We start from the raw sequence: 45,576 nt of genomic DNA on the forward strand, positions 1-45,576 counted from the left end.
TGCCCACCAAGCCATTCAGGCCGCTCGCAGGTATGTCGCCGGCGGGCGACGCTGGGTGGTGGATGTGGATCTGGAGAAATTCTTTGACCGGGTAAATCACGACATCCTGATGTCGCGAATTGCCCGCGCAAGCTACTAAAGGACACCCACTTAGTTGTTGACTTCCGGCCGCCTGCTGGAGTAGGAATGATCCATGACCATGCCTCGCTCAAATCTTGTCTCCTTATCCGACACCCCCTGGTATCACGTCGTCTCGCGCTGTGTACGGCGGGCGTACCTGTGTGGCGAAGACACCGTCACCGGCATGAACTTCGATCACCGGCGTGGCTGGATTGAAACCCGCATTCGTGAGCTGGCTTCGATTTTTGCTATTGATATTGCGGCGTATGCGGTGATGAGCAACCATTACCATCTGGTGGTGCGCATTGATGAGGAGCGTACGGAGGCTTGGTCGGACGAGGAGGTGCTGCGGCGCTGGGTCAGGCTGTTTACCGGTCCGGTGCTGGTGCAACGCTATCTTTCCGCAGCCCGCGACAGGATGAGCGATTCGGAACGGCTCCATGTGCGGGAATGGGTTGAAACCTATCGTGCCCGGTTGCATGATCTTTCCTGGTTCATGCGAGTGCTCAATGAAACGCTCGCCCGCATGGCCAATGCTGAAGACGGCTGCACGGGGCGTTTCTGGGAGGGGCGGTTTAAAAGCCAGGCACTTCTGGATGAGCAGGCCGTCCTTATGGCCATGGCCTATGTCGATCTCAACCCCATCCGGGCCGGGATGGCCGAAACTCCGGAGCAGAGTACGCATACCTCGGTGAAGCAGCGGGTGGAGGATCTGACCTGTGAGAAGGATGGGCCACATGGCGCTGCCGCCGAATCGGCCAAAATGGCAATTGTAAAGAAATCCGATACGCATTTTCTGGAGGGTAAATTGCGCAGCGAGGCAGATTTGCTGCAGCTGCCGATGGCGCCTTTGCTGCCTTTCGAACCGAGCGAGACTCTGGCGGCGGCCATTCCGTTTGCTTTTGACGATTATCTGGATTTGGTCGATACCCTGGGCCGGGCTATCCATCTGGGCAAGCGCGGGAGCATCCCCGAAAAAACGCCCGCCATTCTGACCCGATTGGGTATCGACGCGGAAACGTTTATCAATCATGCCGACTGTTTTCTCAAGGAATTCGGCGTTGCCGTCGGCACCCCGGCCAATCTGGTCGCGCTGGCGGCCACGCGCCAGAGCCGCTATCTGCGGGGGATCTCGACGGCGCGGGCGGTTTTCGAGGGGAAGGGCATTCGGCTAGCGGCCTGATTTCGGCAAAAAAACGCCATTCGGGTAACGAATTGGTTTTTCTCTCAGGGCGAGGCTTCAATTTTCGCCGGAACCCGCGTGATCATCACCGGTTTCCGGATTTTTTATCGACGGACAGGGTCTGTGGGGCCGGTCGCCGAAAAATCACAACGCCGACCTGATCGATATGCTTTTTCAGGTCGGCGTTATTGATGGTGTCGTAATGGACGATGTCGAAGCGGTAGGGCAGGGGGAGTTTTTCGTTGAGAAGGGTGGACAGGTCGGCGGCGGTTCGGACAGAGAGTTTTTTCCCGCGAACGGCGATATCGATATCCGAGCCCGGTCGAAAATTTCCTAGGGCACGGGAACCGAAAAGGATCGCCTCGTCGACGTCATGGCATTCCTGCAAAGCTTTGAGCAACGTGCTAAAGCTCTGGTCACTGATTCCAAAGTTCATAGCAGCCCCTTGAGGTGGTTATGGAGCTGCTTTAACGCGGGGTAATAATCCGACACGATAGCCGAAATCGCCAGCTTGAAATTTTCCTCATTGTAGGTGTGGGCGATCAGGTTACGCTTTTCCAACATGTCCATCCAGATGTCGCCATCCTCGATAATGTCATAGTAAAAGGCCTGCTTCACCACATCACGCGGGAACTTCGCTTCGACCCCGTTGCCGGCGAGATAATCTTTCAGCGTTTTCCATGACAGCTCGAAGGTGTATTCGAAGCGTTGTACCAGCCCTTCTTTTTCGAGGTCGGAAAGCTCGGAGATACGATTGACGGCGCTGGTCAGTTGACCGAAGGCCCGGTCCAGATTCTGAAAGCGCTGTCGCCAGCGACGGACTTTTGTCTCTTCCATAATTGGCTTCCTCACTGCTCCATTTCAGTCGAACGCATTGGCTATTCTCGGGTGTCTGAAGGGTAGTTCAAATTTCAAGAGAACACAAGGTGACGCCTTCACTCTGCAAGCGCATGCCCCCTCATCTCGTCCCTGGAAATATTTCTGAAATCATCCGTAAACGGTGCTATTCTCTTACGCAAATGAGCAATTTGGGGGGCTGTTATGATCGATTTCCGGTTTGAGCGGGTGGAACTAAATGATCCGCGGATGAAAGAACTTTATGCTCTGCGCTATCAGGTCTATTGCACCGAATGTGGCTTCGAGTCGCCGGACGATCACCCCGAAGGGCTGGAGACCGACGAATATGATGTTCATTCCCGCCATTTTTGCGCCATGGTGGCCGATACCGGGCGGATTGTCGGAACGGTTCGCATCGTTCTTGCGGCTTCAAGGGGCTTGCCCCGAGGAAAGTTGCCAATCGAGTGGCACTGTAAGCTTGACCCCCAAAAAGAGTTTGCCGGCAAGCGTCATGAACTGGCAGAAATTTCCCGTCTTGCCATCAGCAAAGATTTTCGGCGAAGGGAGATCGACAAGGCGCTCTATGCTCAGACGGAAGTCGCCTTGATCGAGGAACACCAACTGAATGAACAACGTCGTCAATTTGAGGGAGTGATCGTCGCTGGACTTTATCAATGTATTTATCATGAGAGTGTGAGCCTGGGGCTGACTCACTGGTATGCGGTTATGGTCAGGGGTTTGTGTTGTCTTTTGCGCCGTTGGGGGGTTATCTGGGAAAAGGTTGGCGAGCAGGTTGAATACCATGGGCAGCGTATCCCCTATCTGGCAAATATCGAAGAAAACGCTCGCCATGCCGGGTTGCTCAATCCGCGTTTACTGGAAAAACCCGTGGGTTGGAAAAACATCGATTCGTAAAACGGCTTGGATTTTGCCTGGGTAGAGAGACGGATGCCGACTTTTTTTGAATTCACCGTCAATGACGAACTGAAGCTGCAAAGCTGGAACCCTGCCCTCGCGGAACTGGGTCGGCGTGATGGTCAAGAGCTTTTGGGCCTTGACTATTACGCCCTGTTGCCGAGGATCTGCCAGGACCGGCATGACGCCTTGGCCTTGGTTCTGGAACGGGGAGTTCCCCTTGATTTCCCGGATTATCGTTTCCCCTGTTTTGCCGGCGGGGTTCGGGGGGATGTGCATATCGAACCCGTGCCTTTTCCCGGGGGCGGTGCCGGCGCTCGAGTTTCCATCGCCCTCCAGGGATGTTGCGAGGCCGTCGGCAGTCTGCGCCAGTCCCGACACCTGGCCGACCTCGGTAAGACCGCGTCGATGCTTTCCCACGGGGTGCGCAATCCCCTCAATGCCATCAAGGGAGCGGTGGTCTACCTGAAAAACCGCTACGGAAACGACGCCACTCTGCTTGAATTCACCGGCATCATGGAAGAGGAAATCGATCGCCTCGATCGTTTCATCGGCAGTTTTCTCAGCGCTTCGGCGGTTTCCTTCGGGCGGGAGCGTCATCAGGTCAACGCCCTGCTGCGCAAACTGGAGCAGTTCGTGGCCCTTCAGGCCCAGGCGGCGGATGTCACCCTCCGGCTCGATCTGACTGAGTCGTTGCCGGAGGTGGATATCAACGTTTTTCAGGTGGAGCATGCCATTCTCAATATCCTCAATAACGCCATTCATGCCCTTCCCCGGGGGGGGGGTATTTGCGTGACCAGTCGCTGCGAAGCCTGCTCCGCCAGGCGCTGTGTGGTCGTTTCGGTGCAGGATGACGGCCCCGGCATCAGCGGTTCAGAAGGGGACTTCCGCCAGCCGCGCCTTGCCTCGGCGGTGGCCGAAGGACGGGGCTTCGGTTTGTTTCTGGTGCGGGAGATCATGCAGCAGCATGGCGGGTTTCTGGAAATCCGCGGCGGCCGCGACCGGGGAACGACGGCGCGGCTGCTTTTTCCGGTTCACGGGAGCGACGCCTAAATGACGGGAATGGAGAAGGGGCTGATCCTCGTGGTCGATGACGAGGCGAGTGCCCGCCGGGTTCTGGCGGCGATTCTCGAACAGGAAGATTATCGGGTGGCGACCGCCGGGGATGTGGACGAAGCCATGAAAGCTCTGGCCCGCCACGATTTCGACACGGTTATTACCGATATGAAGATGCCGGGGGCCGACGGCCTCGCGCTGCATGAGCAGATAAAACAGAAGTATCCGGAAATACCGGTGATTTTCCTTACCGCTTATGGTACCGTCGAGTCCGCCGTCAACGCCATGAATCTGGGCGCTTTCTACTATTTCGTCAAACCCCCCGATTATCTCAACCTGAAAAGCATTCTCGCCCGGGCGGTGGAGCAGCGCCGGCTGAAGCGGGAACTGGCGCAGCTTCGGCAGCGGCTGACCGGTCTTCCCGGATCCGCCCGGTTTGTCGGTCAGTCCCGACAGATTCGCCGGGTTTGCGAACTGGTCGAAGCCATCAAGGATTCGCCCAGCAGCGTGCTGATCTACGGCGAGACCGGGGTCGGCAAGGAACTGGTCGCCCGCGCCCTGCATTACGGCAGCATCCGGCGGGACGGCCCCTTTGTGACGGTCAACTGTGCGGCGATCCCCGGCGAACTGCTCGAATCGGAACTGTTCGGCTACGAAAAAGGGGCCTTCACCGGCGCGGTCAACCGGCGCATCGGGCGTATCGAACAGGCGGCAAGCGGTACGCTCTTTCTCGATGAAATCGGCGAGCTGGATATCAGTCTGCAGGCCAAACTGCTGCGTGTCCTACAAGAAAAGGAAGTCGAGCGGCTTGGCGACAATCGTCGGATTCCCGTCGATTTCCGGCTGGTTTCCTCGACCAACCGGGAGTTGCGCCAAGAAGTGGCCAGGGGAGCCTTCCGTGAGGATCTCTTTTACCGGATCAATGTGGTGCGCATCGATCTCCCCAGTCTGCGCGAACGCCGGGACGACATCCCTCTGCTGGTGAGCGAGTTCGTCAAGGAGTTCTGTGTCCAGGAAGGGAAAATGCTGGCGGTTTCCGAAAAGGCCATGCAGACTCTCTGTGCCTACCATTGGCCCGGCAATGTCAGGCAACTGCGCAATGTCGTGGAGCGGGCCGTGGTTCTGGCCCGCGGAGAAGAGATCTTGCCTTCCGATCTGCCCGACGAGGTGCGTGAGCAGCCCGGTGATTTTGCAACCGCCGCGCCTTCGGCGGTTGTCCCTCTGCGGGAAATGGAGGCTGAGGCGATTCGCCGCGCCCTTGTAGAATGTGCCGGCAACAAATCCCTCGTGGCTAAAAAGCTCGGTTTTTCCCGCAAAGCCCTGTATCGTCGCTTGAAAGACTACGGCCTCTCCTGATGGCCGATGAAAATAACCTCATCGTTTCTTCTTTCCCCCCCCGCTGTGTCCATCCCCCGCGTTTATCTCTGGATTCTATTTCCGCGATGATTTTCAGTAAGTGTCCCGAAAAGAAACATCCCGTACTGAAGAGTTGCTGGACGGATTGATCCTTTGGGGCACAGTTTTTACCGAAAGTGTTTCTTCTGGAAACATGTCTAGGTCCATCCTTTCTGTTTCATAAGAGAACTCCCTTGTAATCATTGGCGATTGTTCCTTGGCATGGACCCTGCTTAACCAGAAATACGTTTTTCTGGCTCATGCCGAAAAGCTTTTTTATCTGCCGGCGGATATGGCCGATGTTTCAGGAGCTGCCCGGACTGCTTTGGAGGGATGCGGAGGAACATGTTGAAAAAGGTAATAATTGTCGACGAACAGGGGTTTTCCCGAATCTGTTCGGCGTTGCTTGAGCTCCAGGGCTGCCGGGCCGAATGCCGGTCGCTTCCGGTGGGCGCGATGGACTTGCATCGGCCGGATGTTGGTTTAGTCTTAACGAGCTATCCGTATGGGGAGCGGCTGCTGGCAGAGATGGGCGATGGAGAGTTGCCGGTGCTGGTTTTGGCCGACAGCCTCAGCGAGCCCCTGCTTGCTGCCCTCAGGCGGGTGCGCCATGCCTGTTGCATGGTCAAGCCTGTCGATTATGAACGGCTGACATCCTATATCCGTCAGGTACTTCTCGGTGAGACGAGTGAATGGGGAGGTTATGATTTTGTTTAAGCAAATGATTACGTGGATGATGGTTCTGGCATTCGCGGCCGCCTGTCAGGGACAGAGCAAGGAAGCGATGCTGGAGGAAGGCAAAGCCCTGGTGCAAGAGGGTAATCCTTTGGGCGCGGTGGTGCTCTTCAACAGCGCCCTGGAAAAGGATCCCAACTATGTCGAGGCCCGTTATCAGCTGGGTCTGGCGTACCTCAAGGGGGGCAAGCTCGACAAGGCGGAAAAAGAGCTGCAGAAGGTTCGTCTTCAGGATCCGGGCAACGGCGAGGTCATCCTCGATATGGCCTCTCTTTACCTCGCCAACCAGAAGATCGATGAGGCCGAGGGAGAGCTGCGGCAGTATCTGGAAAAACATCCGAAGAGCTCCCGTTCCCAGGAGTTTTTGGGGCGGGTGAAGGCGGTGCGCGGCGATCTGCCGGCGGCCGAAGAACTCTTCAAGGAGGCTGCGGCCCTTGATGCGGACAATGCCGAGGTGCGCCTGGCGCTGGCCCAGCTCTATCTCCAGCTCGACTGGACCGATCAGGCGCGGTCGGAACTTTCTGGCGTGATCAAGGCCTTTCCCGACCGGAAGGCGGCCTACTTCATGCTTGCCGCTCTTGAGGGGCGCCAGGGGCGCAAGGCGGAAGCGCTGGAGGCCTACCGACAGGTAACGCGCATTGACGGTAAGGATATCGCCGCCCTTTATCTGACCGGGATGCTTTCTTTAGACATGGGTGATGCCGCCGAGGCCCAACGCATCGCCGAACACCTCCGCAAACACTATCCCAAGCATCCCTCGGGCTCCCGGTTGCTGGGGATGATCCATTACGCCGCCGGCGATTTCGAGACGGCCGCTATTGAATTGCGCGCTTCGCTGCAGGGTATGCCCGATCTTGCCGGTTACTATTTCCTCGGCCTGGCCGAATACCGACACGGCAATTACGAATTGGCTCTCAGCCAGTTCCAGCGGGCCCTCGACATCCAACCCGAGCATCTTCAGGCGCGGCTCATGGTCGCCATGACCCTGTTGCGTCAGGAGCGGGTTGACGACTGCATTGCGCAGGTCAAGCAGGTGCTGGCGAAAAATGACCAGATTGCCATGGCTCACAACATCCTCGGCAGTGCCTATCTGGCCAAGAAGGAATTCGACCAGGCCATGCCCCATCTCGACCGGGCCATCGCTCTTGATCCGTCGCTGGCCGACGCGCACATGAAAAAGGGTCTCTTCAACCTTGCCCAAGGCGATCGGCAAGGGGCGGAAATCGAACTGGAAAAGGCCGTCGAAGCGGCTCCCGAAGCGCTGAATAACCGCTTTCTGCTCGCCTCTCTCTATCTGCGTCAGCAGAATTACCGGGAGGCGATTGAAACCCTGCAGGCCGGGCTCGACGGCACGGAAGAGGATGCCCTGCTCTACAACTATATGGCCGCCGCCTACCTGGCGCAGAAGCAGAACGAGCAGGGGCTGGAAGCCCTGAACAAGGCCAAGCAGGCCAAGCCCGACTACCTGACCCCCTATTTCAACCTGGCCAATTACTATCTGTCCAACCAGCAGCGAGAAAAGGCGTTGGCGGAATACCAGTCGATCCTCAAGATCGCTCCGGAAAACGTCAAGGCGCTGATTTCCCTCGGCACTCTGCAGGAGATCGAAGGGGACGCGGCGGCTGCCAAGGCCAGCTACCAGAAAGCCCGTGATACCAACGCCCCGGAAGGTTTCCTGGCCCTTGCCGGCTACCTCGGGCGTTCCAGGCAGGGGGATGAGGCGGCCAAGGTGGTCGAGGCGGCCTATCAGGCCCATTCGGAGCATCCGGCCATCCTTGAAACCCGGGGCAAACTCCTGCTGGGACAAAAAAATACCGCCGAGGCGGTGAAGATGTTCCAGACGCTGGACAAAGTCAAGCCAGGCGCCGGGTTGCCGCTGCTCGCCGCCGCCTGGCTTGCGGGGGGGGAGGGGGACAAGGCCCTCACTCTGGCCCAGGCGCGGATCGACGAACAGCCGACCTCCGCTTCCGGCTATCTTTTGCTGGCCGCCGTCCATCAACGGTTGGGCGAGGCGGATAAAGCCGAGGCGACGTTGAGCCAGGGCATTGGCCGGGCCAAGAATTCCCCGTTGCTCTCCCTGCAACTGGGTAGCCTCTACGCCGCGACCGGGCAGGTAGCGAAGGCTCAGGAAACCTTCGCCGCCCTGCGCAAGGCCCATCCCGACTTCGTCCCGGCGATCTTTGCCTTGGGCGCGTTGCAGGACCAGCAGGGGGACAAGGGCAAGGCCGTTGAACTCTACAAAGAGGTGCTGGCCAAGGCCGAGGATCACACCGCCGCCCTCAACAACCTGGCCTATCTCTATGCCGACAACTATGGTTCGCCGGAAGAAGCGCTGGTGCTGGCGGTCAAGGCCTTCCGCAACGAGCCGGGCAATCCGGGGATTCTCGACACGCTGGGGCTGGCCCTGCTTAAGAATCAGCGCTATGACGAAGCGGTCAATGTTCTGAACAAGGCCGCCGAATTACTGCCCAAGGTTGCGGCGATACGGTTGCACCAAGGGCAGGCGCTGCACGGCGCCGGTAAAACGGCGGAAGCGCGCGCGGCTTTCCAGGCCGTCATCGAACTGGGGGCCGGTCCTGAGACGGATCGGGCACGCAAGCTTCTCGACGAGATCGCGGACTAACGCAACCCACCGCCGGGCCATGGTGGGATCACCGTGGCCCGGCGGTCTTCACGGGCATTTCTATGCGGAAACTGACTTACATCATCCTGCTCGTCGATTTGCTTCTCGCGGCGTTGGCCCTGATGGTCGGCCACCTGCTGCGCTTCGAGGGGGTCTGCAATCTCGGCGTGATCGCCGGCCCCGGTGGGTCGCGTCTGCTGATCTTTTCGCTGCTGGCGGTTTTTTCCGCCTATTTCTGCGAAATGTATCGGTGGGAGAAATCCCTGGGCCGTCTCGATCTCGCCGCTCGCACTGCCGTCTCGATCCTGATGGCCTTTTTTGTTCTCTCCGCTGTTTATTACATCGCGCCCCAGGCGATGGTCGGACGCGGGGTACTTTCCTTCTCGCTCCTCGTCTTCGGGGTTATGCAGTTTTTCGCCCATCTCGTTTTTCTCGCCCTCATGGAACTGCCCGCTCTGGCGAGGCGGGTGCTGATTATCGGCGTCGGCCCCCTGGCCGCCACAGTGGAGCGGGTTATGGGCGAACATCCCGGGCGGCAGGTTTGCATCGGTTTTGTCAAGCCGACAACCGAGCAATGCACGGTTGACGAGAAGCGGATTGTCGGCGAGGTCGAGGAGATCGTCGAACTCGTGGAACGGGAACGGGCTGACCTGCTGGTGGTGGCGCTCACCGAGCGGCGCGGCGGACTTCCGGTGCGGGAGTTGCTGCGCTGCAAGCTCAACGGGGTGGAAATCGTCGATGCCTTGAGTTTTTACGAGGCCACGACCGGCAAGCTGCTGATTGAGAACATCCAGCCAAGCTGGTTTCTCTATTCGGAAGGTTTTCGGATAACGACCTTTCTGCGCTTCTACAAGCGGGGATTCGACATTTTCCTTTCCCTGCTCGGTATTTTGCTGGTGCTGCCGCTCTGGCCCCTAGTGGCGCTGCTGGTGAAAATCGACTCGCCGGGGCCGGTCTTTTTCCGCCAGGTGCGGGTGGGGGAGAAGGAAAAAGACTTCACCGTCTATAAATTCCGCACCATGCGCCAGGATGCGGAAAAGGAGACGGGCGCGGTCTGGGCCACGCAGAACGATCCGCGTGTCACCCGGCTCGGCAAGTTTCTGCGCAAGAGCCGGATCGACGAACTGCCCCAGCTCTACAATGTGCTAAAAGGGGATATGAGTTTCGTTGGCCCCCGCCCCGAGCGGCCGGAATTTGTCGAGCGGCTCAACCAAAAGATTCCCTACTACGGCAAGCGCCACTGCATGAAACCCGGGGTCACCGGCTGGGCCCAGGTCTGCTACCCTTACGGCGCCTCCGATGAGGATGCCCTGGAGAAGCTGCGTTATGATCTCTATTACATAAAGAATTATTCGATTTGGCTTGATTTTCTTATCATTCTGGAAACGGTCAAGGTTGTCGCCTTCGGCCGGGGAGGAAGGTAGATGAAAAGACTGTCGCTGTTGCTTGTGGCCGTGTTTCTGCTGTCGGTGCCTGTCGCCTGGGCGGATGACTACGTGATTGGCGAAGGGGATGGCCTGGATGTCGCGGTCTGGGGCGTTCCCGAACTGAGCGTCGCGGTGGTAGTGCGCCCCGACGGCAAGATCACCCTGCCCGCCGCCGGCGACGTCAGGGCCGCCGGGCTGACCCCGGTAGCGCTGAGCAAGGAGTTGACCACCGTGCTCACCGACTACGTCAAGATCCCAATCGTCACCGTAACCGTAGCCGGGATCACCAACAACCGCATCTATATCTCCGGCGGCGGGGTGGCTCCCCAGGTGATGAATCTGCCCGGGCGGACCTCCCTTTTCAAGCTGCTCTGCGGCATTGAGGGGATCGGCAACGCCGACCTGCAACGGGGCTACGTCATGCGCGACGGCGAAAAGCTTTCCGTAGACCTGCACGATCTCTTCAATAACGGCAACCTCAAGGCCGACATCGATCTTCAGGCCGAGGATATCCTCTTTCTGCCGACCAACGAACTGAACAAGGTTTACGTGGTCGGAGCCGTCAATACGCCCCAGGGCATTATGTACCGGGACGGTTTGCGGATTCTTGACGCCATCCTCGAATCGGGGGGCTTCACCAAGTTTGCCAAGGCCGACGCCGTGCTGATCCTGCGTAAGGAAGGGGACGATCGCCGGCGGATCAAACTCGACCTCGACGGCTTGATGAAGGACGGCCAGTTGAGCGAGAACCTCGAACTGCAAAGAGGCGATTATGTCATTGTCAGAGAGGGAATGTTCTAAACACCTGAACGCGACCCCCTGATTTTTTCAGCCTTCAGCCTTCAGCCTTCAGCCTTCAGCCTTCAGCCTAAGGTCGTCCCCTATGGATTCTCCGATTCTTCAGCTCAAGAAGTACCTGCATGCGCTTTACAACCGGCGTTATCTCTTTTTGCTCATATCGGTGACGACAGCGCTGCTTATCGTCATCTCCAGCTTTTTCTATCCCAAGATGTACGAGGCAAAAAGCACGGTTTTTATCGAAGAGAACGTGGTGAACAGCCTGATGAAGGGGATTACGGTTACGCCTTCCATGGCGGACCGGATTCGGGTGCTGCGTTATCACATGCTCAGTCGCGACATCATCTCCCGGGTTCTGAAAAAGCTCGATATGGACGTCAAGACCGAGACGTCCGAGGCATTCGAGGGGTTGATTCGACATTGTCAGGAAACAACCGAGATCAATCTCAAAGGGAGCGATCTGTTCTTTGTCTCCTTCATCGACTCCGATCCTCAATTTGCCCAGATTTATATCAATACCCTAGTCAATACCTATGTCGAGGAAAACCTGGCCGCCAAGCGGGAGGAGTCCTTCGGCGCGAACCGCTTTCTTTCGGAGCAGGTGGCCTTCTATAAAAAGAAACTCGACGACATCGAGGACGAAATCAATAATTACCGTAAAAAGACCGGCATTATGTCGACGGCCAGCGAAGCCTCTCTTCTTGAGGAGATAAAAACCCGCGACGAAGATCTCAAGGGCTTGCGGCTCAAGAAGCTTGAACTGACGGCCAGTGTCAATACCATGCGCGAACAGCTGAATATGATGAAATCCTCGGCTTCGTCCCAAGGGAGCTCCCTTTTGGATCTCATCGGTGGTTCGGGAGACGATATGCGCATCGATGCGCTTCGATCACAACTTGAAGAGTTGCTTCTGGTTTACAACGACCAGTATCCGGCGGTGGTCAAGTTGCGGGAGCAGATCGCGGAACTGGAAAAACGCCAGGCTGAACAACCGGTGCAAGGCACCGGCCCGGCGGTGGATAACTTCAATCCCTTCGAAGATCCGGTCTTTGTCGATCTCAAGATGCGTATGAATACCGCCCAGGCCGAGCTCAACGCCTTGCTGGCCCGGGAACGTGAATTCCTCGCACAAATCGAGCAAAACAAGAAAATTCTGGCGAACTTTCCCCAGGACAAAAAGATTCTGGCCGATATGGAACGGGAACGGAGCATGACCCAGAATGTTTACGAAACGCTCTTGGAGCGGGTCGGTGTGGCCGAGGTTTCCAAGCAGATGGAAGTGGCCGACAAAGCTACCACCTTCCGGATTGTCGACCCGGCTATCCTGCCGACCTTCCCAGTGGGGGTCAAGCGCCTGTACAAGATGCTTCTCGGCATTGCCCTGGGTATCGGTGCCGGCTTGGCCGGCGTATTCGCTCGGGAAAAACTCGATGACACGGTCAAGGATGCCGATATGATTCGCTCCCTGGGGGTGACCGTGCTGGCTGAAATTCCTTATATGTATAACGAAGAGGATACGTTACGAGTGCGGAAATGGGATCGGCTGGTCTATTCCTACGCCGGAGTCTGCCTGTTCTGCATTGCCGTCTTGATCGGCCATGATCTGCTCGGATTGTCCGTTTTCGATCGTTTCATCGCCTATGCCAAGCTCGATACGCTGGTTTCCAGCGCCGCCGAGTTGGTTCGCTGAGGGGGGAGGAAGTCATGAGCCGTATTGAAAGGGCCATCGAAATGGCCGCGAAAAAACGTCAGGCCGTCACTCCCGTTGCGTCCGAACCTCTCGCTGAACCGGCACAAGCCGCGTCCAAGGTCGTGGAAGCTGCCGCTCCGGAACTTGCCGCGCGGGAAACGGACCATTATGAAGCCCGTCACGAGGTCTTTGCCAGTGTGCCGTCGCCGGTGATCCGCAACCCCTTCCTGGTGACCGCCAGCGGTGAAACCGGCCCGGCTTCCGAGCAGTACCGCAAGCTCAAGTCGGCTATCGTCAAGCTCGCCCAACTCGGTCGTTTCGACAAATCGCTGATGGTTACCAGCGCCATCGGCGGCGAGGGGAAGACTCTCACCTCCATTAACTTGGCCATCACCCTGGCCCAAGAGTTCGATCACACGGTTCTTCTGGTGGAAGCGGACATCCGCCGCCCGACCATCATGAAATACATGGAAATGGAGTCGCCGGTTGGTTTGACCGATTGCGTTCTCGACGGCATCGACGTCGGCGAGGCCCTGGTCAAGACCGGCATCGGCAAGCTTTCGATCCTCCCGGCTGGGCGCATTGTTCCCAACCCGGTGGAACTCTTCTCCTCGAACCGCATGCAGAATCTGCTGGTTGAAATCAAGAACCGTTATCCCGACCGCTATGTGATCATCGACACCACGCCGCTCTTGCCCTTCGCCGAGCCCCAGTTCATCGCCAACGTGGTCGGTGGCGTTCTCTTGGTGGTACGCGAGGGTTACACCTCGACGGACAAGGCGATCAAGGCCCTTGGCCTACTTAAGAACCATAATCTGCTCGGGGTGGTCTGCAACGGCGTCAGCCAGGTTCACAGCGGCGGCAAGTACGGCTATTACGGCTATTACGGTTACAAATAAGCCCTTGTCGGGCCCCCATCCGATAGATGTCGAAAAGGTGCGATGATGATGAAATTCCAAAAATCGGCCGTGGCCCTGCTGCTTGCCCTTATCTTTGCTCCCGGTGCGAGTTGGGCCGAGTTCCGGGCGACCCCGGCCTTCTCCCTGCGTCAGGAGTATAATGACAACATTTATCTGGAGAAGGACAAGGAAGGGGATTTCGTCACCTTCGTCCGGCCCTCGGTATCGGCCCTCTGGAATACCCGGGTCGCGGATCTGACCCTCGACCTCGGTGTCGGTTACGAGAAATACTGGGAAAACAGCGATGATGACGAGTTGCGGCCAACCGCCCGGTTGGACTCGACATTCAGTCTCTACCGGGAGAACCTGTTTCTGCGCGTGACCGACATCTACGATCGGGTGACCATCGACGAAGGGGGGAAAGGGGCCGTCGACAACAATCTGATCAACATGACCGACAGCAATCGACTGGAGGTCAATCCCTATCTGGTGCTTCAGCCCCTGCGCACCCTGCAGGCGCGCTTTGATTATCTCTACGAAAATGTCTGGTATCGGGAAGACGAAGGGGATGACGCCGAAACTCACCGTTATGCGGTCACCCTGACCCAGCAGTTCACTCCCCGAATCAGCGTCGATCTCTCCGGGGCCTTTAGCCAGTTCCGGCCCAAGGATGCTGGCCGCTCGCTGCTCGATGACACCGGCGAGGAGGAGTACGATCGCACCAATGCCGGATTGGGACTGTTCTGGCAGGTGAACGACCAGTTCTCCCTGCGCGGCGATGTCGGCCGCGCCTGGCTCGACTATGAATACAGCGACGATTACGACTCCACCCTTTTCGGCGGTCAGGCCGACTACCAGATCTCCAGCGTCTTGTCCGTCGGCGCCGCCTACGAGGAAGACATTTCCGCCAGCGTTGAGGACGGAGCCCGCGAGCGACAAGAGGTTTCCGCCTATCTGGCTTATGCAAACCGCTCCAAGGTGCGCCTCACCGTCTTTCAGTCCCGGGAGGACTATCTGGAAATCGATCGGCAGGATGACGGGATGGGTGCGACCCTGGACGGCGACGTGCCGATCACCAACAAGAAGGGAATCGCCTGGTTGCTCAGCTACACCGACTACGAAGAGGGAGATCTGGAAGAATATCAGCGCTACGGCGGTCGTCTTGAATTCTACCACCAGCTGCGTTTAGGCCGGCTGTCTCTCGGCTACACCTACAACCGCAACGACTCGGACATGCCCTCGGAAGATTACGACAACAACATCGTCTTCGCGCAGGTGGCTTTAAGGTGGTAAGGCTGAAGACCGAAGGCTGAAGTAGTCAGCTTTTTCATCCTTCAGCCTTCAACCTTCAGCCTTCAGCCTTCAGCCTTCAGCCTTCAGCCTGGATCCTTCATGTACGAATCCTACTTCGGCCTGACTGCCAAGCCCTTTGAGCTGGTGCCCAACCCGCGCTTTTTGTTTAACAGCCGCTCGCACAAGAAGGCCATCAGCTATCTCAGGTACGGCCTGCAGGAGCGGGCCGGATTCATCCTCCTCACCGGCGAGGTGGGTTCCGGCAAGACGACCATTGTTCGCGACCTGATCAATAATCTTGACGCAGACATGGTTCTTTCCATGGTCTACAACACCCGCGCCACCGCCCGGCAGATGCTGGCCATGATCAACGAGGATTTTGGTCTGGAGGTCGGCGGCAAGGACAAGGACAAGGTCGCCCTGCTGCGCGATCTCAACGACCATCTCGTGGCCCTGCACGCCCAGCGGAAACGGCCGGTGATCATTATCGACGAGGCGCAAAACCTCTCCCCGGCGGTGCTCGAAGAGATTCGTCTGCTTTCCAACCTCGAAGCAGAGAATTGCAAGCTGGTGCAGATCATCTTGGTCGGGCAGCCCGAGTTGCAGAAGGTCATCACCCGTCCGGAACTGCGCCAGCTGCGCCAGCGCATCAGCGTCCACTGTCATCTCGAACCCCTGAGCCGCGAGGAGACCGAGGCTTACGTCTACCATCGCCTGGCCATGGCCGGCAACCGCAACGCCCTGCGCTGGCAGGAGGGCACCTTCGATACCCTCTACGGCTACAGCGCCGGCATCCCCCGGCTGATCAACGTCTTCTGCGACTTCGTCCTCCTCGCCGCCTTTGTCGAGGAAACCCGCGACATCTCTTTGGAGATGCTCGAAGAGGTGATCGGCGATGTCTCCTGGGATCGCCAAGTGGAAGCGACACGCCTGCATCAGACGTTGGCGGGAGGAGCCGGGGATGCGGGGGAAGGCATGGCTGATCGCCTCTACCGGTTCGAGCAGCGCTTGGCCTGTCTTGACGCGATGCATGAGGAAGAAGGCTGGATTGCCCGCCGGCTCGCCGTTCACGAAGAACTGTTGGAGCGCCTTGCCGATGGTCGGCATGAAGATGCCGAACGGCACGATGCCGGACTGGAGAGGATTCTGCGGCAACTCGACGAACTCCAGGCTACCGTTGGACGGCTGGCGTTGTCCGCCCAGACGGTGGCCGTGCCGCCACCGGCGCCCCCGGAAGTCCCCCCTGCGGAGCCGCTTCCGGCCGAAGTTGCGCCAGCCCCCAAGCCGCCCCAGGTTCCCGGCCCTCTCCCGAAACGGCGTTGGTTCGGGAGAAGGTAGGGGAGAGGGCTCGCCTCGCCCAGGGCGCGAAAAAGATGCCGAAATCAGATCAAGGCGATCCAACGGATCGCCCCTACGAAGGTTCGCCATGCCCGTTAACTTCCTCAGCATTGACGTCGAGGACTACTTCCAAGTCTCCGCCTTCGAAAAGGTGTCGCCGCCGGAATCCTGGGACGGATGCGATCTGCGCGTCGTCGCCAATACCGAGCGGATTCTCGCTCTGCTTGACGGGGCTGGGGTCAAGGCCACCTTCTTCGTCCTCGGCTGGGTGGCTGAACGCTGCCCGGAACTGGTCCGGCGCATCGCCGGTGCCGGGCACGAGATCGCCTGCCACGGTCATGGCCATCGCCGGGTCGGTACCCTCAGCCGCGCCGAGTTCCGTGACGATATCCGTCGCGCCAAAGGGTGTCTCGAAGATCTGAGCGGGCAGCCGGTCCTCGGCTATCGGGCGCCGAGTTACTCCATCTCCCGGCAAACCCCTTGGGCTTTTGACGAACTGCTGGAAGCGGGCTACCGCTACGACTCCAGCATCTTCCCCATGCGCCACGACTTCTACGGCTTGGCCGATTGGCCGCGTTTTGCCGGCTACGCCGTTAAAGACGGTGATGGTCAGTGGCGCCCCGGCGAAGCGGCGGCGGGGGAAGCCGCCATTCTGGAGTTGCCGATCAGCACTCTGCACCTGGCCGGAAAGAATCTCCCCATCGCCGGCGGTGGTTATTTCCGTCTGCTCCCTTATGCCGTCACCCGGTGGGGGCTCAAGCGCATCAATGAAAGCGAAGGGAAATCCTTTGTCTTCTATCTGCACCCTTGGGAATTCGATCCCGCCCAGCCGCGTATTCAAGGAGCGGGCTGGAAGAGCAACTTCCGCCATTATCTCAACCTGAACAAGACCGAGGGGCGATTCAGACGATTGCTCGGGGATTTCCGGTTCGGGACGATTCGCGCGGGTCTGAATCTTTAAAGTCAAAATCGTCTGGTCCACGGAAGACATAAAAAGGTCTTTGCCCTGGTTTGATGAGCCATATCGACAAGCTAAAAGCTTATTCTCTGCCCCTGGCGTTGATGGCGATGATTTTCGTGCTCTCCTCCATCCCAGGGGAAATACGCAACCCCCGACTTCGCTTTCTGACCGAACTCGATCCCCAGTGGCAGAATCTGCTGCATGTTCCCCTTTTCGGGCTGCTGCAATTCCTCTGGCTGCGGGCGCTGGTCCGCTCCGGTGTGCCCCGGGGCAAGGCTATCCTGTTAGGAGGTGTGATCAGCCTGGGGTACGGCGTTTTCGACGAGTGGCACCAGATGTTCGTTCCCGGCCGATATGCCTCGCTCACCGATATGAGTCTGAACCTTTTCGGGGTGGTTCTCGCTACGGTGATTTTCGGGTTGTGGCCGGGGCGGAAGCAAAGCACTTAAACCCATCATGTCCACGGAAGACATGGAGAATGAACAAAACCTGAAACTTTGCACTTTTGACTTTTCCGTGTCTTCCGTGCTTTCCGTGGACCTATAGATTTCAAGGATTTACGAAGTCAGTGCCAATGCACATCCGACTCGCCACCGCCGCCGACAAGCAAGCTTGGGACGGCTACGTTCTCGCCCATCCCGAGGGGACGGCCTATCAGCTCTGGGCCTGGCGGGAGGCGGTGGCCAGCGCCTACGGGTTTGCCGCAGTCTATCTGCTGGCCGAAGAAGGTGGGCAGGTGCGGGGGGTGTTGCCGCTCGTCGATTTTCGGGTGCCGCTGCGGGGCGCTGCCCTGATTTCCCTGCCCTATTGTGATGCCGGCGGCATTCTTGCCGATGATGGGACTGTGGCCGGCGCTCTTCTGGCCCAAGCCCGGGTTCTGGGCCGGGAACGTGGCGTATCCTGCCGAATCCGCTCCATTGCTTCCTTGGCCGACGCCGGAATCAACCTGACTGACAAGGTGCGTATGGTGCTGGATTTGCCCACCGGTTCCGATGCTTTGCTGGCGTCCTTGAAGGCGAAGCTGCGCAGTCAGGTGAACAAACCGCAACGGGACGGCTTGACGGCCCGGCTCGGCGGGGATGAGCTGGTGGCGGATTTCTACCGGATTTTTGCCGAAAACATGCGTGATCTCGGTTCACCTGTGCACAGCCGGAGCTGGATCAAGGCGATTGTGGCCCATTACGGAGAGCGGGCGCGTCTCGCGGTGGTGGCGACCCCGGCGGGAGAACCGGCGGCGGCGGGGGTCATCCTGCTTCATCCGACGACGGTCTCCATTCCCTGGGCATCGTCGTTGCGCCGCTTCAACCGCCTCAATCCCAACATGCTGCTCTACTGGACCTTCCTGGCCCATGCCGCCGAGAACGGCTACAAACGCTTCGATTTCGGTCGTTCGACTCCTGGCGAAGGAACCTACCGCTTCAAGGAACAGTGGGGAGCAAGGCCCCAGCCTCTTTACTGGTACGAACCGGACCGGCGCGAGCCCGCTTCGGTACCGGCGATTGCCGCCGGTCCTTCCCGCAAACGCGAGTTGGCCGCCGCTCTCTGGCGCCGATTGCCCCCGGCCGGGGCCAACGCGCTCGGTCCCCGGATCAGAAAGTACATTTCCCTATGACGCCAAAGCCGGATCTGCTCTTTATCGCCCATCGCATCCCCTATCCGCCTGATAAGGGGGATAAGATCCGCTCCTACCATATGCTGCGGCATCTGGCGGAACGTTACCGGGTCACGGTCGCCTGCATGATCGACGATCCCGCCGACGAACGTCACGTCCCCGCCCTCAACGAGATGGTCCATCAGGTTTTCTACCAAGTGCGGCCGCCGCTGGCGATGAAGGTTCGGGCGCTCGAAGCCCTGCTGACCGGGCGCCCTTGCACCTTGCCCTGTTTTTATTCGCGTCCCCTGCAACGGGATATCGACGCTTTCCTCGACGGTCATCCGGTGCAAGCGGTGCTTTGCTTTTGTTCGTCCGCCGCCGATTACGTTTTTCGCTCCCGCCATTGGCCGGCGCTGCGGCAGGCCGTGCTGCTTGCCGATCTGGTCGATGTCGATTCGGAGAAATGGCGGGAATATGCCGCCACCCGGCGCGGACTCATGGCCTGGCTCTACCGGCGCGAGGCGCGCTTGCTCCTTCCCTTTGAACAGCGCATCGTTGCGGAATTCGACCGGACTTTTCTGACCAGCGAGGAAGAAAAAGCGGTGCTCGCCCGCTACGGCTCGATGGTCAAGGTCGAAGCCCTCGCCAACGGCGTCGATCTCGACTACTTCTCTCCGGAAAAGGTTGCCTCGTCGGCGCCGCTTCCCGCAGCGCGACTGATCTTTTCCGGGGCCATGGATTACTGGCCCAACGTCGAAGGCGCGGTGTGGTTTGCCCGTGAGGTTTTTCCCACGGTGAAGAAGATTTTTCCCGACGCCGTCTTTTGCATTGCCGGGCGCAATCCGACCGAGGTCGTGCTCGAACTGAAGAAGCTTCCCGGTGTGGAAGTCACCGGCACCGTCCCCGATATGCGCGTCCATCTGGCCGACGCCACCCTCTGCGTGGTGCCGCTGATGATCGCTCGGGGCATCCAGAACAAGGTGCTCGAAGGGATGGCCATGGCCAAGCCGGTGGTGGCCACCAGCGGCGCAGCGACCGGGATCAAGGCCCATGTCGGTGAGGATCTCATTGTCGCCGACGGCGCGGCGGCCATGGCCGAGGCGGTTATAAAACTGCTGGGCGATCCCGAACGGCAACGGATTCTCGGCCGCAACGCCCGCGCCTATGTCGAACGGGCCCACTCCTGGGCCGCCCATCTGCAACGGTTGGACGAAATTATCGAATCCTGATTTAGCCACAGACGCACACGGACAAATGCCGGACAAAACCTGATTCTGTCTATGCGGGTCCGTGGCAAAAATGTTTTCAAAAGGATTTTTATGAAAATTCTCCACGTTCTCGATCACAGCCTGCCGCTGCACAGCGGCTATACCTTCCGCAGCCAGAGCCTGTTCCGCGCCCAGCGGGCTATGGGCTATGAGCCGGTCATCGTCACCTCGCCCAAGCACGAGGCCGATCTCAAGGGTCAAGCGCCCCGGCGGGAGGAGATCAACGGTTTCACCTACTACCGCAGCGGCGCCGTGCCCAGCTTTTCCGTCCCTTTCGTCGGCGAGTTGTGGCTGATGCATGTGCTCTCCCGGCGGATTCTCGAAGTCGCCAAGACTGAGCAGCCCGCCATCATCCATGCCCATTCGCCGGTCTTGAACGCTATCCCCGCCCTCTGGGTCGGGCGCAAGCTGGGGTTGCCGGTCGTCTACGAAATCCGCGCCTTCTGGGAGGACGCCGCCGTCGATCACGGCACCTACGCGGAAGGCTCGTGGAAGTACAAACTGACCCAACTTATCGAAACCATGGTCTGCACCCGCGCCGACCAGGTGGCGATTCTCTGCGACGGCTTGAAGCAGGATCTGGTGCGGCGCAACATCCCCGCTCAAAAGATCACCCCGGTTTTCAACGGCGTCGACGTCGAGGATTTTCAGCCGGCGCCCCCCGATGCCGAGTATCTGCGCCAGTGGAACCTGGCCGGGAAGAAGGTCATCGGCTTTATTGGCTCTTTCTACCGCTACGAAGGGCTTGATCTGCTGGTCAAGGCCTTCGCCCGCATCGCCAAGGAAGATAAGGATGCCGTGCTGCTGCTCGTCGGCGGCGGCGAGATGGAAGGGGAATTGGCGCAGCTCGTCGCCGGGTTGGAGCTCGGCAAGCGCGTCATCCTGCCCGGCCGCATCCCCCACGAACGCGTGCCCGGGGTCTACGCCATGATCGATGTCCTCGCCTACCCCCGTTACCCCATGCGCCTCACCGAGTTGGTCACGCCCCTGAAACCGCTTGAATCCATGGCCATGGGCAAGGCCCTGGTCGCCTCCGACGTTGGCGGCCACAAGGAACTGATCCGCCATGGCGAAACCGGGCTGCTCTTCAAGGCCGGCGACGAAGGGGCCCTGGTCGGTGAACTCAAGCGCCTGCTCAAGGACGGCGAACTGCGCGAGGCGATGCAACGGCAGGGACGGGAGTGGGTCAGCCGTCACCACACCTGGGAAAAGACCACCGCCGTCTACCGCGACATCTACACCCGCGCCCGCGTCGCCCGGGGGTTATAGGTTTTCCGTGGACAGCAATTGGCCACAGACTCACACAGAAAAAAGCGGATAAATGCAAAACCAAGGCTTGGTTTTTGACAGGATAACTGCGGATAAAAGCAGGATAAATCTTTGGTCTTATGATTTTAACATCAGCCTTTATCCGCTCTTATCCCGGCAAAAAAGGTCATAAAGACTTGTTTGCCCACGGAAAATGCGGAAAAAACGGATGGAAATCCGATAAAGCAAGATTTTATGGATTTTGATTTTATCCGTATTTTCCGCCTCTTCCGTGTACTAAAAAAAGACTTTAGAGGCTTTTGGGCCACGAGATACGAAGAAGAGGTTTGATCCCATGTTCCTCGATTTTACGCCCTTGCAGAGTGCTCTTTCCCAGCTTGAAACGAGCCTGCGTTATGCCAACAGTCCCATGGCCCGGGAAGATTCGGGCTTGTTCGAACAGTTGCGCAATTCGGTCATTCAGTGCTTCGAATTCAGTTACGAATTGAGTCACAAAATGCTTCGGCGTTTTCTGAAAGAGAGCGCGGCAAGCCCCGATACCGTGGAATCAATGACCTTCGCCGAACTGATCCGCACCGGCAGCGAACAGGGCCTGCTCCGCTCCGACTGGGTCCGCTGGAAGGCCTACCGGCAGGCCCGCACCGACAGCAGCCATACCTACGATCAGGATAAGGCCAAGGCCGTTTACGCCATCGCCCCCGAATTTCTGGACGAAGGGCGGTATCTTCTCGAACAACTGCTGGCTCGGACGAACCAGGCGCGATGAAAACTGCCGCCGGGGAAGTGCAGCTGAGCGAAGCCGAACTGGTCGAGGTGTACCGGGTTCTGCGACGGTATGCGCCAAAGGCCAAGGTCTGGGCCTTCGGTTCGCGGGTGCGCGGCGGGAGCCGACCCTACTCCGATCTCGATCTGGCCATTGAGGGCAGGCAACCACTTTCTTTCGAAGAGATGGCCGATCTGACGGCGGCTTTCGATGAAGCGGATCTGGCTTTCAAGGTCGACCTGGTGGATTGGGCGACAGTCGGTCCCTCTTTTAGGCGAATCATCGAAGAACAGCGGGTGCTGTTGCTGGGGGAATGATATCTGTCCACGGAAGACATAAAAAAAGGATTAGGCTGTATTTTGGACAGGATAAAGGCGGATAACTGCGAATAAAAGCAGGATAAATCTTTTTGGATTTGGATTTTATTGTCCGACTTTATCCGTATTTTCCGCCTCTTCCGTGGGCTGAAAAGATTTTCGGGTTTTCTTTTGGGCGACATTGATGGTTTGGTGTTTTGGTGATATTGTGTAATGACATCATTTTATGCGGAGGCTGCACATGGGACGATTGACGATCACCTTGGATGATTCCCTCCATCAGGCACTGAAGGAAGCTTCGGCGCGGCAAGGGCGCCCGATCGGAAAGATTATCGAAGAAGGCTTGCTGTTACGGGGGATCAAGCCAACGGAAGGGGCCCGTGAGCTGGTCGCCAAGGCCCGACGCCAGGCCCGGTTGAGCGAGGAAGAGGCCATTGAGGCGGCCGTGGCCGAAACCCGTGCAGCCCGCTCATGAAAACCCCGCGCCTCGTTGTCGTCGACACCAATGTCCTGGTCGCCGGGCTGATATCGGGGGAACCGAATAGTTCCACCGTACAAATCGTCGATGCGATGCTCGACGGGCGGCTGATTTATCTGTTTTCGCCCCACTTGCTGCAAGAGTATCGGCAGGTGCTGCTCCGTCCCAAGTTGCTGCGCCTGCACGGGCTGGACGAAGAGCAGATCGATCAACTGCTGACGGAAATCACCGCCAACGCCCTCTGGCGTGAGCGTTTGCCGGAGGCGACCGAACACGCCCCCGATCCCGGCGATGAACACCTCTGGCAGCTGCTCGCTTTGGAACCCGCCGCCGTATTGATTACCGGGGATCGATTATTACTGGAACAACCCCCGACCTCCGGCAGCGTTCTTTCCCCCGCGGAAGGTGTCGGCCTTTTGCTGCGATAAGGGCAAAGAGCACTGTCCACGGAAAACACAGAAGGCACGGAATTAAAGAAAGAGACGTGCCTGAAGGGGTCCGCTTATGTTTTTTGAAATCATTGGCGCTCTTCGCAATGTCGAAACCTTCGCGATAGGCTCCAAGATTCGCGAGCTTCCCCGTTTACGGAAGATTTATGGGCCGGGGCGTTGGCGAAAACGCAAGGGAATTGCGGAAGTAAAATTACCGGATGGGATAATTAAAACGGCGGAACTCCACTGGTACGAAGCAAGCGGCATTGGCCCGGTCGAATTCAAAATAAAACGATACCTGGAGAACGGTCATGATTAATACAAAAATGAAGGAACATCATTTCGCGGTCTGTATCAAGAATGACGACTATCAGGTTTCCCTTGAGAAGATGAAAATTTATCAAATTCTTTCAGATCCGGAGGCCCGCAAGCACCGTCAAGTCAGGGTTGTCGATGAGTCGGGGGAAGACTATTTGTACCCCGAAGATTTTTTCGTGCCGATCGATTTGCCTGATGCCGTGCAACGTGCTGCCGTGGGGTAGCTCTCTTTTATCCACGGAAGAAGTCGCGAAAGATTAAAGGCGGGGTTTGGACAGGATAAAAGCGGATAACTGCTTATAAAAGCAGGATAAATCTCTTTTGAGGTTTGGATTTTAACATCAGATTTTATCCGCCCTTATCCGTATTTTCTGCCCCTTCCGTGTACTAAAAAAGACTTTAGCTTTTGTCTGGTGTTGTCCGTGTGCGTCCGTGGCTGAAAAACAATTGGCCACAGAACCACACAGAAAAAGGCGGACAAATGCAGATTCAAAGGCTTTCTTTTGGACAGGATAAAGGCGGATAACTGCTTATAAAAGCAGGATAAGTCTTTTGATGTTTGGATTTAACATTAGACTTTATCCGCTCTTATCCCGTCAAACAGTTTACCGTTTTTCGAAAGGAGACAGCCGGTGCCGACAATCGATGAAATCATTCAGGAAATCGAAAAATTGTCCGGTGTCGAAAGGGTCAAGGTCGTTGACCGCGTTCTACGCGACACCATAAAGCCCGATGCCGAAATCGAGGCGGTTTGGGTGCGCGAGGCCTCTGCGCGCTGGGATGCCTTTGTCCAGGGCCGAGTCGAGTCCGTATCTTACGCCGAGGTTATGAACAAATATCGGGCAAATGTTTGATCAGCTTGTTTACGGAAGGCGCGGAAACAGAAAAAGAGAACGCTTGGCATGAGTGAATCGAACCGGATCGAATACAAACGCGAACTGACCGACACCCTCGAACGGGAGGCCGTGGCCTTTCTCAATTATCGGGATGGCGGCGTGATTTATGTCGGTGTTGACGATCACGGCCAGGCTCTCGGGTTGGCTCATGCGGATCGGCTGCAACTGGAAATCAAGGATCGGCTGAAAAACAACATCCAGCCCTCCACACTCGGGCTCTTCGATGTGCTGCTGAAGCGGCGGCAAGGCCTGGAGATCATCAAGGTCACCCTCGCCAGCGGCCCGGAAAAGCCCTATTACCTGAAAAAGCGGGGGATGACCGAGAAAGGGTGCTTCCTGCGGGTCGGCAGCGCCGTCGAGCCCATGCCTATCGCCATGATCGAAAGCCTCTTTGCCCGGCGCACCCGCAATTCCATCGGCAAGATTCGCGCACCCCGGCAGGATCTGACCTTTGAACAGCTCAAGATTTATTACAACGAGGCGGGATATGACCTCAACGAGCAGTTCACCGCCAATCTCGAACTGCTGACGGAGTCCGGCGAATTCAACTACGCCGCCTATCTGCTCGCCGACCGCAACGGCCTTTCCGTCAAGGTCGCCAAATATCGCGGGACCGACCGGGTCGATTTGATAGAAAACAATGAATACGGTTTCTGCTCCCTAGTGAAGGCCACCAAGCAGGTGCTTGACCGATTGGCGGTGGAGAATCGGACCCTCACCCGCATCACCCCTCGCGAGCGCATCGACCAACCCCTCATCAACCCCATCGCCCTGCGCGAGGCGGTGGTCAACGCCATTGTCCACAACGACTATTCCAATGAGGTGCCGCCCAAATTCGAGCTATTCGCCAACCGGCTCGAAATTACCTCGGCGGGCGGCTTGCCTCAAGGGCTCAATCAGGCCGAGTTTTTTCAGGGCTTTTCGGTGCCGCGTAACAAGGAAATCATGCGCGTGTTTAAAGACTTGGAGTTGGTCGAATACCTCGGCTCGGGGCTACCTCGCATTCTCAAGGCCTATCCGCCTGAGGTGTTCAGCTTTTCGGAAAACTTTCTGCGGATGCTCTTCCCTTATGGGGGAACGGAACAGACCTCCTCCCGGGAGACCCCTGAGTTGGGTGAAAAGTTGGGTGAAAAGTTGGGTGAAAAGTTGGGTGAAACCAGATATGCCATTCTTTCAAGGATTCAACAAAGCCCGGAAATCACCATAGTAAAGCTTGCACAGGAACTTGGCTTGAGTACGACAGCCGTTGAAAAGCAGATAGGTCTTTTGAAAGAACAGGGCTACCTCAAGCGTATTGGCCCGGCCAAGGGTGGGCATTGGGAGGTTTTCGTCGGATAGGTGCGGATAGAACCTGATACGTCTTTTTGTTTTTGGTTTAATATCCGATTTTATCCGTATTTTCCGTTCCTTTCGTGGGCTGAAGAAGAGTTTGTTTTTTAGCTTTTGTCCGGTGTTGTCCGTGTGCGTCCGTGGCTGAAAAACAATTGGCCACAGAACCACACAGAAAAAGGCGGACAAATGCAGCATCAGAGCCTTTCTTTGGACAGGATAAAGTCGGATAACTGCGGATAAAAGCAGGATAAATCTTTTGAGGTTTGGATTTTAACATCCGATTTTATCCGCCCTTATCCCGTCAAAAGATTTTCTAGGTTTGTCCGTGCTTTCCGTGGACCCAGAGAAGGTTTTCAGACTTTTTTAGAGGTGGAGGTCATTTTATGCCTACGGTAAAAGAGCGCATGAAAGAAGTCATCCAGTCGCAGCCCGATGATGCCTCTTATGAGGAAATTTTTCGGGAATTGGCTTTTGAGCGTATGGTCGATCGGGGTTTGGCGGATTTTCGTGAAGGGCGGGTTTTGTCCAGCGATGATTTGGAGCGGCGGAGTCGTACATGGCAAAAGTAGTCTGGACGGCCGAAGCCGAACGTTGGCTGCGGGATATCCACGATTATATCGCCGAAGACAACCCGCCGGCAGCCCGCAAGGTGATTGCCGATATTGTCCAGAAGGCAAAAAATCTAGCCGATTTTCCGGAGGTCGGTCATTGCTATCGGATGGAACCCGAGGGTGAAATCAGAATCCTCCTTTATGGCCATTACCGCATTGCGTATCTATGGGCGGCCGGGCGGGATTTTGTGATCTTGGGTGTTTTTCATGGTGCTCTGGATATCGAACGCTATCTTCCATGAGTCGATGGTTGGTTTTTGTCCGTGCCTTCCGTGGACCAAGAGAAAAGATTTTCAAGATTTAGCTTTTGTCCGCTGTTGTCTGTGTGTGTCCGTGGCTGAATGAGGTTTTTGACGATTTATGAGCAGTGCCCGTAAGCATCTTCGTAATCTGGCGTTTAACTGGGGGGGACATGCCAGCACTTTGCTGGTGATGTTTTTTCTCTCGCCTTACATCGTCGGCAAGCTTGACGCCGTCTCTTACGGCATCTGGAGTCTACTCAGTGTTCTTACCGGCTACATGGGCATCTTCGATCTGGGGGTGCGGGCCAGTGTCGGGCGGCATGTGGCGTTGTATCTGGGGAAGGATGATCCTGTCGGGGTGGACGAGACCATTCGCGCCGGATTCGGGTTTTTTAGTCTGGTTGGTGGGTTGATTCTATTGGTAGGAATCGCACTTGGATGGTTTTTCCCGGTGCTGTTTAAAGACGTTGGCCCTGAACATTACGGTACAGTCCGCGTTCTTTTGCCGTTGATGGTGGTAAATGTCTGGTTGTCCGCCATTGCTGCCATTAATTCAAGTGTCCTTGCGGCCCATGATCGATTCGATATTGCTCGTGGGGTCGATATGGCAGTGCTGCTGGTTCGCACGATAGCGACGATCTATGTTCTGGAAATGGGGTGGGGGCTGTGGGGGTTGGTTGTCGCTATTCTCGCGGGAAATATCTGCGCGGTTATCGGCAACCGGATTTGTGCTGGCAGGGTTCATAAAGGGTTGAAGAGCTTCCCTTTTTTGTACACGAAGGAAAGACTTCAAGAGTTATTTGGCTATGGTATCCCCGCTGCAATTTCAAATTCATCGGTAAAAATTATAGGTCAAAGCGATCTGGTTATAGTTGGTTTAGCTATAGGCGTATCATCTGTGCGTGAGTATAGTGTTGGTGGAATGTTAATTTTGTATACATACACTTTCCTTAAAATAATAAATAATACGTTTTTCCCATCTATACAGAAGAGTATTGCGAGGGGGTTCGAGGGGGAAGCTAAACATCTTTTTTATCGTCAAATAAGAGTTTCATTAAGTGCTGGACTTCTTGTATACCTTGGCTATGCTTTTTATTCCGAGCCATTTATCAATTTATGGATGTTACAAGATAATTTTGATGTTAGCTCAGTTCGATCCTCTGCTATGGTTATGACAATTCTTGCCATCGCAAATATCCCCGTATTGTTTACAAATCCATGTAAAGGTTACCTTGCTGCACTTGGCTATGTTAGGTTTAACGCTGCGATTACCTTCACTGAAGCTTTAGTGAACTTGTTTTTCTCAATATTTTTCGTTGTAGCTCTCGACTTGGGTTTGGCCGGTGTGGCCTTGGGAACGCTTGCTGGCCGGCTTCTTGTTCCAACGATATTGGTTCCGTGTCATCTTGCCAAAAACGGCAATATCCCTTTAAGCAGATATATTTCATCTTCAGTTATTCCTGGTATCGTTGCCGGAATTCTGTTTTCGTTGATTTGTTCATTTTCTATAAAAATTTGGTATCCAGAGACATGGCTTTTGTTTTTCACTCATCTGTTCATTCTTTTGTTGTTGTGGGCGCCTTTGTTTTATTTCATTTTGCTACCAGATGATTACAGAAAAAAAATCAGTAAAAAATTTAAACGAGTAGAGTCTGCTAAATTTTAAGAGAGCCCTATGTCGAATTTTAAAAATAAAGCGATTGTTCTTGGCATCAGCGGCAACGGTTTGGGAATCGTCCGTTCGCTTGGCCGTCGTGGTGTCGAGGTGGTTGTTGTTGCAGACACGGAAACCTCGGCGAACTTATTCAGTCGCTATATTTCAACAAAAAAGTTTTTCTGTGGGAGTGAAAGCGCTCTTGTCGATGAACTGTTGAGTTGGGGTCGGGGTTTTGACGAAAAGCCGGTTTTGTTTCCGGTGCGTGATGCAACTGTTCTTGCCTTAGCCGACAGGCTTGAAGAGGTGAAGAGATATTATCACCTTGTCGTGCCTGCCGCTGAAACCGTTAAAAAAGCCTTGTGTAAAACTACATTTTTCCAAATGGCCGAAGAGTTCGGTTTGGCTGTCCCTAGATCTTTTTCGATCAAAAATTTCGACGAAATGACGCGCTTGCCCGACGATGTGAAATACCCCGTTATCGTCAAGCCTGAGTACAGAAATGATAGCTACATCGCCAATGTCTCGGGTAAGGCGTTTGTCGCGCAGGGCAGGGATGAGATGCTTGAGTGCTATGGAAAATTTTCCGAATACCAGGCTGAGGCCATCGTTCAAGAGTACATTCCCGGAAGCGATTCAGACCTGTATTTCTGTTTTCAATATTATAAAAAAGACACTACCTTGGCTGCCTCATTGTGTGGCCGAAAGATCAGGCAATATCCCCCCTCTTGCGGAAGCACTTCTTCTTGTGAAGTTGTAAACAGCCCCGAGGTCGAGGAGATTACGACTCGGTTCTTTAAGAAAATCGATTATGTCGGGCCTTGTTCGATGGAGATGAAACGTGACCCTCGCGATGGGCAGTTCTATCTCATTGAGCCGACTGTGGGCCGACTTGATTGGAACAATGCTTTTGCCGAGGGGAATGCTTTGCCGATTGCGTTCATGAATTATCTTGACGCTATGGATTTGCCTTTTCCTGCATTCGAACAAAAAAAGATTTCAAGACGATGGATTAGATGGTCCGCTGATTCTGAGTCAGCAAAAATACACATAAACAATGGAGAATTGACTTGGTCAGATTGGTTGTGGTCAATCAGGCCGCCAGTAACTGGGGCGATATTTTCATTCGATGATCCTATGCCTGTAATTGTGAGTTATGCGAGAAGGATAAAAAGGAAATATTCTTTAATTACAAGCAGAATCAAAAAGAAAACTAAAAGAATAATTAGAAAAATATTTATTTACGAAAAATACATAATCTTCAAAAAAGATATTGATATAAATAACCTCCCCTCAGTTGAGGATAGATTCCTTTTTAAAGAGGCCAAAGCTGAAGACATTTCTGGTTTTATTGAAAATTTCAAGTCTCACTATAATGAAGACGATCATGCGCATCTCTTGAATCGTGTTGACTCCGGTGATTTTCTGATCCTTGGCTATCTCAAAGAGTCGCCCAATAATCCCTGTTCTTTTTTTTGGCTCACAGAAAAAGATATATTTTTTTTAAAAAAACAACAGATTTTGTATCAGAGCGATGAGATTTGTAGTTGCCGGGCATTTGTTTTAGAGCAATTTAGGAATATTGGTTTTAGCAGTAATTTTAGAAAGTATGCCGAATTATTTGCTTTAGAAAAAGGATATAAGTCTATTCTATCTTTTGTAAGAAAAAACAATATCAATCAAATAAAGGTTTTGAAAAAGGTAGGGTGTTCTGAGTGCGGTAATTTATCGAGGACTGTTATTTTCGGAAAAGAGTTTATTCGTATTAATTCTTTATGATAGAGTATAAACATGTTTTTTAATCGAATAAAATCGAATAAAACTGAAAATTATCTAGATCTGAAGAAAATATTTCAGCTCGATGGGACTTGTTTGATCGACTGTTTGAGTGATTCTAATAAAAAGAAAATTACTAGTACTATTGCTTTGTCTTCCTACGGCTCGGCTAATAAAGACATATTTCTTGTCACGAAAAAATGTATCTATTTAAATGAATTCTTTCCTTCTTTCATTTGGGAAAGTCTACCACTTCATTCTAATAAAAACATAAGGGAACTAATAAATAACGAAATTTTTATAACACTGCAGTGTTCAGGGTTGCCCTTGATCCAAAAATGGTATTGGCCCAATGGGTGTCGAAGTTTTTTTAGCTTTCGGGCCGATATGGATGCCGGTGATGAAACTGGTCTGTTGCGATTTGTTGATACTATTCGTCCTTGGTCGAAAAGTTTGTCCTTGTTTGTTTGTGGGAAGGCGTATGTGGGGAAGGCGCATCTTTTACAAGAAGTCGTTGGCTTGGGGTCTGAGGTCGGGAACCACACTTTTGTTCACTATGTTTTTGACGATAAAAAACGTAATCGGAAAAATCTTGAACTGACAGAGGATTTGTTAGCAGGTGTCGGTGTTGTTCCTAAAGGGTATGTCGGACCGGCCAGTTTCTGGCATCCATCGATGTACGATGTTTTAGAGGAAAAGGGGTATCAGTACGCCAGTTCTTTTGGCGTTGGTCATGATGACTTTCCTTTTTTCCTGTCAAAGAATGATTCCGAAGCTTACAGCATGGTTGAAATCCCTTTTCACTGTCTCGGAGACCGCTTCCCCAAGTTTGGTTTAGAACTTGGTTCAGAGGAAGTGGGCCGTTTTTTCGAGCAATTGTTGGAAAAGAAATATCATTCCTGTGAGCCCATGTTCATCTATGGCCATCCCGATATGCCAGGGCGCATGGGTGATTGTCCTCAGTTAGTTAAGCGCATCTGTCAGAAGGCGCTGTCTTACGAGGACGTTTGTACCGGCAATATGGCGGATATCGCCGCGTGGTGGCGCAGGCGTGACAGTGCCACGGCTAACATCGAATTCGACAAAGTCAACAACCGAGTTTTTGCCACCGATTACCAAGCGAGCCCCGATGTGTTTTGGAGCATTCAAGTCACAGAAGATTGCAAATACCTTGTCAGTGGACAGGATCTTCAAGCGGGAGTCAGTCTCGACTCGTTGGATTCTTATAAAAAAATCGACTTGTCGCATATCCCCTTTGCCAAGGTTGGGGAAGTAGTTGATTGCCCTCCTGAGAAAGAAAATTTGCGAAAAAGGCTTGGTAATTGGCGCCGTGAATATCAGCGCAAACGGAAAATGATTCACCAATTAAATACGACTTATAAGCAGGTGAAAGGGGCCATCCCTTGAATTTTTTACATATTTCAGCACTTCCCGTTTGGTCCATGGATGGCAAAGGGGGCATGCCGTCATTGCGGGAAACCCTCAAGGGCCACTTGGCTGCGGGCCATCATATTGAGTTGGTTCTCCCCCAGTACGATCCGTTTTCAGACGATGAACAGCCCTTGTTCGTTCCTGAGGGGCAGAAGCTGGTTTTGCATTTTGCACCTTGTCGATGGTTACTGACATTGAAGAAGCTGCGGATAAAGGCCCGGGGTAAGGGTGATGCCGTCCCCTTTGCTTTTCGATGGATTTTGAATGTCGGCATGCTGTTAGGGCTGACTGTCAGTCTAATGGCGAAGTCCTTTCAAGTTCGGCGGAATGGATTCGTGCCGCAACTGGTTTATGCCCATAACCAATATGCGGCTTTGGCGGGTTTTTTGCTCGGCCGCTGGTTCAAGGTGCCCAACGTCACTCGCCTTTACGGCACCTTCTTGGCCGATTTGATGAACAGGCCTTTCGTCGGCCTGCGCTACCCGACCGCCGCAGCCGGTTATCTGGTCCCGTCCTCGCTGCTGATCTGCGCCAACGACGGCACCCGTGGTGATGAAGTGGCCCGCAAGTTCGGGACTCCTGACCACCGCTTCCGGTTCTGGCAAAATGGTGTCGAACCCCCTTCGCAACCACCGCAGGTCACCCGCGCCGACCTGGTCGCCCGTTTTGGTCCGCAACTTAGGTTGGAAAGTCGTTGGGCGGTATCCTGCTCCCGCCTGAGTTACTGGAAGCGCATCGACCGGATGTTGCGGGCTCTGGCTGTCTGCCGGGGGACAGGCGTCGATTGTCAACTGGTGGTTGCCGGTGACGGCCCGGAGAAAGAAAATCTGCGGACGTTGGCTACAGAACTCGGGGTTTCCGATCAGGTCGTGTGGTTGGGGGCCGTGGCTCATGACGACATTTGGGCGCTGATGAACACCGCCGATATGTTCATGATCACCAACGACGTCACCAACCGCTGTAATCCCCTTTACGAAGCAGCTTGGGCCGGGTTGCCGGTTCTCTCCGTCAATGACCCTTCGACATCCGATCTTTTGCATCATCGTGAAAATGCCTTGTTGGCTGAGAAGGACGACAAGGAAGCCCTGGGCAAATTGCTCGCGGAGATCTGCCGGGATGAGCCATTGCGTGAACGGCTCGGCCAGGCACAGAAGCAACTATCTGAAACATTCTGGACCTGGGAAGAGCGGATGCGGGTTGAAGTGGCAGAGTTGGAAAAGCTGGTGCCCGGTGTCGATGTTATGACAGGAGGCCGTTAGCATGTCATTGAAGGGATTGATCTTTATTGGCCTGTTCGGCTTTTGCGTGGTCGGCGCTGTTTTTCTGCCGCATCTGGGCATTTACGCTTATCTCGCCGATTACTGTATCAATCCCAGCGATCAGTGGTGGGGGCGGCCCTTCGCCCAAATGGGTTTGCGCGTCTCGTTCACTCTGGCCCTAGCCACTATTGCCGGCATCGTTTTTCAATGGAAGAAATTGAGCTTCGGTGAGGCTTTGCTCTATCCCCAGGAAAAGATCTTACTGGCCTTTTTGCTCTTGGTTTGGCTGCTGGTTTTTGTTGGCCCGGAAACCGTCGGACGTTATGGCAGCGTCGACCATCCTTCGATCAAACTTACAAAAATCGTGATCTTCACCCTGATGATGACCCATGTCATCACCGATCTGAAGAAACTCAGCGGCCTTTTCTGGGTCTTGGCGACGGCCGGCTTGATTCTGGGGATAAAAGCCTGGCAGACGCCCTACGGGCGCTTTGTCGGGGGGCGGTTGGAAAATATCGGCGGCGCCGATTTCGCCGAAGCCAACTTTTTTGCCGCGTTCATGGCGGCGATGCTGCCGATCATCGGCATCCAGTTCCTGCGCAGTAAACACTGGCTCGTAAAGCTTTATGCCCTTGGCTGTGGGGCGTTTACCGCCAACGCCGTCATTCTCTGCCGCAGTCGCGGTGCGTTTCTCGGGGTGGCCATGGGAGCCGTCGCGGCTTTGTGGTTTGCGCCAAAGAGGCTACGGAAAAAAATTCTGGTTCTGCTGATTGTCGGTGCCTTGGGGGGTCTTTACCTGACTGATGATCTTTTTGTCGAACGGATTTCGACCATTACGACCGATCAGCAAGAGATGGACTCTTCAACCTCCAGCCGGATTGAACTTTGGAAAGCGGGGGCGAAGATGGTGCTCAATAACCCGGTTGGGATTGGTCCCGGTAACTGGTATCAGACTATCGGACACTACATCCCTGAATATGAAGGCAAAGATTCCCACAATACCTATGTGAAATGTGCTGCCGAACTGGGGTTGCTGGGGATTTCCCTGTTTGTTTTCTTGCTCTGGCAGACCTATGGCACCCTCAAGAAGGTGCATGGCGGAGCGGGTGGTTTGGTTGCGGAAGATGCCGAGGACTTCAGCCAGTTCTATTTTGCTCTGACCGTTTCCCTGGTTGTCATTCTCACCTGCGGGATCGCCATAACCATGATCTATACCGAAGTCGTCTGGCTACTGCTCATGCTGCCGATCTGCCTGCGCCGGGCCTACGATAACCACGTCATGGGGGAGGTGCCAGGGGGGGCGAGGCCGTTATTTTAAGGCAAAAAACCTGTTCTCACGCCCGTTCGCTGTGCTCACTCAAGCCGCAAAGCCGCGGTAACTGCTTAAATTTCTAGGTTTTTAAGGTTCTAACCGCGTCTTAGCGTCTTTGCGTGAGGCTAAGGTTTTAGGGTTTTGTTTTCACGCCCGTTCGCTTCGCTCACTCAAGCCGCAAAGCCGCAGTAACGGCATAAAATCTCTAGGTCTTTAAGGTATTAACCGCGTCTTGGCGTCTTCGCGTAAGGCCGGGTTTCGGGGTTCCCCATGTATGAGAACGACATCGCGCAGCATATTGTTTCCGCCGCCTTCAAGCTGCATTTGAACCTGGGGCCGGGGCTGCTCGAATCTGTTTACGAGACGATTCTTGCCCATGAACTTCTGGGCAGAGGGCTTTCCGTCGAACGGCAGAAGCGGATACCGATAACCTATGAAGGGCTGAATTTCGACGAAGGGTTTCGCGCCGATCTGATTGTCAATAACCGCGTGATCGTGGAACTGAAGTCGGTAGAGAAGATCGCCCCGGTCCACAAGAAGCAGTTGCTCACCTATCTGCGGTTGGCCGATTGCAAACTCGGTCTCCTGATAAACTTCGGCGCCCCAACGATGAAAGAGGGGATTTCACGGGTGGTGAACGGGCTGTGAAAGCTTGTTTCTCACGCCCGTTCGCTGCGCTCACTCAAGCCGCAAAGCCGCAGTAAAAACATAAAATCCTTGGTTTTTTAAAGGTTCTAACCGCTTCTTTGCGTCTTTGCGTGAGACAGGTTTTCAAGTTTTAAGATTCGAGGTTCCCTTGGTTTCTTCAACCGCACATCCCCGCATCGCCCTCCTCCTCTCCGAACTCCGCCCCGGCGGGATGGAGCGGGTCGTCGTGCATCTGGCCAAGGGGCTTGCGGCGCGGAATATCCCGGTGCTGGTGATCTGCCTGCAAGGCGAAGGGCTTCTCGCTTCCGAGTTCGGGGGGACGGCGGTGCGGCTGACGGCACTCAACAGTTACAGCGGCAAGGATCTCGGCGCGGTCTGGCGGCTGCGTCGGGAACTCAACCGCTTCAAACCCTCGGTCATCCATCTGCACGACTACGCCAGCCTCCCTTACGCCCTGGCCGCCAATGCTCTGGCCGGGCGCCGCCCCATCCTATTCAGCGCTCATGGCCTGCTTTACGAAGGCTTTGAAAGCCTTAAATCCAGATACCGTTTCTTGTCCCGCTTCATCACCGCCTTTTCCGCCGTTTCCGACAAAGTCGCTGCCCGGCACCGGGATTACCTAGCTTGGCCTCGACCTATCCAGATCATCGCCAATGGCGTTCCCGCTGTTCCCCGCGATGCCGACGACCGCGAGCGGGTACGCTCCGAGTTAGGTTGCGAACCGGGGGATTTCCTCTTTCTGGCGGTCGGCAACCCCCGCCCCGAAAAAGCTTTCGAAGACCTCATCGACGCCGTGGCGCTGCTGCCGGCCGGCCGGAAGATCCGGGTGGTCGTTGCCGGCACGCTGAACGAAAGCGATTACTGCCGCATGCTCAAACAACGGGTCGAAGAACGGCAGGTGGGGGAGCGCTTTCGCTTTCTCGGCTTCCGCCAGGATACCGCCGCCCTCTACGCCGCCGCCGATGCTTTCGTCCTCTCCAGCCGCAGCGAAGGGCTGCCGATGGTCATTCTCGAAGCGATGATGGCCGGTCTGCCGGTGGTGGCGACCAGGGTCGGTGGCATTCCCGACGCGGTGGGGGAACAGGCGCTGCTGGTCGACGCCGCGCAACCGGCGCAGTTGGCGGCGGCCATGACCCGGCTGATCACCGAGCCCAGCCTGGCTGAGACCCTCGGTGTTGCCGGAAAGGCTTACGCAGAAAAAAACTTCGGCGTCGAGCGAATGGTGGATGCGTATATCGAGTGGTACAGGCGAGTGCTGAGAGGTGAGGTCTAATTAGCCACAGACCCACACAGACCAAGGCGGACAGAATCTTTTGGTCCACGGAAAACACGGAAAGCACGGAAGAAAACCGAAAGTCAAAGCCTTGGGTTTTGGATCGGGCCGGGGAGCGCTGCCGTGCCTCTCTTGAATGGTTGTTTGCTTTATGCTAACTTGAGCCATGTTTACCGTCGATTATTCAAAAGCTGCCCGAAAGACACTCAAGGCCATGCCGCGCAATGTCGCCAAACTGATCTGCGAGAAGATCGAGGCGCTGGCCGTGGATCCTTTCGCCGCGAACAACAATGTCCTGAAATTGACCAATCACCCGGGCTATCGGTTACGGGTCGGCGATTGGCGCGTTGTGTATCTCGTTCATGAAGAGGCGTTGCTGATCGCTGTTGTGCGTATCGCATCGCGGGGAGATGTGTATCAATGAAAGCACAGATTATCGAAAAAAACGGTAAGCCGGAATACGCGGTCATTCCCTATGCCGATTATCTGCGCATGCTGGCGTTTATGGAGGATAAGGCCGATGCGCGGGTCGTTGCCGAATTTTATGACAGTTATGCCGCCGGCCTTGAACCGCTTGTCCCCGCCGAAATTCTCCGGCGTGAACTGGAGGGGGAATCCCCCATGAAACTCTGGCGCGAGCATCGGGGACTGACCCAGCAGGCGCTTGCCGACCAATCGGGCATCAGCAAACCCTATCTGTCCCAGATAGAATCCGGCAAACGGCAAGGAACCGTCGAAACCCTGGCGGCCATTGCCCGGGTGTTGGATGTGCCGCTGGAATTTTTGACGGGATGAGAAACCTGGGGCATGCACCGGACCCCCCTTATCCCGTCAAAAAAACTTTTAAGATTTTGTCCGTGCTTTCCGTGTTTTCCGTGGACAGATCAGGTTTGAAAGGCAAAGGTTATGACCAACTCTATGCGGCCGATTCATCCCGGCGAGATCCTTCGCGAAGAGATGGAGGAATTGCAGCTCTCCGCCCGTCAGCTGGCTACCGCTCTTCACGTGCCCCCCAACCGAATCACCGGAATTCTCAATGAGCAACGGGCAGTGACGGCGGATACCGCCTTGCGTCTGTCCCGCTTTTTCGGCACGACCCCGGAATTCTGGATGAACCTGCAGGCGGCCTATGAGCTGCGTCAGACCCGTTTTGTCCATGGGGAAAAAATTAGCAAGGAAGTTCAGCCCCATGCGGCCTGAGAGAATGTTATTCATGCGGTATTGTGATTCTGTTCGCGGCTAAAAGGCAATGAGCCACAGGTCCACACAGACCAAGGCGGCGGATAGAATCTTTTGGGTCCACGGAAAACACGGAAAGCAAGGAAAAAAATCTGAAAACAGAAAATCTTTTCAAGGTTTTGTCCGTGATTTCCGTGCTTTCCGTGGACAGAAAATAGCTTCTAAAGTCTCTATGTTTTTACCGGCCAGGTTGCTTGACGACACCCCCTCCTGACCCTATGCTGTACGCATTCAATGCGCATGGGAGGTGCTTGTGAATACCGCGAAAAAACAACCGGCGAATCTGAGTATCCGCGGCGACCTGTTGCGCCAGGCCAAGGCTCGCAATATCAATCTGTCGCAAACGCTGGAAGAAAGTTTGACGAAAATCCTCAAGGAGCAGGATCGCCAGACTTGGCTGGAGGAGAACCGCGAGGCGATGGAAGCGGCGAACCGGTTCGTGGCTGAGCACGGGTTGTGGAGCGACGGGCTGCGGAGATTCTGATGGCGCAATTCGACATCTATGCCCATCAGGGGGAAGGGATCGACTATCTGCTCGATCTGCAGGATGAACTCCTCGAACCTCTGACGACGCGGGTGGTGGCGCCGCTGGCTCGCGCGGAAAACGTCGGGCCGGCGATGAAGACCGTTAATCCCCGCATCCGGATCGGCGGCGCTGACTATCTTCTGCTCACCCAGCTGCTCGCGGCTATCCCCATTGCGGCCCTGGGCCAACCCGTCGCCTCGGCCAAAACGCAACGGACCGAAATTGTCGCCGCCCTCGATTTTCTCTTCACCGGGATTTGAAGGGGTGAGGGGTGAGGTCCGTTCCACAATCATTTCTCCGCTTCTGTTTTGGCGCTGAATTAGGTACGCTAAAAAGACTGGAGGTGCCCATGCATATTACCAACGACATCAAGCCCGTAACCTATCTGAAAGCAAAGACCGCCGAGCTGCTCAAACAGGTCAATGAAACCCAGCGGCCGGTGATCATCACTCAAAACGGGGAAGCCCGGGCGGTCTTGCAGGATGCTCGCAGTTACGAGGAGATGCGCAACGTCATCGGTCTGCTGAAACTTGTTTCCCAGGGGGAAGCGGACGTGCGGGAGGGGAAACATACCGCCCATGACGACCTCTTCGAGCGACTGGAAAAGGAACTGCAACGCCGATGATCGCGAGTTTTCGGGTCGTCTGGACCCATACGGCGGAACGGGATCTGGTCGGCGTCATCGACTATATCGCCCTGGACAGTCCGGGCAATGCATTGCACATCCTCAAAAAGATCCGCCGGCAAGTCGATGCCCTCAAGGATCATCCCGAGCTCGGCCGAATCGCCCCGGAGCTGCAAGCGCAGGGCATCGGTCAGTATCGCGAACTGATTGTCGACCCCTGGCGGATCGTTTTTCGCATCACGGAGGGGAGCGTCTATATCCTGGCGCTGCTCGATGCCCGCCGGAATGTCGAAGATCTTCTGCTGCAACGATTGGTTCGGTAGTCAGAGGACCGATCCATTCCTGTCCACGGAAAACACGGAAAGCACGGAAGAAAACCGAAAGGTCAACGGCTGGGTTTTAGACAGGATAAAGGCGGATCACTGCGGATAGAACCGGATAAGTCTTTGGGGTTGGACTTTACATCCGATTTTATCCACCTTCATCCAGTCAAAAAAGATTTTCAAGATTTTGTCCGTGATTTCCGTGTCTTCCGTGGACAGATTGCCGGTTTTGTCTGATTTTTCTGTGGTTGGGGTGTTCATGGAAAACGACATTCGTTGGAAGCAGCGTTTCAATAATTACCGGCGGGCGTTGCAAACGCTGACGGCGGCGGTTGAACTGGCCGCGCGGCGGGATTTGTCCGATCTCGAAAAGCAGGGATTGATTCAGGGCTTCGAGTTTACCCATGAACTGGCCTGGAACGTGATGAAGGACTATCTCGAAGAGCAGGGGTTTGTTGGGCTGATTGGTTCGAAAAACGTGACGCGGACCGCTTTCAAGAATGCCCTGATCGGCGACGGCGAGGCCTGGATGGATATGATCAAGGCGCGTAATCTCAGTTCCCACACCTACAACACTGAAACGGCCGAAACCATCGCCGAGGATATTTTGCACCGGTTCTATCCGGCCTTTGCCGCGATGGAGAAAACCTTTTCGACCCTGGCGGAAGCGGACCTTGCGGAATGACCAGGTTCGGGTTGAGAGAAAGCACGATTGAAAAAATTAAGGGTGTGCTGGCGGCTTTCCCCGAAGTCGAGAAGGCCGTGTTGTACGGTTCCCGGGCCAAGGGCAATTACAAGCCGGGATCGGACATCGATCTGACCCTGTTCGGTGAGGGGCTCGATCAGCGGCGCTGCGATCAGATCGCGGAGGCCCTCGATGATCTTTTGCTTCCCTATATGATCGACCTGTCGGTTTATGCGTTGCTGCACCACCCAGAACTGGAAGCCCACATTGAGCTGGTCGGGCAGGTGTTTTATGAGCGGGAAAAGGGGTCTTTCCAACCTTAGACAGGTTCTTTTGGTCCACGGAAAACACGGAAGACACGGAAAGGAAACCGAAAGGTCAACGGCTGGGTTTCGGACAGGATAAAGGCGGATAACTGCGGATAAAGGCAGGATAAATCATTTAGGGTGTGGGTTTAACATACGATTTTATCCGCCCTTATCCCGTCAAAAAAGCTTTTCAAAATTTTGTTCGTAATTTCCGTGCCTTCCGTGGGCAGATCAGGTTTTTTTCTGATTTTATCCGCGTTGAAAAACCCTCTGGTATTTATCTTTACAGGCCACGTGCTATCATGTTGCTATCATGTTGGAGGTCGTCATGCCGAACATTCTGGTTCGCAATCTTCCCGACGAGGTCGTGGAGGAACTCAAGCAACGGGCCCGGCGCCACAATCGCCCCTTGCAGCAGGAAGTCAGCGATATTCTCATTCGCAGCGCCCGTCTGGGGCGCGATGTCGCCCACCGTGCCGCAGCCATCCGGGAGCGTTTGCTGGTCAGGGGCGGGAATTTTTCCGATAGTGTCGACTTGCTGCGGGAAGACCGTGGTCGATGATCCGGGTAGTCGATGCCAGCGTGTTGATCAAGGCCTATATCCCCGAAACCGGTTCAGAGCAGGCGGGGGCGTGGGTCGACCGGGTGGAGGAGGGGGCCGTGGAGTTGCTGGCGCCGGATCTGATCTATCCGGAAACGGGCAACATCCTGTGGAAGAAGGTACGCCGGGGCGAGTTGACCGAGGCCGAAGCCCGTGAGATTGGCGCGGCCATTGGGGCTTTGCCGTTACTCATCGAAGCAGGGCGCACACTCCTGCCTTTGGCTTTGGATATTGCCCTAGTGTGCGGAGTCACGGTTTATGATGCCCTGTACGTGGCGTTGGCCGGTGTTTACGATACCCGTATGTTGACGGCGGACGGCAAGCTGGTCGCCCTGCTGGAAAACACCCCTCTGGCGGGGCAGGTGGAACTGCTGGCGTGACGTAGGCCTGAGCCCGGCCAAAGTCGATCGCTTCTCTTTGGGCCACGGAAAACGGATAAATTGGGGGGCGGAGGTTTTGTGTATAACATGGAAAAAATAGAACAGGCGGCGGCGATTCTGAAGCAGGTTGCCCAGCCGGAAAAGATCATTCTGTTTGGCTCTTATGCCCGGGCGGAAGCGCAAAGGGACAGCGATCTCGATATTCTCGTGGTTGAGCGGGAAGTCAAAGATCGTGTCGCCGAGATAGCACGCCTGAATCGGGCCTTGGGTTTTTTGAGGTTGCCGATCGATTTGCTGCTGGTGAGTCAGGAGAAATTCGAGTACTGGTCCGACACGCCGGGAAATGTTTATTATCGGGCGAAGCGCGAAGGGAAGGTCATCTATGAGGCATCGTGAGCAGGCGCTTTTGACGATGGTTCAGCGCCTTCGCCAAATTGTTGTGATGCGCCTGAGTTAATCGGATACTTAGGCCAGAGGTCACACAGGCTAAGGCATTCAGAATCTTTTGGTCCACGGAAAACACGGAAAGCACGGAAAGAAAACCGAAAGGTCAACGGCTGGGTTTTGGACAGGATAAAGGCGGATAACTGCGGATAAAGGCAGGATAAATCTTTGGGTTTTTGGTTTTAACATCAGATTCTATCCGCCCTTCTCCCGTCAAAAAAAGATTTTAAAGATTTTGTCCGTGATTTCCGTGTCTTCCGTGGACAGATTACGGTTTTTGTCCGATTTTGTCTGTGTGTGTCCGTGGCTAAAGAAATGATTGTTATTGGTCGGCGAAGAGCAGAATTTCGAAATCGTTGCCGGCGATTTTTTTCAGCTCTTTATCGTTGGTGATGAAACCCCGTGCGCCCGTATGCCGGGCCGTGGCGAGATGAATGGCATCGGGGTGCGCAGTTGGTGTTCGGCGCGCAGTTGCGCGGCGGCGGCGGCGAGTTCCGACGATAGGGGGATCACCCTTAGGTTAGGATAATGGCTGAGAATGTGCGTGACTTTTTCGGCCAGTTGCGGCTGCCCGGCGCGATAGGCCGGCACCAGGAGTTCGGCGAAGACGAGGGTGGAAATGACCGCAGAAATATTGCCGCGTTCGATCTTTTCGAAGAGGGTTCTGGCGGCGGGATAATAGGCGGGATGTCGTTCGAGGTAGTAGATGAGGGTGACGGTGTCGAGGGCGTAGAGCCCGCCATGGCGTTCTTTGCCGGAAATCAGTCGGTCCATTGCTCCCGCGCCTCGTCCAGTTCTTCCGCATAGTCCCGCCACAGTTCGGAAGCGCAGGCACCGAGGGCATCTGCGGTTGAATCGGGCGCTTTGCGGATCAGGATGACGTTGTCTTCCGCCGTGATTTCCAGCGTATCGCCGGGCTCGATGCGCAACCGCTTGCGAATGGCGGCGGGCAGAACGATCTGGGCTTTACTGCTGAGTTTTGCCGTGGGCATGGTGGACCTCCTCGCCAAGCATCGGGGTTGGGATAAAAGCATAATGCCCTACCTGAAGGTAAAGCGCAGGAGGCTGACTGTCAAGGTGGAATTCCCCCAAAGGTTTTGGTCCACGGAAAACACGGAAAACACGGAAGAAAACCGAAAGGCCAAAGGCTGGTTTTTGGACAGGATAAAGGCGGATAACTGCGGATAAAGGCAGGATAAATCTTTTAAGGTTTGGGTTTTAACATCCGATTTTATCCGCTCTTATCCCGTCAAAAAAGCTTTTCAAGATTTTGTCCGTGATTTCCGTGTCTTCCGTGGACAGATTACGGTTTTTGTCCGATTTTGTCTGTGTGCGTCTGTGGCTGAAATTTTGGGGGCCTTTTGAAAATTCTCTCTTTCTCCTACTGCTTCCCGAACGCATCGAATCCCACCTGGGGGATGTTCGTCTATCAGCGTTTGGCGGCGCTGGCGCGAATGGAAGAGCTGCGGGTCTGTTCGCCGGTGCCCTGGTTCCCCGGGGTGGCGAAGGAGGCCGGCTACCCCGAGGCGCGGCCCTGGCAGGGGCTGCACGTCCATCGCCCGCGTTTTTTCTATATCCCCCGTTTCTTCAAGAACGCCGACGCCCGACTTTACGCCCTCGGGCTCAAGCCCTGGCTGAAGAACCTCGCCCGCGACTGGCGGCCCGACGTGCTCGATGCCCACTTCGTCTGGCCCGATGGGGTCGGGGTGGCGCACCTCGCCCGGGAACTGGGTATCCCCTACGTCATTACCTTGCGCGGGAAGATCTACGAATGCCTGAAGGTGCCGTCCCAGACCCGGCAATGCGCCGAGGCGCTGCGCGGGGCGGCGGCGGTGATCAGCGTCTCGTCGAAGATGGCCGACGAGGCCCACAAGTTGGGTGTGCCTCACGAGCGTCTGCACGTCATCAGCAACGGCGTCGACCGCGAGCATTTCAAACCCCGCGACCGGCGGGAATGCCGAAAACAGCTGGGCCTGCCGGAGGACGGGCGGCTGCTGGTGACGGTGGCGCACCTTGGCTACCGCAAGGGGCATTTTGAGACGATCAAGGCCTTGGCCGGATTGCCGGAGGATGTGCGGCTGGTCATCGTCGGCGGTCCGGCGCAGGGCGGAACGGAGGACGGATTGCGGCAAGTGGCGCGGGCGGCCGGAGCGGAGGCGCGACTCATCCTGCCGGGAAGGCAATCCTATGATAAAATTCCTCTCTACTATGGCGCCGCTGATGTCGGGGTGCTGGCTTCCTATCGGGAAGGCTGCCCCAACGCGGTCCTCGAAAGCTTGGCCTGCGGCACGCCGGTGGTCGCTACCGACGTCGGTGCGGTGCCTGATATCCTCCCCGTCCCCGCCGCCGGCCGCATCGTCCCCGCCGAACAGGTGGAGCCCCTGCGCACGGCCTTGGCCGAGGTGTTGGGTCAATCTTGGGACGCCGAAGAGGTGGTGCGGGCCAGCGGCGTGCGGAGTTGGGAGCAGGTGGCGGAAGAGGTGAGAACCGTTTTTCAAAAACTTTGATGTTTCTTGCCACGGACACACACAGACCAGGGCGGACAGAGGCTTTTGGCCTACGGTTATTCGCTTTTATCCGCCCTTCTTCCATCAGAAAGAATCTATAGCCTTTTCCCGTGCCTTCCGTGGACGGATTATGATTTTTGTCCGCTTTTGTCCGTGTGTGTCCGTGGCTAATAACGAATGGGAGCTTATATGCACTGTGTCAAACCGATCAACCCGTCCCTGATCGACCCGGACCGCCACCGGCGCGTGCTGGCCATTGTCGGCGACACCCAGGTCGGGTTGTGGGTGGTGCGCAGCATGGCTCGTAACGGCCTGACGGTGCATGCCATCGTCAACAGCGCCGAGGGGCAGTCGGCGCATAGCCGTTATGCGGCCAGCGCCTGGACGCTGGAACACCGGCCGAGCCAGCCGGGTTTCGCCGACGAGATCGAAGAGTTGGTGCGGAAGCTTGATGTCGGCTCGATCATGCCGGTCTCGGAGGGCTACCACAATGCGCTGATTGCGGCGCGCGAACGCTTCGAGCCCGAAGTCCATCTCTTCTCGCCGAGCCGCGAGCTCTTCGACAAGTCGACGGACAAGGATTATCTGCAAACCCTTTGCGCCGAACTGGGGATTCCCGTCGCCAAGGGGATGTGCCTCGACGAGCTGATGGAAGAGCACGGTGGGGAAGCCCTGCGTTTTCCCCTGGTGCTGCGCACCCGCCGGCAGAACATCGATGCCGGCAAGGTGCCGCTGAAAGCGGCCTACGCCCGGGATCGTGCCGAACTCGATCGGTGGTACGAGCAGTTCCGGAGTTTCGCTGATAACGTCATTGTTCAGGAGTACCACCCCGGCGCCGAGGAGCACGTGCAGATATTGATGCACAACGGCCAGGCCTTCGCCACCGGCGATTACATCGGCGAGCACCACATGCCCCTGGCCGGCGGCGTCACCACCCAGCGTATCAGCTGCCACCATCAGCCGGTTATCGACGATACCGTCAAGCTGCTGCAAGCCTTGGGCTGGCAGGGGATCGCCGGGGTCCAGTTCCATTACGATCCGGAGACCGGTCAGTACATTTTTCTGGAGATCAACCCGCGCTTCAGCGGCGGCCTGCCGACAGTGATCATGGCCGGTTTCGAGGCCTCGTTCCTGCTTTGGCAAAGCCACTTCGAGCCGGAGAAGATGCAAAAGGGCTCCTATAAAATCGGCCTGCGCTCCCGCATCCTCGGCGGCGAAGCCAACTGGCTGCTCGGTCAGCTGCGCCGCGACCTGCTCCCCCCGGGGCAGAAGCACCTTCACCCCGTCGTTGCCGTGGGAACCTTTATCCGGCACAGTTTTCCGCCCACCCGCGATGACTCATTCCTGTGGGAAGATCCCAAACCCTTCTGGGCCGATTTCAAGCAGATGCTGAAAAAACTCGGCGCCCGCGGGCACGATATTATCGGGCATCCGGAAGGGAAGGTATGATTTAGCCACAGACACACACGGACAAAGGCGGACAAAAGACAAAAAAAGTGAAAGTTCTATGGATTTAAATGAGCTGACATATGCCATAAATGGTGCTGTTTACGAAGTAATCAGAATTCTTGGGTCTGGTTTCCTCGAAAAAGTATACGAAAATGCGTTGGTGTTGGAATTATGTTCACGTGGACTTCGTGCGGCAGGTCAGGTTCCGATCAAAGTGAATCCTGAATCCGTAAGATCACAATCAGAAGAATTTCAGCGAATGCAGATAAGCTATTGATTTTCTTTGTTATTTATGCTACCATCTAGCCCGTCGAAAACTCACTTGGCGGGTGAATTTTATGAAACGT

54 protein-coding genes and 1 pseudogene are annotated in these 45,576 nt (G+C 55.6%); 50 read left to right on the plus strand and 5 right to left on the minus strand.

Features of this window, described 5'->3' with window-relative positions; translation table 11 throughout:
* A pseudogene (locus RBR25_RS11455) lies at nt 1–127 on the plus strand (group II intron reverse transcriptase/maturase); the annotation flags it as partial.
* A gap of 66 nt (nt 128–193) precedes the next feature.
* Nucleotides 194–1,303 (plus strand): transposase, encoded by a 1,110-nt coding sequence (locus RBR25_RS11460; protein ID WP_432819686.1) that lies wholly within the window; start codon nt 194–196, stop codon nt 1,301–1,303.
* 85 nt (nt 1,304–1,388) lie between these two features.
* Here RBR25_RS11460 and RBR25_RS11465 read toward each other — a convergent pair whose 3' ends face one another.
* Together RBR25_RS11465 and RBR25_RS11470 are read right to left on the minus strand one after the other, a co-directional pair.
* Nucleotides 1,389–1,739: a nucleotidyltransferase family protein gene (locus RBR25_RS11465; RefSeq protein WP_432819687.1), complete on the minus strand. Its 351-nt coding sequence runs from the start codon at nt 1,737–1,739 to the stop codon at nt 1,389–1,391.
* Nucleotides 1,736–2,140, minus strand: coding sequence for a nucleotidyltransferase substrate binding protein (locus RBR25_RS11470; RefSeq protein WP_432819688.1), 405 nt, complete (start codon nt 2,138–2,140; stop codon nt 1,736–1,738). Before RBR25_RS11470 ends, RBR25_RS11465 begins: the two co-directional genes overlap by 4 nt.
* 204 nt (nt 2,141–2,344) lie before the next feature.
* Here RBR25_RS11470 and RBR25_RS11475 point away from each other — a divergent pair, with 204 nt between their 5' ends.
* The 24 genes from RBR25_RS11475 (at nt 2,345) to RBR25_RS11590 (ending at nt 25,942) form a co-directional block, all read left to right on the plus strand.
* A complete protein-coding gene (locus RBR25_RS11475; protein WP_432819689.1) occupies nt 2,345–3,055 on the plus strand; it encodes a PEP-CTERM/exosortase system-associated acyltransferase in 711 nt (236 codons plus the stop codon).
* Nucleotides 3,056–3,088: 33 nt separating this feature from the next.
* Nucleotides 3,089–4,108 carry a two-component system sensor histidine kinase NtrB gene (locus RBR25_RS11480; RefSeq protein WP_432819690.1) on the plus strand — a complete coding sequence of 340 codons (1,020 nt, stop codon included), beginning with the start codon at nt 3,089–3,091 and terminating at the stop codon, nt 4,106–4,108.
* Entirely contained in the window at nt 4,109–5,467 is a 1,359-nt protein-coding gene (locus tag RBR25_RS11485) for a sigma-54-dependent transcriptional regulator (RefSeq protein WP_432819691.1), read from the plus strand.
* 384 nt (nt 5,468–5,851) lie between these two features.
* Nucleotides 5,852–6,223 (plus strand): DNA-binding response regulator, encoded by a 372-nt coding sequence (locus RBR25_RS11490; protein ID WP_432819692.1) that lies wholly within the window; start codon nt 5,852–5,854, stop codon nt 6,221–6,223.
* A gap of 16 nt (nt 6,224–6,239) precedes the next feature.
* A complete protein-coding gene (prsT, locus tag RBR25_RS11495) occupies nt 6,240–8,864 on the plus strand; it encodes an XrtA/PEP-CTERM system TPR-repeat protein PrsT (protein ID WP_432819693.1) in 2,625 nt (874 codons plus the stop codon).
* A 62-nt stretch (nt 8,865–8,926) separates the two neighbouring features.
* Nucleotides 8,927–10,288 (plus strand): TIGR03013 family XrtA/PEP-CTERM system glycosyltransferase, encoded by a 1,362-nt coding sequence (locus tag RBR25_RS11500; protein WP_432819694.1) that lies wholly within the window; start codon nt 8,927–8,929, stop codon nt 10,286–10,288.
* On the plus strand, nt 10,289–11,092 hold the full coding sequence (locus RBR25_RS11505; protein ID WP_432819695.1) for a polysaccharide biosynthesis/export family protein: 804 nt from the start codon (nt 10,289–10,291) through the stop codon (nt 11,090–11,092).
* A gap of 82 nt (nt 11,093–11,174) precedes the next feature.
* Nucleotides 11,175–12,779 (plus strand): XrtA system polysaccharide chain length determinant, encoded by a 1,605-nt coding sequence (locus RBR25_RS11510; RefSeq protein ID WP_432819696.1) that lies wholly within the window; start codon nt 11,175–11,177, stop codon nt 12,777–12,779.
* Nucleotides 12,780–12,793: 14 nt separating this feature from the next.
* On the plus strand, nt 12,794–13,678 hold the full coding sequence (locus tag RBR25_RS11515; RefSeq protein ID WP_432819697.1) for an XrtA-associated tyrosine autokinase: 885 nt from the start codon (nt 12,794–12,796) through the stop codon (nt 13,676–13,678).
* A gap of 42 nt (nt 13,679–13,720) precedes the next feature.
* Nucleotides 13,721–14,971 (plus strand): TIGR03016 family PEP-CTERM system-associated outer membrane protein, encoded by a 1,251-nt coding sequence (locus RBR25_RS11520; RefSeq protein WP_432819698.1) that lies wholly within the window; start codon nt 13,721–13,723, stop codon nt 14,969–14,971.
* A gap of 99 nt (nt 14,972–15,070) precedes the next feature.
* Entirely contained in the window at nt 15,071–16,309 is a 1,239-nt protein-coding gene (locus RBR25_RS11525; RefSeq protein ID WP_432819699.1) for an XrtA/PEP-CTERM system-associated ATPase, read from the plus strand.
* Nucleotides 16,310–16,397: 88 nt separating this feature from the next.
* On the plus strand, nt 16,398–17,270 hold the full coding sequence (locus RBR25_RS11530) for an XrtA system polysaccharide deacetylase (RefSeq protein ID WP_432819700.1): 873 nt from the start codon (nt 16,398–16,400) through the stop codon (nt 17,268–17,270).
* 53 nt (nt 17,271–17,323) lie between these two features.
* Entirely contained in the window at nt 17,324–17,719 is a 396-nt protein-coding gene (locus RBR25_RS11535; protein WP_432819701.1) for a VanZ family protein, read from the plus strand.
* Between the two features lie 125 nt (nt 17,720–17,844).
* The gene (locus RBR25_RS11540) at nt 17,845–18,882 is read left to right on the plus strand and encodes a FemAB family XrtA/PEP-CTERM system-associated protein (protein WP_432819702.1); all 1,038 of its coding nucleotides are present in this window, start codon (nt 17,845–17,847) and stop codon (nt 18,880–18,882) included.
* Nucleotides 18,879–20,093, plus strand: coding sequence for a TIGR03087 family PEP-CTERM/XrtA system glycosyltransferase (locus RBR25_RS11545; protein WP_432819703.1), 1,215 nt, complete (start codon nt 18,879–18,881; stop codon nt 20,091–20,093). The genes RBR25_RS11540 and RBR25_RS11545 overlap by 4 nt, the downstream gene beginning before the upstream one ends.
* A 90-nt stretch (nt 20,094–20,183) precedes the next feature.
* Nucleotides 20,184–21,401: a TIGR04063 family PEP-CTERM/XrtA system glycosyltransferase gene (locus RBR25_RS11550; protein ID WP_432819704.1), complete on the plus strand. Its 1,218-nt coding sequence runs from the start codon at nt 20,184–20,186 to the stop codon at nt 21,399–21,401.
* A gap of 334 nt (nt 21,402–21,735) precedes the next feature.
* Entirely contained in the window at nt 21,736–22,167 is a 432-nt protein-coding gene (locus RBR25_RS11555; protein ID WP_432819705.1) for an HI0074 family nucleotidyltransferase substrate-binding subunit, read from the plus strand.
* Complete coding sequence (locus tag RBR25_RS11560) at nt 22,164–22,481, plus strand: nucleotidyltransferase family protein (protein WP_432819706.1); 318 nt, start codon at nt 22,164–22,166, stop codon at nt 22,479–22,481. The genes RBR25_RS11555 and RBR25_RS11560 overlap by 4 nt, the downstream gene beginning before the upstream one ends.
* A 241-nt stretch (nt 22,482–22,722) precedes the next feature.
* A complete protein-coding gene (locus RBR25_RS11565; protein ID WP_432819707.1) occupies nt 22,723–22,956 on the plus strand; it encodes a CopG family transcriptional regulator in 234 nt (77 codons plus the stop codon).
* Nucleotides 22,953–23,387 carry a putative toxin-antitoxin system toxin component, PIN family gene (locus RBR25_RS11570; RefSeq protein ID WP_432819708.1) on the plus strand — a complete coding sequence of 145 codons (435 nt, stop codon included), beginning with the start codon at nt 22,953–22,955 and terminating at the stop codon, nt 23,385–23,387. The genes RBR25_RS11565 and RBR25_RS11570 overlap by 4 nt, the downstream gene beginning before the upstream one ends.
* Nucleotides 23,388–23,463: 76 nt before the next feature.
* Complete coding sequence (locus tag RBR25_RS11575; RefSeq protein ID WP_432819709.1) at nt 23,464–23,709, plus strand: hypothetical protein; 246 nt, start codon at nt 23,464–23,466, stop codon at nt 23,707–23,709.
* Nucleotides 23,702–23,932 carry a hypothetical protein gene (locus RBR25_RS11580; RefSeq protein ID WP_432819710.1) on the plus strand — a complete coding sequence of 77 codons (231 nt, stop codon included), beginning with the start codon at nt 23,702–23,704 and terminating at the stop codon, nt 23,930–23,932. The genes RBR25_RS11575 and RBR25_RS11580 overlap by 8 nt, the downstream gene beginning before the upstream one ends.
* Nucleotides 23,933–24,340: 408 nt before the next feature.
* On the plus strand, nt 24,341–24,562 hold the full coding sequence (locus RBR25_RS11585) for an addiction module protein (RefSeq protein ID WP_432819711.1): 222 nt from the start codon (nt 24,341–24,343) through the stop codon (nt 24,560–24,562).
* A 48-nt stretch (nt 24,563–24,610) separates the two neighbouring features.
* Nucleotides 24,611–25,942: an RNA-binding domain-containing protein gene (locus tag RBR25_RS11590; protein WP_432819712.1), complete on the plus strand. Its 1,332-nt coding sequence runs from the start codon at nt 24,611–24,613 to the stop codon at nt 25,940–25,942.
* 37 nt (nt 25,943–25,979) lie between these two features.
* Here RBR25_RS11590 and RBR25_RS11595 read toward each other — a convergent pair whose 3' ends face one another.
* Nucleotides 25,980–26,213: a hypothetical protein gene (locus tag RBR25_RS11595; protein WP_432819713.1), complete on the minus strand. Its 234-nt coding sequence runs from the start codon at nt 26,211–26,213 to the stop codon at nt 25,980–25,982.
* Between the two features lie 106 nt (nt 26,214–26,319).
* On the opposite strand from RBR25_RS11595, the gene RBR25_RS11600 reads away from it, so the two are divergent.
* From RBR25_RS11600 to RBR25_RS11700, 21 genes are all read left to right on the plus strand, one after another.
* Nucleotides 26,320–26,505 (plus strand): hypothetical protein, encoded by a 186-nt coding sequence (locus tag RBR25_RS11600; protein WP_432819714.1) that lies wholly within the window; start codon nt 26,320–26,322, stop codon nt 26,503–26,505.
* Nucleotides 26,493–26,789, plus strand: a complete 297-nt coding sequence (locus RBR25_RS11605) for a type II toxin-antitoxin system RelE/ParE family toxin (protein ID WP_432819715.1) — start codon at nt 26,493–26,495, stop codon at nt 26,787–26,789. The genes RBR25_RS11600 and RBR25_RS11605 overlap by 13 nt, the downstream gene beginning before the upstream one ends.
* A 118-nt stretch (nt 26,790–26,907) precedes the next feature.
* Nucleotides 26,908–28,455, plus strand: coding sequence for an oligosaccharide flippase family protein (locus tag RBR25_RS11610; protein WP_432819716.1), 1,548 nt, complete (start codon nt 26,908–26,910; stop codon nt 28,453–28,455).
* Between the two features lie 9 nt (nt 28,456–28,464).
* On the plus strand, nt 28,465–30,222 hold the full coding sequence (locus RBR25_RS11615) for a hypothetical protein (RefSeq protein WP_432819717.1): 1,758 nt from the start codon (nt 28,465–28,467) through the stop codon (nt 30,220–30,222).
* A gap of 12 nt (nt 30,223–30,234) precedes the next feature.
* Nucleotides 30,235–31,626, plus strand: a complete 1,392-nt coding sequence (locus RBR25_RS11620) for a hypothetical protein (protein WP_432819718.1) — start codon at nt 30,235–30,237, stop codon at nt 31,624–31,626.
* Nucleotides 31,623–32,909, plus strand: coding sequence for a glycosyltransferase family 4 protein (locus RBR25_RS11625; RefSeq protein ID WP_432819719.1), 1,287 nt, complete (start codon nt 31,623–31,625; stop codon nt 32,907–32,909). Before RBR25_RS11620 ends, RBR25_RS11625 begins: the two co-directional genes overlap by 4 nt.
* Before the next feature lies 1 nt (nt 32,910).
* Nucleotides 32,911–34,227, plus strand: a complete 1,317-nt coding sequence (locus RBR25_RS11630; protein ID WP_432819720.1) for an O-antigen ligase family protein — start codon at nt 32,911–32,913, stop codon at nt 34,225–34,227.
* Between the two features lie 264 nt (nt 34,228–34,491).
* Nucleotides 34,492–34,869 (plus strand): GxxExxY protein, encoded by a 378-nt coding sequence (locus tag RBR25_RS11635; RefSeq protein ID WP_432819721.1) that lies wholly within the window; start codon nt 34,492–34,494, stop codon nt 34,867–34,869.
* Nucleotides 34,870–35,017: 148 nt separating this feature from the next.
* A complete protein-coding gene (locus tag RBR25_RS11640; RefSeq protein WP_432819722.1) occupies nt 35,018–36,142 on the plus strand; it encodes a glycosyltransferase family 4 protein in 1,125 nt (374 codons plus the stop codon).
* Between the two features lie 166 nt (nt 36,143–36,308).
* Nucleotides 36,309–36,566, plus strand: a complete 258-nt coding sequence (locus RBR25_RS11645; RefSeq protein WP_432819723.1) for a type II toxin-antitoxin system RelE family toxin — start codon at nt 36,309–36,311, stop codon at nt 36,564–36,566.
* Entirely contained in the window at nt 36,563–36,937 is a 375-nt protein-coding gene (locus RBR25_RS11650; protein ID WP_432819724.1) for a helix-turn-helix domain-containing protein, read from the plus strand. The genes RBR25_RS11645 and RBR25_RS11650 overlap by 4 nt, the downstream gene beginning before the upstream one ends.
* Before the next feature lie 111 nt (nt 36,938–37,048).
* Nucleotides 37,049–37,342, plus strand: coding sequence for a HigA family addiction module antitoxin (locus tag RBR25_RS11655; protein ID WP_432819725.1), 294 nt, complete (start codon nt 37,049–37,051; stop codon nt 37,340–37,342).
* A 292-nt stretch (nt 37,343–37,634) separates the two neighbouring features.
* A complete protein-coding gene (locus RBR25_RS11660) occupies nt 37,635–37,865 on the plus strand; it encodes a type II toxin-antitoxin system CcdA family antitoxin (protein WP_432819726.1) in 231 nt (76 codons plus the stop codon).
* Nucleotides 37,865–38,167, plus strand: a complete 303-nt coding sequence (locus RBR25_RS11665; protein WP_432819727.1) for a CcdB family protein — start codon at nt 37,865–37,867, stop codon at nt 38,165–38,167. Before RBR25_RS11660 ends, RBR25_RS11665 begins: the two co-directional genes overlap by 1 nt.
* A gap of 89 nt (nt 38,168–38,256) precedes the next feature.
* Nucleotides 38,257–38,532 carry a type II toxin-antitoxin system Phd/YefM family antitoxin gene (locus tag RBR25_RS11670; RefSeq protein WP_092056318.1) on the plus strand — a complete coding sequence of 92 codons (276 nt, stop codon included), beginning with the start codon at nt 38,257–38,259 and terminating at the stop codon, nt 38,530–38,532.
* The gene (locus tag RBR25_RS11675; protein ID WP_432819728.1) at nt 38,529–38,855 is read left to right on the plus strand and encodes a type II toxin-antitoxin system RelE/ParE family toxin; all 327 of its coding nucleotides are present in this window, start codon (nt 38,529–38,531) and stop codon (nt 38,853–38,855) included. Before RBR25_RS11670 ends, RBR25_RS11675 begins: the two co-directional genes overlap by 4 nt.
* A gap of 259 nt (nt 38,856–39,114) precedes the next feature.
* Nucleotides 39,115–39,540, plus strand: coding sequence for a nucleotidyltransferase substrate binding protein (locus tag RBR25_RS11680; protein WP_432819729.1), 426 nt, complete (start codon nt 39,115–39,117; stop codon nt 39,538–39,540).
* Nucleotides 39,537–39,863 carry a nucleotidyltransferase domain-containing protein gene (locus tag RBR25_RS11685; RefSeq protein ID WP_432819730.1) on the plus strand — a complete coding sequence of 109 codons (327 nt, stop codon included), beginning with the start codon at nt 39,537–39,539 and terminating at the stop codon, nt 39,861–39,863. The genes RBR25_RS11680 and RBR25_RS11685 overlap by 4 nt, the downstream gene beginning before the upstream one ends.
* Nucleotides 39,864–40,176: 313 nt before the next feature.
* The gene (locus RBR25_RS11690; RefSeq protein WP_432819731.1) at nt 40,177–40,410 is read left to right on the plus strand and encodes a FitA-like ribbon-helix-helix domain-containing protein; all 234 of its coding nucleotides are present in this window, start codon (nt 40,177–40,179) and stop codon (nt 40,408–40,410) included.
* A complete protein-coding gene (locus tag RBR25_RS11695; protein WP_432819732.1) occupies nt 40,407–40,829 on the plus strand; it encodes a type II toxin-antitoxin system VapC family toxin in 423 nt (140 codons plus the stop codon). The genes RBR25_RS11690 and RBR25_RS11695 overlap by 4 nt, the downstream gene beginning before the upstream one ends.
* Before the next feature lie 87 nt (nt 40,830–40,916).
* Complete coding sequence (locus tag RBR25_RS11700; protein WP_432819733.1) at nt 40,917–41,225, plus strand: nucleotidyltransferase domain-containing protein; 309 nt, start codon at nt 40,917–40,919, stop codon at nt 41,223–41,225.
* Between the two features lie 420 nt (nt 41,226–41,645).
* Here the strand turns inward: RBR25_RS11700 and RBR25_RS11705 are convergent, their stop codons facing one another.
* Both RBR25_RS11705 and RBR25_RS11710 read right to left on the minus strand, forming a co-directional pair.
* Entirely contained in the window at nt 41,646–42,047 is a 402-nt protein-coding gene (locus RBR25_RS11705; RefSeq protein WP_432819734.1) for a type II toxin-antitoxin system VapC family toxin, read from the minus strand.
* Complete coding sequence (locus RBR25_RS11710; RefSeq protein ID WP_432819735.1) at nt 42,035–42,265, minus strand: AbrB/MazE/SpoVT family DNA-binding domain-containing protein; 231 nt, start codon at nt 42,263–42,265, stop codon at nt 42,035–42,037. The genes RBR25_RS11705 and RBR25_RS11710 overlap by 13 nt, the downstream gene beginning before the upstream one ends.
* Before the next feature lie 369 nt (nt 42,266–42,634).
* Between RBR25_RS11710 and RBR25_RS11715 the strand changes: the two genes are divergently transcribed.
* From RBR25_RS11715 to RBR25_RS11725, 3 genes are all read left to right on the plus strand, one after another.
* The gene (locus RBR25_RS11715; protein WP_432819736.1) at nt 42,635–43,780 is read left to right on the plus strand and encodes a glycosyltransferase; all 1,146 of its coding nucleotides are present in this window, start codon (nt 42,635–42,637) and stop codon (nt 43,778–43,780) included.
* Between the two features lie 189 nt (nt 43,781–43,969).
* Nucleotides 43,970–45,229: an ATP-grasp domain-containing protein gene (locus tag RBR25_RS11720; protein ID WP_432819737.1), complete on the plus strand. Its 1,260-nt coding sequence runs from the start codon at nt 43,970–43,972 to the stop codon at nt 45,227–45,229.
* Between the two features lie 58 nt (nt 45,230–45,287).
* Nucleotides 45,288–45,506, plus strand: coding sequence for a GxxExxY protein (locus RBR25_RS11725; RefSeq protein ID WP_432819738.1), 219 nt, complete (start codon nt 45,288–45,290; stop codon nt 45,504–45,506).
* Nucleotides 45,507–45,576: the final 70 nt, after the last annotated feature.

The organism is Trichloromonas sp. (assembly GCF_034006665.1).
Lineage (GTDB): Bacteria > Desulfobacterota > Desulfuromonadia > Desulfuromonadales > Trichloromonadaceae > Trichloromonas.

What these genes read in the sequence shown, in the direction of transcription:
- RBR25_RS11460 (WP_432819686.1), top strand. Translation starts at nt 194, where the DNA reads ATGACCATGCCTCGCTCAAATCTTGTCTCCTTATCCGACACCCCCTGG.
- RBR25_RS11465 (WP_432819687.1), bottom strand. Translation starts at nt 1,739, where the DNA reads ATGAACTTTGGAATCAGTGACCAGAGCTTTAGCACGTTGCTCAAAGCT.
- RBR25_RS11470 (WP_432819688.1), bottom strand. Translation starts at nt 2,140, where the DNA reads ATGGAAGAGACAAAAGTCCGTCGCTGGCGACAGCGCTTTCAGAATCTG.
- RBR25_RS11475 (WP_432819689.1), top strand. Translation starts at nt 2,345, where the DNA reads ATGATCGATTTCCGGTTTGAGCGGGTGGAACTAAATGATCCGCGGATG.
- RBR25_RS11480 (WP_432819690.1), top strand. Translation starts at nt 3,089, where the DNA reads ATGCCGACTTTTTTTGAATTCACCGTCAATGACGAACTGAAGCTGCAA.
- RBR25_RS11485 (WP_432819691.1), top strand. Translation starts at nt 4,109, where the DNA reads ATGACGGGAATGGAGAAGGGGCTGATCCTCGTGGTCGATGACGAGGCG.
- RBR25_RS11490 (WP_432819692.1), top strand. Translation starts at nt 5,852, where the DNA reads ATGTTGAAAAAGGTAATAATTGTCGACGAACAGGGGTTTTCCCGAATC.
- prsT (WP_432819693.1), top strand. Translation starts at nt 6,240, where the DNA reads ATGATGGTTCTGGCATTCGCGGCCGCCTGTCAGGGACAGAGCAAGGAA.
- RBR25_RS11500 (WP_432819694.1), top strand. Translation starts at nt 8,927, where the DNA reads ATGCGGAAACTGACTTACATCATCCTGCTCGTCGATTTGCTTCTCGCG.
- RBR25_RS11505 (WP_432819695.1), top strand. Translation starts at nt 10,289, where the DNA reads ATGAAAAGACTGTCGCTGTTGCTTGTGGCCGTGTTTCTGCTGTCGGTG.
- RBR25_RS11510 (WP_432819696.1), top strand. Translation starts at nt 11,175, where the DNA reads ATGGATTCTCCGATTCTTCAGCTCAAGAAGTACCTGCATGCGCTTTAC.
- RBR25_RS11515 (WP_432819697.1), top strand. Translation starts at nt 12,794, where the DNA reads ATGAGCCGTATTGAAAGGGCCATCGAAATGGCCGCGAAAAAACGTCAG.
- RBR25_RS11520 (WP_432819698.1), top strand. Translation starts at nt 13,721, where the DNA reads ATGATGATGAAATTCCAAAAATCGGCCGTGGCCCTGCTGCTTGCCCTT.
- RBR25_RS11525 (WP_432819699.1), top strand. Translation starts at nt 15,071, where the DNA reads ATGTACGAATCCTACTTCGGCCTGACTGCCAAGCCCTTTGAGCTGGTG.
- RBR25_RS11530 (WP_432819700.1), top strand. Translation starts at nt 16,398, where the DNA reads ATGCCCGTTAACTTCCTCAGCATTGACGTCGAGGACTACTTCCAAGTC.
- RBR25_RS11535 (WP_432819701.1), top strand. Translation starts at nt 17,324, where the DNA reads ATGAGCCATATCGACAAGCTAAAAGCTTATTCTCTGCCCCTGGCGTTG.
- RBR25_RS11540 (WP_432819702.1), top strand. Translation starts at nt 17,845, where the DNA reads ATGCACATCCGACTCGCCACCGCCGCCGACAAGCAAGCTTGGGACGGC.
- RBR25_RS11545 (WP_432819703.1), top strand. Translation starts at nt 18,879, where the DNA reads ATGACGCCAAAGCCGGATCTGCTCTTTATCGCCCATCGCATCCCCTAT.
- RBR25_RS11550 (WP_432819704.1), top strand. Translation starts at nt 20,184, where the DNA reads ATGAAAATTCTCCACGTTCTCGATCACAGCCTGCCGCTGCACAGCGGC.
- RBR25_RS11555 (WP_432819705.1), top strand. Translation starts at nt 21,736, where the DNA reads ATGTTCCTCGATTTTACGCCCTTGCAGAGTGCTCTTTCCCAGCTTGAA.
- RBR25_RS11560 (WP_432819706.1), top strand. Translation starts at nt 22,164, where the DNA reads ATGAAAACTGCCGCCGGGGAAGTGCAGCTGAGCGAAGCCGAACTGGTC.
- RBR25_RS11565 (WP_432819707.1), top strand. Translation starts at nt 22,723, where the DNA reads ATGGGACGATTGACGATCACCTTGGATGATTCCCTCCATCAGGCACTG.
- RBR25_RS11570 (WP_432819708.1), top strand. Translation starts at nt 22,953, where the DNA reads ATGAAAACCCCGCGCCTCGTTGTCGTCGACACCAATGTCCTGGTCGCC.
- RBR25_RS11575 (WP_432819709.1), top strand. Translation starts at nt 23,464, where the DNA reads ATGTTTTTTGAAATCATTGGCGCTCTTCGCAATGTCGAAACCTTCGCG.
- RBR25_RS11580 (WP_432819710.1), top strand. Translation starts at nt 23,702, where the DNA reads ATGATTAATACAAAAATGAAGGAACATCATTTCGCGGTCTGTATCAAG.
- RBR25_RS11590 (WP_432819712.1), top strand. Translation starts at nt 24,611, where the DNA reads ATGAGTGAATCGAACCGGATCGAATACAAACGCGAACTGACCGACACC.
- RBR25_RS11595 (WP_432819713.1), bottom strand. Translation starts at nt 26,213, where the DNA reads ATGTTAAAATCCAAACCTCAAAAGATTTATCCTGCTTTTATCCGCAGT.
- RBR25_RS11600 (WP_432819714.1), top strand. Translation starts at nt 26,320, where the DNA reads ATGCCTACGGTAAAAGAGCGCATGAAAGAAGTCATCCAGTCGCAGCCC.
- RBR25_RS11605 (WP_432819715.1), top strand. Translation starts at nt 26,493, where the DNA reads ATGGCAAAAGTAGTCTGGACGGCCGAAGCCGAACGTTGGCTGCGGGAT.
- RBR25_RS11610 (WP_432819716.1), top strand. Translation starts at nt 26,908, where the DNA reads ATGAGCAGTGCCCGTAAGCATCTTCGTAATCTGGCGTTTAACTGGGGG.
- RBR25_RS11615 (WP_432819717.1), top strand. Translation starts at nt 28,465, where the DNA reads ATGTCGAATTTTAAAAATAAAGCGATTGTTCTTGGCATCAGCGGCAAC.
- RBR25_RS11620 (WP_432819718.1), top strand. Translation starts at nt 30,235, where the DNA reads ATGTTTTTTAATCGAATAAAATCGAATAAAACTGAAAATTATCTAGAT.
- RBR25_RS11630 (WP_432819720.1), top strand. Translation starts at nt 32,911, where the DNA reads ATGTCATTGAAGGGATTGATCTTTATTGGCCTGTTCGGCTTTTGCGTG.
- RBR25_RS11635 (WP_432819721.1), top strand. Translation starts at nt 34,492, where the DNA reads ATGTATGAGAACGACATCGCGCAGCATATTGTTTCCGCCGCCTTCAAG.
- RBR25_RS11645 (WP_432819723.1), top strand. Translation starts at nt 36,309, where the DNA reads ATGTTTACCGTCGATTATTCAAAAGCTGCCCGAAAGACACTCAAGGCC.
- RBR25_RS11650 (WP_432819724.1), top strand. Translation starts at nt 36,563, where the DNA reads ATGAAAGCACAGATTATCGAAAAAAACGGTAAGCCGGAATACGCGGTC.
- RBR25_RS11655 (WP_432819725.1), top strand. Translation starts at nt 37,049, where the DNA reads ATGACCAACTCTATGCGGCCGATTCATCCCGGCGAGATCCTTCGCGAA.
- RBR25_RS11665 (WP_432819727.1), top strand. Translation starts at nt 37,865, where the DNA reads ATGGCGCAATTCGACATCTATGCCCATCAGGGGGAAGGGATCGACTAT.
- RBR25_RS11670 (WP_092056318.1), top strand. Translation starts at nt 38,257, where the DNA reads ATGCATATTACCAACGACATCAAGCCCGTAACCTATCTGAAAGCAAAG.
- RBR25_RS11675 (WP_432819728.1), top strand. Translation starts at nt 38,529, where the DNA reads ATGATCGCGAGTTTTCGGGTCGTCTGGACCCATACGGCGGAACGGGAT.
- RBR25_RS11680 (WP_432819729.1), top strand. Translation starts at nt 39,115, where the DNA reads ATGGAAAACGACATTCGTTGGAAGCAGCGTTTCAATAATTACCGGCGG.
- RBR25_RS11685 (WP_432819730.1), top strand. Translation starts at nt 39,537, where the DNA reads ATGACCAGGTTCGGGTTGAGAGAAAGCACGATTGAAAAAATTAAGGGT.
- RBR25_RS11690 (WP_432819731.1), top strand. Translation starts at nt 40,177, where the DNA reads ATGCCGAACATTCTGGTTCGCAATCTTCCCGACGAGGTCGTGGAGGAA.
- RBR25_RS11695 (WP_432819732.1), top strand. Translation starts at nt 40,407, where the DNA reads ATGATCCGGGTAGTCGATGCCAGCGTGTTGATCAAGGCCTATATCCCC.
- RBR25_RS11700 (WP_432819733.1), top strand. Translation starts at nt 40,917, where the DNA reads ATGGAAAAAATAGAACAGGCGGCGGCGATTCTGAAGCAGGTTGCCCAG.
- RBR25_RS11705 (WP_432819734.1), bottom strand. Translation starts at nt 42,047, where the DNA reads ATGGACCGACTGATTTCCGGCAAAGAACGCCATGGCGGGCTCTACGCC.
- RBR25_RS11710 (WP_432819735.1), bottom strand. Translation starts at nt 42,265, where the DNA reads ATGCCCACGGCAAAACTCAGCAGTAAAGCCCAGATCGTTCTGCCCGCC.
- RBR25_RS11720 (WP_432819737.1), top strand. Translation starts at nt 43,970, where the DNA reads ATGCACTGTGTCAAACCGATCAACCCGTCCCTGATCGACCCGGACCGC.
- RBR25_RS11725 (WP_432819738.1), top strand. Translation starts at nt 45,288, where the DNA reads ATGGATTTAAATGAGCTGACATATGCCATAAATGGTGCTGTTTACGAA.